Annotated in this window: 44 protein-coding genes, 8 pseudogenes and 3 CRISPR repeat arrays (2 of these 55 running past the window's edge); of the genes and pseudogenes, 27 read left to right on the forward strand and 25 right to left on the reverse strand. The window is 40.5% G+C overall.

Translation table 11 applies throughout. The annotated features are described in order from the left end of the window. Positions 1-1,185: the 5' portion of an IS66 family transposase gene (gene tnpC, locus L6494_RS27575; RefSeq protein WP_237996916.1), read on the reverse strand. It extends 219 nt beyond the left edge of the window; only the first 1,185 of its 1,404 coding nucleotides appear in the window; its start codon is at positions 1,183-1,185; its stop codon lies beyond the left edge, outside the window. A 315-nt stretch (positions 1,186-1,500) separates the two neighbouring features. Next, positions 1,501-1,749, reverse strand: a complete 249-nt coding sequence (locus tag L6494_RS27580; protein ID WP_237996918.1) for a hypothetical protein — start codon at positions 1,747-1,749, stop codon at positions 1,501-1,503. Between the two features lie 339 nt (positions 1,750-2,088). Here L6494_RS27580 and L6494_RS27585 point away from each other — a divergent pair. Beyond that, positions 2,089-3,397 (forward strand): annotated as a pseudogene (locus L6494_RS27585) (NF041680 family putative transposase). An 85-nt stretch (positions 3,398-3,482) separates the two neighbouring features. On the opposite strand, the pseudogene L6494_RS27590 reads toward L6494_RS27585, so the two are convergent. The 4 genes and pseudogenes from L6494_RS27590 to L6494_RS27605 form a co-directional block, all read right to left on the reverse strand. Next, a pseudogene (locus L6494_RS27590) lies at positions 3,483-3,692 on the reverse strand (HD domain-containing protein); the annotation flags it as partial. 27 nt (positions 3,693-3,719) lie between these two features. Then, on the reverse strand, positions 3,720-7,508 hold the full coding sequence (locus tag L6494_RS27595; protein WP_237996921.1) for a CHAT domain-containing protein: 3,789 nt from the start codon (positions 7,506-7,508) through the stop codon (positions 3,720-3,722). 203 nt (positions 7,509-7,711) lie between these two features. Further along, positions 7,712-8,478: a CRISPR direct-repeat array (repeat unit 35 nt; unit sequence GTTTCCATCCCCGTGAGGGGTAAAGGAATTAAAAC). Between the two features lie 444 nt (positions 8,479-8,922). Then, positions 8,923-9,669 carry a DUF4384 domain-containing protein gene (locus tag L6494_RS27600; RefSeq protein ID WP_237996395.1) on the reverse strand — a complete coding sequence of 249 codons (747 nt, stop codon included), beginning with the start codon at positions 9,667-9,669 and terminating at the stop codon, positions 8,923-8,925. Between the two features lie 403 nt (positions 9,670-10,072). Next, positions 10,073-11,440 (reverse strand): IS4 family transposase, encoded by a 1,368-nt coding sequence (locus L6494_RS27605; protein WP_237991210.1) that lies wholly within the window; start codon positions 11,438-11,440, stop codon positions 10,073-10,075. 441 nt (positions 11,441-11,881) lie between these two features. On the opposite strand from L6494_RS27605, the gene L6494_RS27610 reads away from it, so the two are divergent. From L6494_RS27610 to L6494_RS27660, 11 genes and pseudogenes are all read left to right on the forward strand, one after another. Then, on the forward strand, positions 11,882-13,180 hold the full coding sequence (locus L6494_RS27610; protein WP_237995764.1) for an IS4 family transposase: 1,299 nt from the start codon (positions 11,882-11,884) through the stop codon (positions 13,178-13,180). Between the two features lie 34 nt (positions 13,181-13,214). After that, positions 13,215-14,111: pseudogene (cas1, locus tag L6494_RS27615) on the forward strand (CRISPR-associated endonuclease Cas1); the annotation flags it as partial. A 329-nt stretch (positions 14,112-14,440) separates the two neighbouring features. Next, positions 14,441-16,019: direct repeats of the CRISPR family, unit length 35 nt; unit sequence GTTTTAAATCTCTTACCCCTCACGGGGATGGAAAC. 101 nt (positions 16,020-16,120) lie between these two features. Beyond that, entirely contained in the window at positions 16,121-16,750 is a 630-nt protein-coding gene (locus L6494_RS27620) for a Uma2 family endonuclease (protein WP_237996397.1), read from the forward strand. Between the two features lie 333 nt (positions 16,751-17,083). Beyond that, the gene (gene cas1, locus L6494_RS27625; protein WP_237996399.1) at positions 17,084-18,130 is read left to right on the forward strand and encodes a CRISPR-associated endonuclease Cas1; all 1,047 of its coding nucleotides are present in this window, start codon (positions 17,084-17,086) and stop codon (positions 18,128-18,130) included. After that, entirely contained in the window at positions 18,130-18,408 is a 279-nt protein-coding gene (gene cas2 / locus L6494_RS27630) for a CRISPR-associated endonuclease Cas2 (protein ID WP_237996931.1), read from the forward strand. The genes cas1 (L6494_RS27625) and cas2 overlap by 1 nt, the downstream gene beginning before the upstream one ends. Before the next feature lie 138 nt (positions 18,409-18,546). After that, on the forward strand, positions 18,547-18,816 hold the full coding sequence (locus L6494_RS27635; protein ID WP_237996401.1) for a hypothetical protein: 270 nt from the start codon (positions 18,547-18,549) through the stop codon (positions 18,814-18,816). A gap of 779 nt (positions 18,817-19,595) precedes the next feature. Beyond that, positions 19,596-19,910, forward strand: coding sequence for a hypothetical protein (locus L6494_RS27640; protein ID WP_237996402.1), 315 nt, complete (start codon positions 19,596-19,598; stop codon positions 19,908-19,910). A 130-nt stretch (positions 19,911-20,040) separates the two neighbouring features. Next, positions 20,041-20,307, forward strand: a complete 267-nt coding sequence (locus tag L6494_RS27645; RefSeq protein ID WP_237996404.1) for a hypothetical protein — start codon at positions 20,041-20,043, stop codon at positions 20,305-20,307. Positions 20,308-20,943: 636 nt separating this feature from the next. After that, a CRISPR array of direct repeats spans positions 20,944-21,271; the repeat unit is 35 nt; unit sequence GTTTTAATTCCTTTACCCCTCACGGGGATGGAAAC. A 122-nt stretch (positions 21,272-21,393) separates the two neighbouring features. Further along, on the forward strand, positions 21,394-21,810 hold the full coding sequence (locus tag L6494_RS27650; protein ID WP_237996933.1) for a XisH family protein: 417 nt from the start codon (positions 21,394-21,396) through the stop codon (positions 21,808-21,810). Continuing rightward, positions 21,798-22,136, forward strand: coding sequence for a XisI protein (locus tag L6494_RS27655; RefSeq protein WP_237996406.1), 339 nt, complete (start codon positions 21,798-21,800; stop codon positions 22,134-22,136). The genes L6494_RS27650 and L6494_RS27655 overlap by 13 nt, the downstream gene beginning before the upstream one ends. Positions 22,137-22,248: 112 nt before the next feature. Next, positions 22,249-23,055, forward strand: coding sequence for a hypothetical protein (locus L6494_RS27660; protein ID WP_237996409.1), 807 nt, complete (start codon positions 22,249-22,251; stop codon positions 23,053-23,055). Positions 23,056-23,088: 33 nt separating this feature from the next. Here L6494_RS27660 and L6494_RS27665 read toward each other — a convergent pair whose 3' ends face one another. From L6494_RS27665 to L6494_RS27700, 8 genes and pseudogenes are all read right to left on the reverse strand, one after another. Further along, a complete protein-coding gene (locus tag L6494_RS27665; RefSeq protein WP_237996411.1) occupies positions 23,089-23,805 on the reverse strand; it encodes a hypothetical protein in 717 nt (238 codons plus the stop codon). Positions 23,806-23,814: 9 nt separating this feature from the next. After that, a complete protein-coding gene (locus tag L6494_RS27670) occupies positions 23,815-24,870 on the reverse strand; it encodes an RAMP superfamily CRISPR-associated protein (protein ID WP_237996420.1) in 1,056 nt (351 codons plus the stop codon). 1 nt (position 24,871) lies between these two features. Beyond that, positions 24,872-25,396 carry a hypothetical protein gene (locus L6494_RS27675; RefSeq protein ID WP_237996422.1) on the reverse strand — a complete coding sequence of 175 codons (525 nt, stop codon included), beginning with the start codon at positions 25,394-25,396 and terminating at the stop codon, positions 24,872-24,874. After that, a complete protein-coding gene (locus L6494_RS27680; RefSeq protein WP_237996424.1) occupies positions 25,384-26,397 on the reverse strand; it encodes an RAMP superfamily CRISPR-associated protein in 1,014 nt (337 codons plus the stop codon). The genes L6494_RS27675 and L6494_RS27680 overlap by 13 nt, the downstream gene beginning before the upstream one ends. A gap of 4 nt (positions 26,398-26,401) precedes the next feature. Beyond that, a complete protein-coding gene (csx7, locus tag L6494_RS27685) occupies positions 26,402-27,328 on the reverse strand; it encodes a type III CRISPR-associated RAMP protein Csx7 (protein WP_237996426.1) in 927 nt (308 codons plus the stop codon). Positions 27,329-27,349: 21 nt separating this feature from the next. After that, a complete protein-coding gene (locus L6494_RS27690) occupies positions 27,350-27,811 on the reverse strand; it encodes a hypothetical protein (RefSeq protein WP_237996428.1) in 462 nt (153 codons plus the stop codon). Beyond that, positions 27,808-28,260 (reverse strand): annotated as a pseudogene (csx10, locus tag L6494_RS27695) (type III-D CRISPR-associated RAMP protein Csx10); the annotation flags it as partial. The pseudogene csx10 and the gene L6494_RS27690, both read right to left, overlap by 4 nt. Before the next feature lie 79 nt (positions 28,261-28,339). Beyond that, positions 28,340-31,294 (reverse strand): Tn3 family transposase, encoded by a 2,955-nt coding sequence (locus L6494_RS27700; RefSeq protein ID WP_237996429.1) that lies wholly within the window; start codon positions 31,292-31,294, stop codon positions 28,340-28,342. Positions 31,295-31,432: 138 nt separating this feature from the next. Here L6494_RS27700 and L6494_RS27705 point away from each other — a divergent pair. The 7 genes and pseudogenes from L6494_RS27705 to L6494_RS27735 form a co-directional block, all read left to right on the forward strand. Then, a pseudogene (locus L6494_RS27705) lies at positions 31,433-32,035 on the forward strand (recombinase family protein); the annotation flags it as partial. A gap of 147 nt (positions 32,036-32,182) precedes the next feature. Beyond that, positions 32,183-32,653 (forward strand): annotated as a pseudogene (locus L6494_RS27710) (plasmid pRiA4b ORF-3 family protein); the annotation flags it as partial. Between the two features lie 173 nt (positions 32,654-32,826). Next, positions 32,827-33,210: a thermonuclease family protein gene (locus L6494_RS27715; RefSeq protein ID WP_237996937.1), complete on the forward strand. Its 384-nt coding sequence runs from the start codon at positions 32,827-32,829 to the stop codon at positions 33,208-33,210. Between the two features lie 264 nt (positions 33,211-33,474). Beyond that, entirely contained in the window at positions 33,475-33,681 is a 207-nt protein-coding gene (locus tag L6494_RS27720; RefSeq protein WP_237996431.1) for a hypothetical protein, read from the forward strand. A 27-nt stretch (positions 33,682-33,708) separates the two neighbouring features. Then, positions 33,709-34,920, forward strand: a complete 1,212-nt coding sequence (locus tag L6494_RS27725; protein ID WP_237996433.1) for an RNA-guided endonuclease InsQ/TnpB family protein — start codon at positions 33,709-33,711, stop codon at positions 34,918-34,920. A 48-nt stretch (positions 34,921-34,968) separates the two neighbouring features. Then, positions 34,969-35,151, forward strand: a complete 183-nt coding sequence (locus L6494_RS27730) for a hypothetical protein (RefSeq protein ID WP_237996436.1) — start codon at positions 34,969-34,971, stop codon at positions 35,149-35,151. 101 nt (positions 35,152-35,252) lie between these two features. Next, complete coding sequence (locus L6494_RS27735; protein WP_237996438.1) at positions 35,253-36,041, forward strand: PEP-CTERM sorting domain-containing protein; 789 nt, start codon at positions 35,253-35,255, stop codon at positions 36,039-36,041. Positions 36,042-36,074: 33 nt separating this feature from the next. Here L6494_RS27735 and L6494_RS27740 read toward each other — a convergent pair whose 3' ends face one another. The 9 genes and pseudogenes from L6494_RS27740 to L6494_RS27780 form a co-directional block, all read right to left on the reverse strand. Next, positions 36,075-36,329, reverse strand: coding sequence for a hypothetical protein (locus tag L6494_RS27740; RefSeq protein ID WP_237996439.1), 255 nt, complete (start codon positions 36,327-36,329; stop codon positions 36,075-36,077). Between the two features lie 358 nt (positions 36,330-36,687). Next, positions 36,688-46,326, reverse strand: coding sequence for a colicin E3/pyocin S6 family cytotoxin (locus tag L6494_RS27745; protein WP_237996442.1), 9,639 nt, complete (start codon positions 46,324-46,326; stop codon positions 36,688-36,690). A 315-nt stretch (positions 46,327-46,641) separates the two neighbouring features. Further along, a complete protein-coding gene (locus L6494_RS27750) occupies positions 46,642-47,382 on the reverse strand; it encodes a hypothetical protein (protein ID WP_237996444.1) in 741 nt (246 codons plus the stop codon). A 399-nt stretch (positions 47,383-47,781) separates the two neighbouring features. Next, entirely contained in the window at positions 47,782-48,180 is a 399-nt protein-coding gene (locus tag L6494_RS27755) for a helix-turn-helix domain-containing protein (RefSeq protein WP_237996446.1), read from the reverse strand. Then, a pseudogene (locus L6494_RS27760) lies at positions 48,164-48,334 on the reverse strand (type II toxin-antitoxin system HigB family toxin); the annotation flags it as partial. The pseudogene L6494_RS27760 and the gene L6494_RS27755, both read right to left, overlap by 17 nt. Positions 48,335-48,385: 51 nt before the next feature. Further along, on the reverse strand, positions 48,386-49,885 hold the full coding sequence (locus L6494_RS27765) for an IS5 family transposase (RefSeq protein ID WP_237996448.1): 1,500 nt from the start codon (positions 49,883-49,885) through the stop codon (positions 48,386-48,388). Between the two features lie 127 nt (positions 49,886-50,012). Beyond that, a pseudogene (locus tag L6494_RS27770) lies at positions 50,013-50,138 on the reverse strand (type II toxin-antitoxin system HigB family toxin); the annotation flags it as partial. 134 nt (positions 50,139-50,272) lie between these two features. After that, the gene (locus L6494_RS27775; RefSeq protein WP_237996450.1) at positions 50,273-51,199 is read right to left on the reverse strand and encodes a hypothetical protein; all 927 of its coding nucleotides are present in this window, start codon (positions 51,197-51,199) and stop codon (positions 50,273-50,275) included. A 47-nt stretch (positions 51,200-51,246) separates the two neighbouring features. Beyond that, entirely contained in the window at positions 51,247-51,468 is a 222-nt protein-coding gene (locus L6494_RS27780; RefSeq protein ID WP_237996453.1) for a ribbon-helix-helix protein, CopG family, read from the reverse strand. 174 nt (positions 51,469-51,642) lie between these two features. Here L6494_RS27780 and L6494_RS27785 point away from each other — a divergent pair, with 174 nt between their 5' ends. The 7 genes from L6494_RS27785 to L6494_RS27815 all read left to right on the forward strand — a co-directional run bounded on the left by L6494_RS27785 (position 51,643) and on the right by L6494_RS27815 (position 55,164). Continuing rightward, positions 51,643-52,656, forward strand: a complete 1,014-nt coding sequence (locus tag L6494_RS27785) for a hypothetical protein (protein WP_237996455.1) — start codon at positions 51,643-51,645, stop codon at positions 52,654-52,656. A 121-nt stretch (positions 52,657-52,777) separates the two neighbouring features. Further along, positions 52,778-53,095, forward strand: coding sequence for a hypothetical protein (locus L6494_RS27790; RefSeq protein ID WP_237996457.1), 318 nt, complete (start codon positions 52,778-52,780; stop codon positions 53,093-53,095). Continuing rightward, a complete protein-coding gene (locus L6494_RS27795) occupies positions 53,088-53,285 on the forward strand; it encodes a hypothetical protein (RefSeq protein WP_237996459.1) in 198 nt (65 codons plus the stop codon). Before L6494_RS27790 ends, L6494_RS27795 begins: the two co-directional genes overlap by 8 nt. Before the next feature lie 104 nt (positions 53,286-53,389). After that, positions 53,390-54,229: a hypothetical protein gene (locus tag L6494_RS27800; RefSeq protein ID WP_237996939.1), complete on the forward strand. Its 840-nt coding sequence runs from the start codon at positions 53,390-53,392 to the stop codon at positions 54,227-54,229. Between the two features lie 22 nt (positions 54,230-54,251). Beyond that, the gene (locus L6494_RS27805; protein ID WP_237996461.1) at positions 54,252-54,641 is read left to right on the forward strand and encodes a helix-turn-helix domain-containing protein; all 390 of its coding nucleotides are present in this window, start codon (positions 54,252-54,254) and stop codon (positions 54,639-54,641) included. A 2-nt stretch (positions 54,642-54,643) separates the two neighbouring features. After that, the gene (locus L6494_RS27810; protein WP_237996463.1) at positions 54,644-54,775 is read left to right on the forward strand and encodes a DUF1392 family protein; all 132 of its coding nucleotides are present in this window, start codon (positions 54,644-54,646) and stop codon (positions 54,773-54,775) included. A 74-nt stretch (positions 54,776-54,849) separates the two neighbouring features. After that, positions 54,850-55,164 (forward strand): MT-A70 family methyltransferase, encoded by a 315-nt coding sequence (locus tag L6494_RS27815; RefSeq protein WP_237996465.1) that lies wholly within the window; start codon positions 54,850-54,852, stop codon positions 55,162-55,164. Positions 55,165-55,232: 68 nt separating this feature from the next. Here L6494_RS27815 and L6494_RS27820 read toward each other — a convergent pair whose 3' ends face one another. Continuing rightward, positions 55,233-56,942: an IS66 family transposase gene (locus tag L6494_RS27820; protein WP_237988702.1), complete on the reverse strand. Its 1,710-nt coding sequence runs from the start codon at positions 56,940-56,942 to the stop codon at positions 55,233-55,235. An 87-nt stretch (positions 56,943-57,029) separates the two neighbouring features. Further along, on the reverse strand, positions 57,030-57,269 hold the full coding sequence (locus L6494_RS27825; RefSeq protein WP_237996467.1) for a hypothetical protein: 240 nt from the start codon (positions 57,267-57,269) through the stop codon (positions 57,030-57,032). Positions 57,270-57,567: 298 nt separating this feature from the next. On the opposite strand from L6494_RS27825, the gene iscB reads away from it, so the two are divergent. Continuing rightward, positions 57,568-57,671: the start of an RNA-guided endonuclease IscB gene (gene iscB, locus L6494_RS27830; protein ID WP_237996469.1), read on the forward strand. 1,180 nt of this gene lie beyond the right edge of the window; 104 of the gene's 1,284 nt are visible here — the first part of the coding sequence; it begins with the start codon at positions 57,568-57,570; its stop codon lies off the right edge, out of view.

Consider the following 57,671-nt stretch of genomic DNA (forward strand, 5'->3'; position numbering starts at 1 on the left):
AACATCCAGTTCTGTCAAAAACAGTAAAACATCATCAACATAATTTTTAAGCCGCAACAATAAGTTATGTCCAATTCGTCGTTTCACCCGACCCCGATTACCTTTGCGGTTTAAAGGTATTTGACAGAAGTGAAAATCAAGACCCCGTTTGATAATTCGCTCATAGAGTTGATTGATGCGAGCAATAATATTTTCAGGAATACCTTGAGGATAGCGATGTTTATAATTGCAGGCTAAGAGCAAAAGCTTTTTCATTGACTTAGCCCAAGATTCTTGCTCAATTTCCTCCAAGGCTTTGAGTTCACGCAGATGATGGGCGTTGCACAAGGCGTGATTGACACCAAGGAGTTGATAATATGGCTTCCAGTGGTCGTGGACTACTACACCCTTGATATCATCCAATACTTCAATGTCTTTGCGTTTAGGCGCAACTCGATACCATGTTTCTGTTTGGGTTGAAACTACGTGCAACCAATTGGTTTTACCACCAATCCTCAATCCCGTCTCGTCTAGATGTTTAACAGGCGATGCTTTGACCTCCGACGCAATCTCAATTACAACTGGTTCTATGATCTTGGCAAGTGTCTTTGTTGTATTTGCAATTGTCCCTGGTGTCATTTGACAACCAAATAAATCCAGCAGCACTTCACTCAATCTGTCTTCAGGAATAAAATGTTGGTGATTTAGATAAGCCGCAACTGCTCTAATTCTCGCTCCATATTGTACTGGTGCTGTTACAGATTCTGGAAAACTCCCTTGTAGGAGAATTTTACATTTTGGACATTCTTTGACTGCTACTCTATGTTCTGTGACTACGATTCTTGGGGCTGGTATATCAAATACTTGTCGCTTAATAATTTTTTTGACTCCTACAACCCCAATATCACATCCGCATCCTGGACATGAGCATGGTGTGGGATGTTCTACTATTTTCTCTGGCTTCAATACTTGTTCTAATGTCTGCCCTGGATGACCTATCTGTCCTCCTGATGGCCGCTTTCCTTTTTCTCTTAAACTTTTTATCCGTATTTTGCTTGACTTTTTGAGTCCGTCGCTGGCTGGTGGTTTTGAGCTTGTTTTGCTATCTAGTCCCAAACTCCTTTCTAGCTCTGCTATCCGTTCCCGCAGTGCTTTATTTTCTTGCTCCAGTCTCTCTATTTTTTGATCTTTTTCTTCTGGACTCATGTTTGAACACTACCATCTTTCTTCCCTCATGGGAATATCCCTGACTTTCCTACCTGGGCAGTTACCGTAAAATAAGAAAAAGGATAGAGGGAAAGTTTCCAAAGCCTATTACCCCGCAAGGGGACTGAAACTCAATCAGCGCATCCATGTCTGGCACTGATTTTACGTTTCCAAAGCCTATTACCCCGCAAGGGGACTGAAACAGGAATGCGATCGCACCTTTGGCGATTTACAAAAAGTTTCCACAGACCATTATCTTGGATGGAGATTAAAGTTTTAAGGCTGATATCAAAAGGTTAGGATGGGAGCAAATTGTTAAACGTCTGGATGAAGCTCTTGAATTACTCGTGAAAATTCTTCTGTTAAGAAGTCTGAACCATACTCACTATATATTTTCTGTAATTCTCGATAAAACCATAAAGTCCCCTCTTGACCAGCTTTGAACTGATTCCAAATGTTGCTTCCATGTTGTCGGTAGTCAGCAAGTAGCGACCTAGCATTGTGCAGCTTATCGGCTAACGACACTCGCCGCACAGAGGGTGAAGCATGACGCAGATTGTACAAATATTTTTTCTTGCGTTCTTCCCACTGGAGTTTAGACTAAAAGCGATATGAGAGAACGCAAACCAAAAGGAATTAGAGGTTAAAAATATTATCTTGTCAGCCTCAAAGCATCCCTGACTTTTAACAATTATTGTGTAGTATACCTGTCCAGAAAATAATACAATAATGATAATCATGAAAATGGTGGGAGAGAAACGAGCGACGCTCGTTTCTCTCCCACCCTCCCCTTATTCGATTATCATTATCAGATAATGAGCAAGAAAAAAGGGGTGTCTAATTGAATACAGCCCCCCTTTTGGCAGAAAGTGAGAAAAGAACTACCATTACTCACCTGCCAACATGAAAAATGCCAGACTTGAAGAGTTTCGTCAAGTAGCTTACAAATATTTAGGTAGAGCTAAAGATGCGACGTTTGAATTAACAGATGCCATATTGCTGACTCGCAATGTTTATTCCTTAGCAGATTTATCCTTATCACCAGTATTTAGACGCTTTTTTGCCAAGCATCTATGAAGCCTTACAAGATAGCAGACCACAAAGACAAAAATTGATGCAGCTATACATCAAACAGATCCCAGCAGAGGGACGACCATTGTTAGCAGGAGATCATACAAACTGGTCACGCCCAGATGCAGTAACGTTACAAGAGAGAACTTATGAACATAGTGGCACATCCATAGCTGGAAATAAACCGATTACCCTTGGTCAAGGATATAGCACAATTGCCTGGATACCTGAAAAATCAGGCAGTTGGGCATTACCCCTCAGACATGAGCGGATCACAAGTGGGGAAAGTCCCATCTCAAAAGCGATTTGGCAACTAAAACAGGTGTGTAAATATTTACCTGTTAGACCGATTTCAGTTTGGGATAGTGAATATGGATGCGCCCCTTTTGTCTTAAAAACTGCCAGTATTCCCGCAGATATTCTCGTTCGGTTGCGCTCAAATCTGTGTTTATGGGGTGAACCAGGAGCTTATTCCGGGATTGGCCGTCCCAAGAAGCATGGTGATAAATTTAAGCTCAATGAACCAATAACATGGAGTGAAGCCACATCTGTGTTGGAAATGAATGACCCAAAATTAGGGCGTGTGCGTGTTAGCTTGTGGAAAGATTTACACTTCCGTCAGGCTGCTACACGCCCAATGTTACTCCTGCGGGTTGAACGTCTCGACGCACAAGGCAATGAACGAGTATCCAAACCTTTATGGTTAGCTTGGGTAGGAGAAGAAATCCCACCACTAGAGGAAGTTTGGTGTCTTTACTTGCGTCGCTTTACCATTGACCATTGGTATCGCTTTTTAAAGCAACGTCTACATTGGACAGTGCCACAGTTGAGTACTCCCAAGCAAAGTGAAAGATGGAGCGATCTCATGCCTCTGATGACTTGGGAATTGTGGTTAGCCCGTGATATTGTAACTGACAATCCTCTACCTTGGCAGAAGTCTCAGGGTAATTTGACCCCTGGAAGAGTTGCTCAATCTATGGGTGGAGTTTTCGCGGTGATTGGTACTCCAGCCCTTCCACCCAAACCTCGCGGAAAGTCACCGGGTTGGGAAGCAGGAAAAAAGCGTCACCGTAAAAACCGATGCCCGATTGTTAAAAAAACTGTAACACGAACACGCAAAGAACCATCAATTGCAGTTTAATACTCAAGATTATTGATCATTTCACTAAGTCTCTGATTAACTCAGCCCTGCTGGGTCATTTTGCATAGCTTAGTCTAAACTCCAGTTCCCAAGGTGGTTTAGGATAAGCATCAGATTCAGTGCAACCATCAACTATTGCTACAACATTCTCACCGAAACGCTGACGGATTTCATCACGAGTGGATTGTCCACCCTGGTCTTCGACGGCATCATGCAAAAGACCAGCGATCGCTTCTTCTTCAGTGCCGCCGGCTTCTAGTACGAGTGCGGCGACACTCAGTAAGTGTGCTACGTGGATGTATAGCTAGGGACGAAAATCCTTCTAGTTCACCAATGGATCTGTATTTCCCTGACAAATCCAAGCTCCCCAGTAAAAGGGATGCTCTAATGGTGTGTCATCTTCTTGACAATCAATTTTACCATTTGCAGATAACTCTTTGACCGCTAAAAGTTCTTTTAGCACTTCTAGACCCAAAGCTGATTCACGCAATTGTTTAACCGTAATTTTACGTATATAATGTTGAGCAGAATGTAAAGCCTCAGACCGACCCATCCCATACTGCAAGTTATCAAAGAAACGCTCCATCAGTAGAGATGTCACTTTGTCAGGAACAGACCAGAGGCTCATCACTAGAGTTTTTGCACCCGCCACCGCAAAGGCGCGACGTAATCCAAACACACCTTCGCCAATTTTAATATCGCCTCTAGCAGTATCACAGGCAGAAAGAACCGTTAATTCATTCGCCGACAAATCTAAATTGGCAATATCTTGGGCGAACACAAAGCCTTTACCTGCGGCTAGTGGTAGTGTCCCGCCAGCTAGCCAAGTATTAGCACCCGCTAGAGCCAGCCCAGAACGCAACATAGGATTTTCCACCTTGGTTGTTCGCAGACGTTCCATACTTAATAGATTGCGTCTTTTCGTGACTGGTTGCGGCTCAAAATCGCTTTGGAATAAGCCATGAGTAGCAATTAGCATGATTCTGGGACAATTGCTATTCGTTAAGCGGGTTTCTAGTGCCTCTGCACCTAAGTATAATTTGGCATCAGGCAGTTTTTTCGCTACACTTTCCCCTAAAAATCTTGTCCCAGGCGCAGGGAGCAAACCTGTTTCTGTGAAATGATCATGTAGCTGAAAACTTCGGACATCGAGCCGAGCATTGTTTTCCCAATCCCCAGTCCCCAGTCCCCAATCCCCAGTCCCCGATAAATCAAAATCAGGATCGGCGATAATTAATGGTGCAGAGATAGAATCTGTCGGTAGCTGCACTTTGCTACGGAGAATTTCTCGCCCAACACCCAGATAACTGATGGTATACTCATCCATCAATAGACGTGAACCTGTGGCATCAATCGGCAATACCTGAAATGGTACTAAGTTTAAATTCCCATCGGGTGCAATAATCAGATGTTTGCCATCTTTAACTAAATCCCGGATGGGTTCAAACAGTGCTTGACTCAGTTCTATTGCGGGTGTGGGATTATATGATTTAACACGCAGCTTTGGTGCTTGGCTAGCTTTACCCCAAGCGAGTGTAGGCAGGGTATAATCAGATGCTTGTAAACGAAATGCCTGAATCAATCTGTCAATGTCTGTGGCTATACCTAAGTCTATCATCTGTACAGCATCTGCTTTCCCGGCTGTGAAGATGAATGCTAAATATCGCGCTGGATGCCATTGTGTCTCCCCCTGTGCTGGAATAGCCTGAAAATCGAAGACCTCGAAGCGGACAAACTCGACTAAAATAGAATTGAGTGGTAATGCTGCGGCGTAGACGCAAAGCGTCTTGTCGTCAGACATCGCCTGAAGGTCAAAAAGTTGTTCTGATAACTGAATTTCTGGAACTTGTGCCGCTACTTGTTTTTGTAAGTTGTTATGTCTACTTTGCAGTTGTCTCAAGTTTTCTTGGTTAGTAGCTAAATCATCGGTGTCAGGAATTGCAAAGGTGAGATGAATAATTTGATTGCTTAAATCACGCAGTTGATGGAATTTTTCTGTGAGTTGGGGGTAGCGACCATTATAGAATGCTGCGTTTTGAGCTGCTAGAGCCGATGCAGTCAAGCCTTTACGTTTGAGAACAAATAAGAATACTGTGAGTTTCGCGTCCTCTGAATCGGCCAGATGATTGCAGACTAGGGAAACAAATAAGTCAAAGTCGTTTCTAATTTTATCTAAAAAGGAGAGGCGATCGCTTTCCGAACTAAACGCAAATATATTGCGAATCATCAGATCATTAATTTTACTTGCTCTTACACGACATAACAAAGATTCCTCTGGACGATTAGTTGCAGCTAATAAAGTAGCCAGATTATTTAAACTAAACGCTACATCAGGATGTGACTCTCCTAATAAACGTTGTCGCATTGCTAAGGTTTCTAAATACTTCTGTTCGGCTTCTTGATAGCGTCCCAAAGAAAAATATAATTCCCCCAAATTATTCAAGCTAGTAGCAATTCCTATGTGTTCTTCACCTAATAATAATTTTCTTAACTGTAATGTTTGTAAATGCAGTTTTTCTGCTTCTTGATAACGCCCTAAAAAGTCATAAACCACAGCTAAATTATTCATACTACTAGCTACGTGTGGGTGTTCATTCCCAAACACGCTTTTCACAACTTCCAAGGCTTCTAATAGTAATGATTCTGATTGCTTATATTGAGTTAAATCATCATATAATACTGCTAAATTGTTGAGACTAGCTGCAACAGATGGGTGACGCTCCCCTAATAAGCGTTTTCTCATTCCTAAACATTCAAGATGCAATTGTTCTGATTCTGAATATCGTCCTTGTCTGCGGTAAAGTGCTGCTATTTGGTTTAAGGTATCAGCAATATCAGGATGCTCTGTGCCTAAGAGATTTTTTTGAATATCTAAAACTTTAAGATATTTTTGTTCTGCTTGCGAATACTTTCCCTGTTCTTCATAAAGTCCAGCTAGATTATTTAAAATCTTGGCAATTGACCGATGTTCTTCTCCTACCAATTTCTCCAACATTGGTAATGCTTCTAAATACTGTTTTTCTGCTTCTTGATAGCGTCCTTGGTATGTAAACACTACTCCTAGATTACTTAAACTTTCTGCAATATCAGGGTGTTCTTCAGGGAAGAAACGCTTTCTTAGAGAATAAGCTTCCTGATACTTTTGTTCAGCAGCTAAATATTTACCTTGAATTAGATAAACTTCTGATAAATTATCTAAACTATTAGCAACTTCAGGATGTTCATCACTTAGCAAGCGTTTGTTCATAGACAAAACTTCTAAAAACTTCTGCTCTGCTGCTATATAATTGCCCTGGTCTTGATAAACACCAGCGATATTACTTAAGATAGATGCTATATAGGGATGTTCAGTTCCTAGAATTTTTTGAAGAATTTCTAATGCTTTTGAAAAGTTGATTTCAGCTTCTTGGTAACGTCCTTGAGCATCATATACTTTGCCTAAATTATTCAGACTGCTAGCAATATCAAAATGCTCTTCTCCCAGCAATCGCATTTTCATCGCTAATGCTTCTAAGTGCATTTTTTCAGCATCAGCATAGCGTCCTCTTGAGATATAAAGAGTTCCTAGATTGGTTAAGGATTGAGCAATATCAGGATGTTCATTATCAAACAAACATCTTCGCATTGCTAAAGCTTCTAGATGCACTTGTTCAGCTTTGAAGTATAGTCCTTGCTCTCGATAAATTTCTGCTAGATTATTTAAGGTTGTAGCAATTTCAAAATCTTCGTCTCCATAACATACTTTCCACAATTCCAAAGCTTCTAAAAAAAGTGCTTCTGCTGCTGGATAGTTGCCTTGGGCATGATAAAGTGCTGCTAGATTATTTAAAGATTGAGCTACGTCAGGATGCTCTAAACCGAAGAGTTGTTTTCTAATATTTAAAGCTTGTAAGTATAAAGGTTGAGCTTTTGAGTAATGTCCTTGTATTCGATATAATTCTGCTAGATTATTCAAGCTATCGCAATATACTGAATGTTTGGTTAACTTCTGGGTTTCCCCTAATTTGACTGCTTGTTGAGCAACACTTATTGCTTGTTTGATGTTTCCCTGTCCGGCGAGTTGTACAACTTGTGCATTAAGTTGATTTAATTTTTCTATGAGTTTTTCCATCTGCTCTTTCCAGATGTTTATATGAGTTTTAGTTTTTAAGTATTCACTTATTTTATCTAGAATTATAGCGTTTCCTAATCTAGTGAGGTATTGACTACTTCACTAACAAAATTGGGCAACCCTCGGCGTGACTCTGCGCTTGACTCTGCGCCCCTCTGCGTTTAAAAGCATTTTTTCTATACCTCACTTAACTCGGAATCTATATATTCATCCCCGTGAGGGGTAAAGGAATTAAAACTCTAAAAGCAGAAAAACAAATGCTGGATTTAAGAAAAGGTTTCCATCCCCATGAGGGGTAAAGGAATTAAAACTGATTCCATCGTTCACTACCTTTCTCAGAAGAACGTGAGAGTTTCCATCCCCGTGAGGGGTAAAGGAATTAAAACACAAATTTAGGCCGGCCAGTCCTGGAGTTGAAGAAACGTTTCCATCCCCGTGAGGGGTAAAGGAATTAAAACCCCCAGACGAAGCCCGGGTGGTGGTTTTCGCATTTTTGTTTCCATCCCCGTGAGGGGTAAAGGAATTAAAACGATTAAAGGTACATCTTCTATACTTTGATGTGCTACGTTTCCATCCCCGTGAGGGGTAAAGGAATTAAAACTATGTAGCTCATCTGTACCTTATGGAACAAGAACAGGGTTTCCATCCCCGTGAGGGGTAAAGGAATTAAAACAAATCACTGATTTCATCTTGCAGCCCGTTGGTACTACTGTTTCCATCCCCGTGAGGGGTAAAGGAATTAAAACAAAAATCAGTGTAAAGGACAATCCGGTGTCTCAACGTGGTTTCCATCCCCGTGAGGGGTAAAGGAATTAAAACGAAAGAGGATGTTCTTTCAAATGGTGTCGTTTGGAATGTTTCCATCCCCGTGAGGGGTAAAGGAATTAAAACCTTCTGGGAGTTTGAACCAGTAGGCGCTCCAAGAAATTAGGTTTGTTTCCATCCCCGTGAGGGGTAAAGGAATTAAAACCCTACCTGTTGAGAAGCCTGATCAAGATTGGGTTTGAGATGGGTCAATCTGAGGGGGGTATTGTTTAGGCTAAATAATCGAGAAAATATTTCAATAAGCGGAACTTCAGCACACCTCAAACGCTTACTCAGCAAGGCATCTGAGGGGGTCAACGTAAGAATAAGGGTTTCAGCCGTTGTCTGACCCCCTCAGATGCTGATCATGCAACAAAAATTTATAATTTTGCCAAATGAATCAGAGTAAATGGAAATACTTGATCTAGATATTATTGAATTTTCATGGTTCAGTAATGCTTAAGAAAGAATTGTATGAAAACAAACTATCAAAGTCAATCTATTTCATAATTGTTAACGATCTAAATTGATGATTTTCAACCTAAGTAGGTGTTTTTGTTTATGTAGCTGTGACTTCAATTTGCATCAAGTTGTGATAAATTACACTTAATTACTGAGGAGTCACCATGTAGTGTGTATATAAAAGTTGACATTCTCCGCTTTCACCTACATATTCCAGTAACGCCGCCAGATGACTGGCTTGTAATTCCAAAGGCTCGTTATCTCCTGGTGGTAGCCAGTCTAATGTAGGTAGTTCCTTGGTGAAAACTGCGATAATTTCCTCCTTACCTGGTTCACCTTCAATGGGGAAAGATGTAATTGGCGAACCTTCTTGCGGTAAGGTTGTTTTACCAGTGTTCAAGTGCGCCTGGGGAGCAAAACACGAAGGACAAAAACACCATAGTTGTCCTGATGTATCTTTTTGCAACAGTATTAAATATCCAGAAGTTTCTAAATTGACTTCAAAACGAATATAACTGCCCACCCGCACTGATTTTTCGTAACGACTCGGTGCTTTCTTCCCCCAACCTAGTGTTTCTTCTTTGACTAAAACTAGTCCCATTTGTTCAGTAGGAGAACTCAATAATTGCAGTTGTTGCCAAAGGTTATCGAGGGGGGTGAGTTCTTCGGGTTCGGTTTCACCCAATACAGCGATATCTTTCCAGTCTAAGTCCAGAAAAACGCATATCTCTTGGAAATTGGTGCGATATATCGGTTTACCGTTGAGGAAGTTACTAACAGTTGTGTAACCTAATTTTACCTCTATCGCAAAATCTGTTTGGGTTAACCCTGTGGCTTTGAACGCTTTTCTTGCCAGTTTAATCCCTTCAGGTGATGCAACCAGACTCCGACTCATAATAAGTAATAAGTAAAAAGTAAAAAGGTAAAAGAATTTATATATAACTCATATACGAACTCATATATGAGAGTCAATAACCCATACATGAACTCATATATGACACTGCAACAATTAAATTCAAGGTGGTTACAAGTCTTAGAGGGTGTTTGAAAAATGGTTAGCCGTGATTTTAAGCACTTATTGATCCCCCCTAACCCCCCTTTTTAAGCTATCCATTACCCACATCTTTCTTAACATGAAATTTGACAAAAGAAAGCGGTTATGCTGGGGTAAGGAGACAAAAAAATTATCAGTGAATCTAGAAAATGAACATGACAAGAAACAGAAGCTCATAAAAGCCTGATTTTATAGAATTGATTTCTGCTGAACATCGAAACAAGCTGACAGGATGAGGCGATGATTAATTAACCATAAGAGACTGACAAACAAGCCAACCTTGAACAAGATCATGTAATCGGCTCAATCCACGCCAGAGAACTTTTACACCTGGAGAACCATCACCTTTTCGACCCAAAAAACCACCTAATCGAGCAATCCAATCGACAACTTCAGCCAGCGTCGGTGGCGATTTAAGAGGATAAGTTTGATGATGTACGGTGGCATAGAGAATTTGCCACTCGTGAGTTTCTAAAATTTGTTCACAACTGGCATCTGGTGAACAACGAGCTAAATAAGTCAACCACAACAAACGCCAAGCAACTATACTGTAGGTCGCTAAAGCCATCTCTAATCTTCGCGCCGTTTCGAGTTGTAACTTTTCAATTCCACAACCACTTTTTAAGACATAATGATAACGTTCAATTAACCACCGATAACAATACCATTGCACATACTTCTTCACATCTTCAAGATGGGTAATTTCTAATGTGGTCAGAAGTAACCAAGTAATCGGTTCAACCTCTTTTGGTGGGTCAACTTCAGTGACTAAAATTGCCTGTAATGTCATCGGAGCTAGTTGTTCTTTTTTGGCTCGATTTTGAGGGGCTTCAATAGTAATCGTGGCATAACGAATCGTCAGTATAGCTGTTCTGGAAGGTCGCGTCGGATTGCGTTTGACCTCCACCGTCATTGTGCCTTGAGGCTCTACAGACTCTAAAGTTTCCCATAAACGCTGCTCACAACCATCCAAACAGCGATTTTGAGTAGCACGAATCAAAAAATCTGACCCTTGAGTGCGAGGACAAGCAAGTAAGTCATAAAAATCGGCTTCTCGGTCGGCAATTGTCACTACTTGTACTGAAGAAGGAATTATTGACTGTGTTGTGATTAAGCCATCAAGCCATCTTTGACTTTCTTTTTCTGCGGTTGGTTTTTGTTTCCTTTGTTCCGCTTTTCCTAATTCTTCTTCTTTTCTTGACCACACCTCTTGCTCGATGATGCCTAATGGTATTCCCTGTGTACTGACTGTTAATACTGAGTGGACTTTTAATCCTTTGGCATATTTGCTGTCCAGATATCCTGTTCCTGATAGGGCTTTGTGGCTGGTGTAATTCAGTTCTGTTGTATCTTGTATTGCCAAGACTACCTGATGCTTGGCGATTCGCTCTACTGTCGCATTTTGATGTCCTTGTCTAATCATAGATGGTTTGATGTAGGGTGAATCCCAGAAGTTATATGTAGCTTTGGTTTGTGACCATGTAACACTTGCTTGCGGTACACTAGCTTCTGGTTTTTCACTTAAGTTTGAGACTATTTTCATTAACCTTTTGGTTCTTCTTTGATCCCCTAATTCGGTTTTTTCTAGTTCTTGCTTGATCCACTCTTCCATTGACTGACTTTGGTTGAACTCAGGTATTGCTATAGAGACTATACAATTCCTCGATTTTGTCAACCTTTATGTTAAGAAAGATGTGGGTAATGGATAGCTTTTTAAGGGGGGAAATCAATCAAAGTCCCCCTTTTTAAGGGGGATTTAGGGGGATCTAAAAGTATTTGATACATTGCCAGAGATTTTTCAAATATCCTCTTAATTATAGGGGGCGTTACGGCTAATTGATGTTATCTCTAAGCATCAAAATTTGATGTAGCCGTAACACACCCTACCACCATTGGTGACAAGTTAAGGAAAAGGGAAAATTGTCAAGGGTGGTATTTGTAGTGGTCAAAAGCATGGGAAACTCAGTCTAGACAAGTAATTGAGCGATTGAGTCCAGTCATGACCACCAGCAAAAAAACCAATAGAGACCACGCCAAAAAGAAACACAGACCAATGGTGGAAGACGAAGTAATTGCAGAGCAACTGGAAAAATTATTGACCCCAGCGATTACAAATCAAGAAAATTACTACCGAAAACTAGGACTCAGAGAACGGATACTGAATTTACCATTGATGATGGCTGCGGTACTAACCTTGTTATGGCGAGACATAGCCGGAGTCAGAGAACTGACAAGAATGTTAGCTAGAGACGGTTTTCTGTGGTGTAATCCTACAAAAGTTAGTCAACAAGCTGTATCACAGAGATTTTTGACATTTCCATCAGAATTATTTGAAAAAGTATTTAAAGATTTACTGCCTAGTTTAAGAACAGCTTGGCATAGTAGAAATAAACGACCGTTGCCAGAAAGTATTCAGTTTACATTATCAAAATTCGAGAAAATTTGGATAGTAGACGGGTCAACACTGGAGGCATTGTTTAGAAAATTACAAAGCTTAGAGTCGGCTCAAAGAGGGCAATTAGCAGGAAAAATGAGTACAGTCATTGATTTAATGACCAGATTACCTGTAGAAATTTGGTTTGAAGAAAATCCCAAGGCATCTGACACTAAATCGGAAGAAAATATCCTAAATTTAGTTACAACAAGAACTTTACTCTTATTAGATAGAGGTTTTTATCACTTTAAGTTTTGGCATCAGTTAATCGAGAAAAAAGTTGACTTTATTACGAGAATAAAAAAAGGAGCAGCAATCAAGATAGAACAGGTATTTACAGATAGCTATGGACTCAGGGACAGAAAGATACGTCTGGGTTCTGGCACAAATAAGACCCCATTTATTACCTTACGGTTAATTGAAGTGCGTTCTGGAAAAACATGGCATTCTTATTTAACAAGCGTTCTAGATCCTAATGTTTTACCCCCTTATGTTGTAGCCGATTTATATCGACGACGTTGGCGCATTGAAGATGCTTTTAATACTGTCAAAAGACTCTTAGGGCTAAGTTATTTATGGACGGGTTCAATTAATGGGATTAAGTTGCAGATTTGGGCAACTTGGTTATTTTATGCGGTTTTAGTAGATTTAGGTGATGCTGTAGCTGACGAACTTTCTCTGCCTTTTGATGAGATTTCATTAGAAATGATTTATCGTGGTCTTTATCATTTTACGATGGCTCATCAAAAAGGTAAGGCAACAGACCCTGTTAAGTATTTTGCTGACCCTCAAAATCGAGATTTAGGGATTATCAAACAGAAGCGAAAACCAAACATTAAGTTAATTGTCGCTCCTTTCCCTGATCTTCAACGAGGGTCTGACCAGTTTTTCTTCAACAATTCTCTCAAAGCCTCTTGACAAAAGATTTACAGCCTTAACTTGTCACCAATGGGTGTTGTTTGGTTGTTGTAATGTATCGCATGGTGCTGTGAGCATGGCGTTACGGCGACGGATTCCCATTATGTATTTATCCCAGAAGGGCAGATATTTTGGCAGGTTGCAAGTAGAAGGTGATGCGAAAGTTGAATATTTGATGTTACAGGTTGAGCGTTGTCAAAATCCTGAATTTACACGCACTCAAGCAGAAGTGATTGTCACAGCTAAAATCCATAACTCTCGAATATTATTAATGCGCTTAAATCGGAGAAAATCGCCAGATTTTGATGACAATCTTGTCAAAGAAGCCATAAAAACTTTAGATATTTTGATGGATAAATTACCGTTTGCAGAAAGTATGGATGCTTTGCGAGGATATGAAGGAAAAGCAGCAACAGTTTATTTTCAAGCATTGGGAACTTTATTCTCTGGGGCGTTTAAATTCGAGAAACGTACCAAGCGTCCACCGACTGATCCAGTGAATAGCCTTTTAAGTTTAGGATATACATTACTTAGCCAAAATGTTTTCTCATTTATCCAAGCTGTAGGATTGCACAGTCACTTTGGTAATCTTCATGTCCCCCGCGATAATCATCCAGCTTTAGTTAGTGATTTAATGGAAGAATTTCGCGCTCAACTAGTTGATTCTTTAGTTGCTTATTTGATTAATTCCAATATTTTCACAGCAGACGATTTTACTCTTCCTGATGAAAGAAGCGGTGTATATCTTCAACCCCATGCGTTGAAAAAGTTTCTCAAGCACTGGGAAGAAAAGCTGCAATCTGAGTTAACACACCCAAATACAGGATATAAAGTTAGCTTTCGCAGGTGTTTAGAGTTACAAGTGCGGGAGTATGTAGCTTGTCTGACGGGAGAGGTGAAGATATATCGTCCAATGATTTGGAAACCTTAATAGAGAGATTGCATTTCGCAAGTTGCTATGGTATTGTTTATACCAACATCTGCACCTTGAAAATTTAATCAGTAAATATTCTCGGCTTTGAACTTAATAGTTAGTTTCCGAAAGCTATTTTGTTAAGAAGTGTAAACTGGGGGGGTTGTACAAACGCCGAAAGGCTGATTATTTCGTAGACCCCCTCAGATGCCTGACTGTATAAGGGTTTGAGTTACTTCCAGAATGTAGTTATTCTCAATAACTATGGTCTATTGACAGGTAAAATCGACCCCCCTCAGTTTTACAGTTCTGTAAGCCTTATTTGGTAAGCCTTCTGTAACAGTAGGGTTTTAAATCTCTTACCCCTCACGGGGATGGAAACTTTTCTGTTTTTCGGATCTCGTGCTTTAGTTTTTTTCGTTTTAAATCTCTTACCCCTCACGGGGATGGAAACGATACATAAGAAATAGTATCATGAAACGAACCTCATCGTTTTAAATCTCTTACCCCTCACGGGGATGGAAACTTTCGTGAAATTACCTAAGTTACTTTCCAAAAACTTAATGAGTTTTAAATCTCTTACCCCTCACGGGGATGGAAACTCTTTTAAAAAGAAGGGCAAAACTGCCCAATCAATACAAGTTTTAAATCTCTTACCCCTCACGGGGATGGAAACTTGCTTTAAACGATTCAGTCAGCTCGTTATTTTTTTTCGTTTTAAATCTCTTACCCCTCACGGGGATGGAAACTTTCGCTTGTGTTTTGCAATAGGCGATAGAGTTCTAAGGTTTTAAATCTCTTACCCCTCACGGGGATGGAAACCAAAAGCTGGCACAGTAACTTCTAATCCTAAGAGATAGAAGTGTTTTAAATCTCTTACCCCTCACGGGGATGGAAACTTCACGATCTAGCTGTGCTAGTCGCTTCATTTCTGGGTTTTAAATCTCTTACCCCTCACGGGGATGGAAACAAAACTCTATTCCTGGCCTTTAAAGACTGGAGGAACAGGGAGTTTTAAATCTCTTACCCCTCACGGGGATGGAAACATTTTTGGCATCATTTTCTTGAGTTCCGCAATCAAAGTTTTAAATCTCTTACCCCTCACGGGGATGGAAACTAAGAGGGCGAACTGAGGAGCTGTTGCATCCACAAGTGTTTTAAATCTCTTACCCCTCACGGGGATGGAAACTTGGATGCCGATACTCCAAATATAACATCATTGGGAAACAATCTTTCAGTTTTAAATCTCTTACCCCTCACGGGGATGGAAACTTGGATGCCCCCCTTGTCTGGGTAGCCCACAAAAATGTTTTAAATCTCTTACCCCTCACGGGGATGGAAACAATTATTGCAATTCTTTTATCTTGCGTACAACTTTGTGTTTTAAATCTCTTACCCCTCACGGGGATGGAAACGAACTGTCGGATGATTGTTGCCCTGAAGGACAAACAAATGTTTTAAATCTCTTACCCCTCACGGGGATGGAAACAATCCAATACTCCAAGGTTTCCTTGAGCATAAAGTACGAGTTTTAAATCTCTTACCCCTCACGGGGATGGAAACAAGTCGGAAACCTTTACAGTACCGTTGACAATTTGGGTTTTAAATCTCTTACCCCTCACGGGGATGGAAACACTCCAAAGTAAAGAGCTTGAATGAAGCCAAAAGAACGTTTTAAATCTCTTACCCCTCACGGGGATGGAAACAATATGTTTGACTAAGCGATTTTTCAGCTCTTCGTAAAGGTTTTAAATCTCTTACCCCTCACGGGGATGGAAACTTTACGGCTGAAGCAGAACCAAAACCAAAAACGAGTTTTAAATCTCTTACCCCTCACGGGGATGGAAACTACTCCAATGGGGTCAGGACTTTGTACCCATTCTCTGTCATCGTTTTAAATCTCTTACCCCTCACGGGGATGGAAACGGTATAAAATATTGAATAGTTTTCAACCATTCAATTTGGTGTTTTAATTCCTTATAATTAGTGTAAAAAACTCACTTTCATTGAAAAATGGAGGTAGATAAATGATTCAATCGCTACCAATTACTATTAATGTTGACCAGTTTCTAGACTGGTATCCAGCTAATTCAACGCAGTTTCGTTACGAACTGCATAATGGATTTATCAAGCAAATGCCACCACCAACAGGAGATCATGAATTACTTATTGCATTCTTGATCAAGCAAATTGTGCTGGAGTGCGCCCGTCTTTCAAAACCCTATGACATTCCTAAAATGGGGTTTGTTCAATCATCTGAAAGTGAATCTGCTTTCTTACCCGACTTACTGTTGTTAAATCGCCTCAATTTAGTCAATGAGCCTTTGTGGAGAAGTAAATCAACAGTTAGTCAAGCGTCATCAATTCCATTAGTTATAGAGGTTGTCAGCACAAACTGGCGTGATGATTACTTTACCAAGCTTGGTCAGTACGAAGCTATCGGTATTTCCGAATACTGGATTGTAGATTATGCGGCTTTGGGTGGTAGAAAATTTATTGGCAATCCTAAACAAGCAACTATCTCAATTTACTCGTTATTTGAAGGGGAATACCAAGTTAAGCAGTTCCAAAATGGCGATCTCATCGAATCGTTAGCTTTTCCAGACTTAGTTCTGACTGCTGAACAAATTTTTGAATCGGCCAATCCACAGACCTAGTAACGCAAGTCAAAAGTCAAAAGTTTGATATATCAAGGCTTTTGCTTGTTTGAAATGGTCTTCTTATTTACGATGTATACATTTTTACTTTTTCTTTACTAAGTAAACGAAAATGATTATGTAATTGCTTGAATCATTAAACTATAGCTAAGTCGGGAGTAGTACCTCCGGCTTTTTTTATGCCTTTTTAGCAACTCATATAACCCATATACGAACTCATATAAAAATAGGATTTATGCAAATACGAACTCATATATCAACCTGACAAAATTGAAATATAGGTAAGGAAAGAAAATTTTCTCACCTACAACTAAACCTAGTTGACTTCAATTTATGTCTACCATTTACATCACAGAACAAGACATATCTTTTCAAATTCAACACCAATATTTAAAGGTGTTTCATCAACAGAATCAACGCATTAGTATTCCAATTCGCAATCTCAGCCAGTTCATTATTTTTGGTAATATCAGTTTACCAAAAGAAGTAATTAAAATTGTTACTTCACATCAGATTCCCGTGTTATATTTAACTCAAACTGGTGAATATTTAGGACGATTAGAAAATCCATCCCAACTACAAGCAAAATATCTCACCTACCAACGTAGACGCGCACGCGATATTGAATTTAACCGTGCTACAGCAGAAAGTATTATCTGGGCAAAACTGCACAATCAGCATACTGTTCTGCAAAACTGGACTCGCCACTATGCTAATCACACAACTCAACGAGCATTAAATTACTTGATGCTGTTGATGGATAACTTACCAGTAGCTTCAGGAATAGATCAACTGCACGAATATAGCCAGGAAGCTGATAACATCTATTACTGTGCTGTTGCTTCCTTAATCAGTTTCTACAATCAATGTCCGCCTACAACTACGAAGCGCATTAGCGGACTAATCAATTTGGGAAATCAACTCCTACATCAATATATTTATACACTGTTGAACACGGTAGGACTTGACCCCAATTATCCAATTTTACACCGCGATATTCATCAAGAACTGCCCTTAGCATGGGACTTTACCGCCGAGTTTCGCGCCCCGATTGTTGATGATTTAGTGTTAAATTTTGTCCGCAATTCAACTAACACCAATGGTAACGGTAATGGGAATGGTAAAAGCCATTCACAGAAACTTCTACAAAAATTTCTCCAACATTGGGAAGGAAAACTGCGAACTTTCGTATTGCATCCTTATGCTGGAGAAGTAAGTTATCGTCAATGTCTTGACTTACAGGTGCGGGAATATCTTGCATCTTTACTGGGAGATGTAGAGTTTTACCGTCCCCTAGCGTTAAAGTTTCATCCTGCAAATTCTGATTTCATCAACACTATCAAACCGCCAACTGTTCCCCTAAAGCTGGTGAAACGATGATGTTTTATTTGGTTTGCTACGACATCGTGAGCGATACCCGGCGCAATAAAGTAGCGAAACTTCTGGAAGCTTACGGTTTGCGGGTGCAAAAGTCGGTTTTTGAGTGTGTGTTGGATGAAAAGCAGTATGAAAACCTATCCAAATACCTCTTCCGACTCGTTAACAAACGCGAAGACCAAGTGAGATTTTACCCTATGTCTGCACACAATCGTTGCAAGGTCGCAGTATTGGGAACGCAACCTGAGTTTGTAGTAGACGATGCTGCGTTTATAGTTTAGCTCACGCAACCCCTAACAAAGTATTACCCACATAAATTATCGCAAAATGAACGCTTGGAAAAAAGCACGCGCTCCACCTGTGCAAAAATCTCTGCGCTTTCGGTCGAGTTTGGACATTGGACATTCGGAAACTTTTGAATGCACATTCAAGCTGTCAAATTCCGTTTGATTTTCGCTGAAAAAGCCCAAGAACAACTTGATTCCTTATCCCCAAAAGACCGTAAGCAATACGATAAAGCTTTTGAATGTTTCGCTAATAATGGGGCTGCATATCGTAGTTTAAGAACTCATCGCTATCGTTGTAAAGATGGTGAACTCTGGAGTTCTTCTGCATCAATGGCGAAACGGTTTTACTGGCATTATACGGAGGAACAGAGCATCATTATCACACATTTGGATTCGCACTAATCACGTAATAAATAAACGTGAGTTCGATAAATTTGGAAGAACTCTTCTCCATAGCTTGCTTCTCTTACGTTCCCTGCGGGACGCTAACGCGAACGCGTAGCGTGTCGTAGACAGACGCTACCGCGAACCCCTAGAGTACCTCTCCCCGCGTTGGCTGCGGTGTACACACAAGTGCTACCCACATACATTTCAGAACCTTGAGAAAATTCTCAACTGTCATGTTGAATGTAGCGACAGCGAAATGTTCGCTGAAAGCGTTCCCGCAGGGTAACATCTAGAGACTACGGTGCAAGTCCGAGATTCTTCCTTCCAGTTCCTACCCTACGGGAACGCTGGCGCGAACGCTTCGCTCAGGACTCCACTCAGAATGACATTGAAGGGCTATAAAGCAAGTGGTGACTGGGATTTTAAGACTTGTGTGTACACCGTAGCCCCGCGTTGGGGAGAGGCTTAAAACCCTCATTCTTTGGTACTCAGTTATAGATTTTGAGCAGCCTTACCTACAAGAAGGGGTTGGGGTTAGGTTCTGTCCAACTCACGTTAAATAATCAGGACTTACGCAAGTGTCACAATTGGTGGTTGGTGCGTGACGCTATAAGTCTCATGACTACGTTTAAATCTTCTCGCTGCGTCACACACCCTACAGGAAAAATATGCCAGTTGCGTAAGTCCTAATAATGTTGGGTTTCACTTCCTTACACCCAACCTACTACTTTTTACAACTTCTGAGCTTGGCTCTGTCTTTTGGTTTTTTACTTTTTACTTTTTACTTATTTATCATGTCTAATCTTCGTCGAATCACCACACGCGAACGACATCTGATTTTACTCTATAGCAATTGGGAGTTTAGCATAACACCAGCACAATTTTATGCCAAATGGGGTGTAAGTTATGAGCTAATTGCCTTGATATGTTCCCGTTCTGATTCAACCGTTCGAGGCTGGTTTAGAAATGGCTCTAATCGACGCTATCCCACCCATAACGATTTACTCCATTTAGCTTTGATGGATTTCTTTCTGGAACATTTTGAAGAGATTCCCGAACAGGTTTTGCATTGGTTGAATTTTGACAATAAGCAACCTGATTTGAAGTAATTCACAAAATATTCATCTTGTCAATATCAGCTTGCTCTGTCTTGTCTCATATTTTTTACCTACTGTGATGAAGTCAACTTAAAAGCTGATTTTTAGATGGATTAATTACCAGCTTTTGTGAGGTAGTTTTATGAACTATTATGAGCAATTACATCCGTGGTGTATTATTCGTGTTTTATCTAATCAGCAGCAATTGGATAACACAGGTGTCTCATCGCCAGTTGATAACCTGGCTAAGAAGCACCAAAAAGTAATTGTTGTTGCACGATTTCGTCGCCGCGATGATGCAGTTGCTTACTCACAAGTGCTGAATAATTCCATCAAGGATGTCGATTTTGCGATTATTTTTGATGTGCAAGGAGTGCAAAATTCATCTAAAAAGGATGCTTTGAGTTGACTAATTTCCTATCACCTACGTTTTGATTAATGCCACTGACCCAAACAATTCGCAGTTCGCAATTGCGGACGTAATTGTCAATTGGTTCACTCAGGGTACAAGCCCCCACTGATTTAATTGCGAATTGGTTTGACATTTATGCTTGGTAATCACTAGATTTCTCTAATATTTAGAGATATATCAAGCGATATCTGATGAAGTGGTATTACATATATTTTTTATCTCCAGTAGAGCTTTAGGTTCTCTGGAGATTTTTTATGATGGGGGGTTTGATACGGCTATGTTGATATTGTGAAGATTTATACTTAAATTCGCCAAGTTGCTTGAAGAGTAAAGCATGATTTGATATTATCGCAGTCAGAAAAACAGCACCTTGAAAAGTTAATATTAAGTTTCCAAATGAAGTAAAAAGTATTATTTGTGACCAATAATACGCAAATTTTTAGCGGGGGTCAGGCGATCGCCAAAACGCTCATTCTTGCGTTGACCCCCGCGAAAAGCTTACCCAGTAAGCATTTGAACAGGGTCTAATAGTCTTTTATTCTCAATAACTTGAGATTATTGACAGGTGAATTGCACCCCCCGCTAAAATGGGTATCTGTAACCCTCTCTGCATAAGGCTTCTACAAGGGTAGGGTTTTAATTCCTTTACCCCTCACGGGGATGGAAACGTTGGGTAGAGGAGTATTTTTCCCACAGGAGCAATCCGGTTTTAATTCCTTTACCCCTCACGGGGATGGAAACAGCGACACCAGTGGCAGTGATGAAAACACCAATGAAAGAAACGTTTTAATTCCTTTACCCCTCACGGGGATGGAAACTAGTTACTCTAAAAATCGCTTAGGCGATCTACTGAGTAGTTTTAATTCCTTTACCCCTCACGGGGATGGAAACTTAGGGTACAAATACTCAATTATCAGAACTGCCAAGTTTTGATTCCTTTACCCCTCACGGGGATGGAAACATAATCAATAGCGGGATTTAGTAGCGGTGATGTAATGCGATCGCAGCATGACCACTATGGAGACTGTATTTGATAGAATAGATAGGCAATGGTGCGATAAATACAAACAAAGTTTTTTGCTGATGTCAGCTAGAGATTTATTTCATGAAGCGGTTAAAAAAGCACTCCAGAAAGAAAATTGGATAGTTACTGATGATCCCCTACAAATAGAATTTGAGGAGGTGACGCTGAAAATAGACTTAGGTGCAGAAAGGCTGATAGCAGCAGAAAGAAAAGACGAAAAAATAGCCGTTGAAATTAAAAGTTTTGCGAGTAACTCTGCGGTTAGCGACTTTCATACAGCATTAGGACAGTTCTTGAACTATCAAATTGCACTGGAAGAAAACGAACCAGAACGTGAGTTATATTTGGCTGTTCCAGTTGATGCTTATGAAACGTTTTTTCAGACTAAACTTGCCCAAATTGCCGTGCGGCGACATCAACTAAAACTAATCGTATATGATCCAATTATGGAGGTGATTGTGAAATGGACAAACTAGAGCAATATCGCCAATATATCCAAAATATTTTAACTAAACACGGTCAGTATAAACTGCACCGTGAAGAAATTGAAAACCAATTAATATTCGATACAATGCACGACCACTATCAATTGATGCGTATAGGGTGGAATGGCTTAAGTCGTGTGTATCACGCTGTTATTCATTTTGATATTAAAAATGATAAAATCTGGATTCAGCAGAATATGACAGATGTGGACTTAGCACAAGAACTGTTAGAGATGGGAGTACAAAAAGACGATATTGTATTGGGTTTGCAGCCACCATATAAACGTCCGTACACAGGATATGGAGTAGTAGTTTAATATAGTTACAGTATTAAGGGAAGTGCGATCGCTTAAGTTAAAGTTGGAATACAATAATGTGTGCGATCGCTCATGATTAAATAGAGAAGTAATCGCCATCAACAAAATACTTATGGATTGGCTACCTACAATTGATTTATCCCACATTTGGGATTTAGTTATTGCCCAAACTCCAACACCTACAACCACACCTTCACCAGTGGTAAATCCGGCAAAAAATATCAATGATATTGAACTACTCAAAAGCCAGTTAGAATTTCTCAAGGCTACCAATGGTCAACTAGGTGAAAGCTTTAACAGATTTGTTGCAGCAATGCAATTTACCTTAGTCGCATTTGGTTTTTTGGGCGGAGTTGTCGTTTTTGTATTTGGTAACAATTTAAAAAGTGCTAAAGAAGTTGCAACTCAGGCTATTCAACAAGAAATTGATAATCATATTGCCCGATTAGTAAAAAAAGAAGTTAGGAATGTTAAACGAACTTTGCAGCGCGAACGGGTTATTAGTTCAACTACTGTAGATTATTATTTACCATCATCAGATGGAGAAACAAATGAATATAAATTACTCGTAGCTAGGGAATTTAAAAATGTAAAATTTTGGAATAAAACAACGATTCCACAGAAGTTTTTAGCTGATGTATGTGTTTTAGATTTAGAAAACTCCGTTGATACTACGGGTAAAAAGTTTTCTGAGTTGTCACCAGATAAACGAGAAGAAACTGCCAAGGCAATTATTGATGAATTCCTACAGACCTTACCACAACAAGTCACTTTAATAATATACGTTGCTCCACCAGCAATAAAAGCAATTAATAATGCTACATTTAAGGGTAGATACTATGCACCAGCAAATACAGCAATAACGTTAGTAGGTATGGTTGCTGATGCTGCTTATGTAGCGCATGGGCAAAATAATTAGGTATAAAAATTTTTCAATCACCAAACTAGGAGATTATTTAGATGGTTTTTTAGGAACCCGTTCCCACGGTTTTGGCGGTTCTACAGGTTTAGGTGCTTCGGGTTGAGAATTTTTTATCGGCTTGGGAGAATCTGGTATTCTAGGACGTTGTAAATTTTTGGAATCTTCTGATTTCTTCGGTTCTATTAATTGGGGTGGTATAGGTTTAGTAGGTTTGAGTAACTGAGGACTTTCTAATGTTTTTATGTCTTCTGTTTTCTGAGGTTTTACTATTTTGGGAGTCTCTATAACTTTAGGAGTTTTTCGCACTACCACTTCTGTTGATATACCTGGTGAAATATCAGTATCATCATAATCATCTACTGTTTTGTAATACCGCATTAAGCGTTGCGACCAGCCTAAGATTTGGATAATTACTAAAGGCTTTTTTTCATAAGATTTGAGGTATTGATTACAAACTTCATTAATACTTTCATAGTAATTAGTTGTTTTTTTACTATGCCCAATTGTTTTTCCGTGTTCAACTAATTGTTCAATATATGTAAAAAACCTTGATGGTTTTCTTAATTTTTTATCAACATACGAATTTTGCTTAATTTTTGCGTCAAGATAAGTAATCAATTTACTTAACTCAGTGCTAATACCTTCTTTCCCAGGTTCAATACGTTTTTGCTCCTGATTCAAAAACTTAGCAATTTTATGAGCTATTTGTAAATGTTCCTCAGTTATAAAATAGTTAATATTAGTCATATTCTTTAATTAATAACTTTCATAAGGTATGCGATTTGTAGAAGAATTGAGAATTTCTGATAATTTTTGTAATTGAGTTTGGGCAATTAACGCTTCGTGTGCTTGTTGAATTTTACTTTGTATGAAAGCTTGCAGGGATTCATCGGTTAAGAGTTGACTAGATGGTAAACTTAAAGACGTATAGCGATTATATAAATCAGCTTGATTTTGAACTATTTCTGCTTCAGTGATGGCTACTGTCATACTTCCCATTCCTATGGGTTTACCAGCACCGACCTTTAAGACTAGGGGATAATTTTTATCTTGCCCTAAAGCAATCAGTAAAGCTCCTAATTCTTCTGGTTTGAGATTTTTAAAATTTAATTGAGTGCTAAATTCATCATTTCTAAATGCTACTTGTACAGGAATCCCGTTATCTAAACCTTTGTCGATGGAATTTTTCATATTATAATAAAATTTCCAACCAACAGTTTTACCATCATTATTATAATATGCCTGATTTTCATCAGGTCTAGGTCGCCAAAGATTAGGCATAAAACCAACTTCAGAACCTGTCATTTCACAATGAGCATCTTGAATTGTTATTAACCCTTGCCATCCCCATTTTTCACCAGATGCACCAAAAACTATACTAGCAGGACAAAGTTGATTTTTTTCCTTGGCTGGTAGACGTTCTTCTGGGTATTCATTGGGCTGTTTGGGATTAACTCCAACACGGCTATTAGTAATAGCCTCATACACTGAACGAATACAACCTTTTAAAGAACTACCTTGGATTAATAGTTCGTTGTCATTACCTTGAACCATTGTTTTGATTAAAGGAATGTCTGCTTGATTAATATCCTCACCCAACAGCACTACACCTGTTGATATATGCAGTGTTGTCTGGACTGTTAAAGTTAGAAATAAAGTGCCATGTAAATGGTTTGGTAAATATTTATGGTGTCCAGGCGGTTGATTTTGGGTTGGTGGTGTTGTAGGGAAATAAACAAAATCGTATGGTCTGGGGCCACGTTCTTGATTTGAACCACCAAAATTTTGAGAACGGGAAGAATTTCTAGCCATGTTATTTTTTGATAGTTAATGCAACAAAATGTACAGTAGCGGTGTGTTTATCTCGGAAGTAACGTTGAGCAATATTTTTGATATCTTCAGAGTTCAAATCTTTAGGAAATCGCGTTTCTGTAGGTGAATGCAATAATACATTCTGCTCTATAATTTCCCAATTACGCTTAATAGGACGAAAACTATATTGCTTATTTTGAAGCTGAAAAATCGGTGCTTTATCTTGAGAACTGAGAAGTAACACCTCATATTTACCTTGTTTTTGCTGCCAACGTACTTCTAATATGGAATTAAATAGCTGTCCTTGTGGACTGGGGAAAGTTTCGTCAAGATTTTTTTGCAGGCGAGCGCGCACATCTGCTTCTAAGCTAGTATATTCAGAATCTTCCGCACCTAGTCGCCAAAATCCTCCTACCCGATGCGCCCAGCGTAAAAAGTAATAACTCGGTGGAGTAGAGAATTTTTGCAGTAATTTAATTAATTCTTCCGCCGATAGCGGTTGCTGATTTACGCCTACGAAGCACATACCGCACCTCCGTTTTGCAGCAAGTGACTCCAAGCCACAACAGCTTTAGTAAATAAATCTCGAACACCATTCTCACCATCCCAACGCAGTTCTACACCAAATTTAAAGTCCATTGCTGTTAACGCAACATTTTTTACTTCTTGTTTTTCTGTGTCGTTAGTTGGGAAATTGTAGGGGTTGGCGTTATCACCTCGTAGAAACTTTCCAGCCCCTAAAAGATAAATTTTATCCCAAGGCGTTGAACTGCCAAATGAGTAAATTTGGTTGTTATCGTCCAATGTGCAGCCAGGATACTGGACAACAGCACTGTTGTACTCTAGACGAACTACACCCAAACCCCGCGATTTGGCAAACCCAATACCAAACCAGCCAGCATTTAAGTCACGCAATACCAATGCAATTAATCCCAGCTGGGCGAGGGAAAAGTTTTTTAGGTGAATTTTGGTCTTAAACGCGCCAGCAGTACAGACTTGATAATCAAAGGGCCCGTGTGCTACTGAACCAAATACTCTATCAATGGCGACACCGTTACGTTCTTCGATTTTGAGTGGGACTGAAGTATCAGGATAGGCATCTTCAATGCGGAAACGGCTGGCGATCGCAATATTACCAAATATCTGGTCAGTAAATGATGATTCTTTATATATGGCGGGTGCAGGTAATTTCTTTTTTACCCCTTGTTCAGCTTGAGGATTTTCGTATAAATAATCGTATTTATCTGTATCCAAAGGATTGTTCGCCCAAACCAGTTCCGTATTAGATGGTTTTTCATATTCGGGATGACCTACCGTTCTCACAATACGTTCAGCATGGGCGCGAATTGCACCTTTAAGCGAACTACCAGGTAAATAAATTATGGATTTACCATTGTGAAAAGTTTCGACAAATTCCATCTGGGGTTTAGTGGGGTCTGCACCTTCCCGACCAGATTTAATCAAAATAGGGCCATCTGGAATAATTGTCAGGTCAATTGTGCAGTGGTTAACAAATTGCTTGTGCATGATTCTAGTGAGAAGAAGTTGCTGTAGTGTTAGTGCGTTTTTGAAGTTCGCTAGAAAGATGATTAATAAAAACGTCAGCCCAAGCTTGTTTTAAAGATTGAGTATCAATATCAGAAGAAGCAGAATTAGAACTATTATTAATCAAAGATTTGAGATAGTCTTGTACTTTCTTTGGGTCTGTTTGTGGTTTGTAAGTTTTATCTCGTTTGTAATTTTCATCTCGGACATCAACCCAGTTCATCTTCTTAATTATCAGCTTGACAACTCCTAAGCCGCGAGAACGTCCGCCACCAAGGGGAATTTGTTCCGTTTGAAATTGATGTAAGCCAATCATCAACATTCCTAATTCCCATTCTTCGGCATTTTCAATCACTGCATGAAATATAAAAGGAGTCCCGGCTGGTACAACTTGAAAGTCATAAAGTTTGCTATCACCAGCAGTTTCTGTATCTCTATCAATCGCAACACCATCACGTTCTTGATACTGACCAAACCAATTGTCGTCAGGTTGGCTGACTGTTAAATCACGAATTTGAAATTTACTAGCCAGCCAAGGTGAACCAAATAGTGAAGAAACTAAATCAGTGTTGTTGAGAATATATTCGTGTAATTGAGCTTCCTTTTCTTGTGGGGTTAAATTTTTGATACGCTCTTTAACACTAGCCATTTCATCTGGAGGAATTGACCATTCTGTTTCCTGGGCTGGGTTAGCAGCAAAATCATGATGAATTCCCCGCAAAAAACTTTCCAGCCGTGAACGTAATGCACCTTTTAAACTCGAACCGGGGATTAATGGTCTATCAAAAGCATCTTTAATAACTGGTAAATCAGACCCAATTGGTTCTGTGGAACGTCCAGCACTGATTCTCAAAGCTGTAACAGTTTCAAGAGTACCGATAATTTCTAGACGATTTTTAAAAATTTCAAACATAGTTTTTACCTAAGATTAACTTTAAGATTTATTACTGTTATTGGCATTAATGTACTTAAGACGACGAGAACCATAACCAAGATAACGGCGGGTTAATTCTAACCGAACAGATTTAAATTTTTCTATATAGTTGACTTCTTCGACAATTTTCTTAGCTTTCTCATGAAGTAAATTATCAATATCATTAATAATTCTTTGAGCAATTGAATTTTCTCCTACGCCCCATTTTTTGTCACGACCTAACTGATAGCGCAAAAAATTCTTGATGACTTCAATACTTTCTGTTGTATCAGCAACGTGCATTAAATTGCGATATTGGGCTTCTTCTAAGTTTTTACATGAATCTTTATTTTTTAAAATTTTCTCAATAGCTATAACTAAATCATCTTCGATTTGACGAATCTCTTTTTGAATTTTGAATTCTTTTTGTTGTATCTCTCTTTGCTGCTCAAATTTTTGTTGCTGTTCAGTCAAATCTGTCATACTGCATCCTCCCGAAATATTTGATGAAACTCGTTGCAAACTTCTACTTGTCCAAATCCTTCACAGGTGCGATCGCCTACACCCCGCAACTCTAAACTAGAGAGTGCATCCTCCCACAACTGTCGATTTTCAGTGCTAAATAAATAAACTGACCCTTTATTCGTGACAAGTTCAACATCTTTCATCAAACCCCAAGCACTATTCCAACCAGAAGTGTAACTATAACTACTGTAAGCTGTGTGGAGTTGTAAGCTAGGGTCCTCGACAGATGCAAACTGCCGGAGCATTTCTGGTAAAATCACTGTAGTACGCTGCCAATCTTCAGTCAAAATTGCATCAGAGTGCAAATTAAGTGTAAAGAAAGTACAATTGCTAGTTGGGTTAGGTGTGCGAGTGCCAAATGCTTCAGACCAATTTTTCCAGCGTTTATGTAATGCTTGATTAAATTGGGGTAAAAGTAGCGAAGAGAGAATTTGCCGCCACGCGACGGCTGAAAATCTTACCCAGATTAGGTTTCAGAAAAAAAAATCAAGGAGACGCAGCATCAATTTGTAATCGCTCGTTCATATCCAGTCGAAAAGTGCCGTAAGGGTTAACATGTACCCAAATCAACGGTGATAACGCCCGGAAATCTTCTTGTCTCATCTGCTTCATCCAAGTGGCTTCTGCTAAAACCCTTTGAATCATCAGCGTATTGATGTAAACAAGGCTGATTTGCAGCAAATGGAGGCACAAAACCGATAATTCTTGTTCATCTAGGCGGTTAGTAGCAATTTCACTGTTTTTGCCGTAAAAAATAAAACCATTAGCACTATTCCAGTTTTCCACCACATTCAGCCCTTCATTAATCTCACGTCGTAAAGCCTCAGAGTTGAGGTAGTGACACAGAAATATAGTTTTCACTGCTCTACCTAGCTCAGAAAGTGCCTTTTGTGTTGGATGTTGAGGAGAAGAACGGCTAAAACGTTTCAAAATCGTGTCTGCTTCCGCCGTTCCTAAACGTAAAGCAGTAGTATATTTAATCATCTGGTCATACTGCTGGCGAATCAGTTCCCAATCAATCGCTTTAGTCAGTACAAGTTGTAAATTAGGAAAATCTTGTTTTTGTCCAGCACTTGGTAGATATAACTTTTGGGAGCCGATGCGCTTGATCCGAGGCATCAACTCAAAGCCCAGTAAACGGCAAAAGCCAAAGGCAATTTCATTTTGACCGTGGGTGTCTACATAGTTTTTCTTTACTTTCATATCAGTGCAATGCCGTAGAAGACCCTCAATCATTGCTGCCACTTCCGAAGAAGAACAAGTCTTAAGCTGAGAGTAGATGCAGGCAGATTTTTTCTCAACGTGCCAATAGATCATCACTCCCCGACCTCCGTAGCGGATATGCCATTCTGTCATCAAATTTTGATCCCACGAGCCAAACTTTTTGGAATCACTAGCACACGCTGTCGTACCTTCTCCCCAAATTGCTACCTTACGAACATTGAAAGTAGCATTTACAACTTCTGCGATAGCATTACGCAAGTGTTCTCGGTGAATGTAGTGCTTTTTGACATAACGCAGATCATACTCTAAGTCACTGTTAATTCCTCCGCACATACGCTTGAGTCCAGTATTACTACCCAATCCATACAAACACAACAACAATCGTCGTTGTAGGGTTTCTCGGTCTAGGTTAGAACGCACACCCGTATTCTTGAAATGATTAGTAAAACCAATCCGCAGGTCGGCTTCTTTCAACATATCCAGCAAACTGGTCAGGGGCCAGCGTCTTTCTATCTCACGTTTAAGTTGCAAGATATTGAGTGGTTCTGGCTGTGCTTCTAGAGGAGAGACGCTAATCCAGCCATTTTTCTTCTTTTGAATCTTGACTTTAGTATTGCTGGGCATTCCTTTATCCAGCATTGTTAAAGCCTGAGTCATTTCCTGCTGGAGTTGGCTGATAAAAGTGAGAGCATCTAATGGTTGCCCTAAAGCCAAGTAGTAGGTTTCTCGATGTACTTCAAAGTCTTGGGGCAAGTCTTCTTCTGGGTTACAGTAGCGTTTAGCCCCAACTACCCAAATTTCCTTGGAGCGCAGCTTATCTCGCAGTGCCTGTAGCACGCATATTTCATAATTGACCCGATTTACCCGTTCCTGCCCATCCTTGTCCTGTTCCAAAATCAGGTGGCGTTGCTCCTTGGAGAGAACACCATTGATGAACAATTCCTCACCGATTGCATAGTATCGCTGATTGCTGGATTGGTATCTTTTAAGCAATGACAAAGCAGAAATTACTGGGCGGTGCATATCATTATTAGAGCGAAACTCTAGTGTGGATAGCAGTTGAGGAACCATGCGCCGATAGTGATGCAGATATGATGAACGCATCACTGTGTAAACCTTTTCCTCATATGTAGGACTGTTAGATTTATATTCTTTGACTACCGCTTGCAGTGTTTTCGGGCTAACTACTGGGTAAACAACATCCTTAACAGGTTCTTCTGGACGTTCGAGTGAAGCTTGAGCAATTTCAAATAACAAGCGTGGCTTACCATCCACCTGTTTAAATTCCTCAATAAGTTGTTTATCCACCCGCCGTTCGGCATTAACATAAATGCGGTGGATAATTTGAATGAGCAACTCCACCAAACTGTCGGTAATCTCTTGGTTGCGTTGCCAGCAGAAGGCTGCCACTAATGTGTAGCGAATTTTCGCAGGATGACGACGCAGTTCGCGGGGTGTTTCTGCGCTAGCCCGCCGACGGTAGTGAGTAATAATTTTGGGGGGAACATTAGCAAACAGTTTGGTCGGTAGTCCCAAATCCCGGATACATTCAAGTTTGGAGACTTCTTTGAAGATACTCTTGAGACTGGTACGACCGGGGTCTGTTTTGAGGAAATTGAAGACCGACTGTTTAAATTGGCTCTGGTCATCATCTAGAGCATCTTGAGTATTGAGAAGGGCATCCATTTTGGTCAGCGTTTCTGATTCAATTTGGTTGAAGATGCCAGCACAGAATTCTTTTTCAGTAGTGACGACCGCAGACCGAATCAGCCGTTCTACCGCTTCGGGTATTGGTGGTTCTAACTTTAACTCCCGTAAACGTTGATACACTGCTGCTTCTAATGAGGAGGCTTGACGGTCGTATGCCAAGACAAATTCGCACAACCAAGCAATCAGTTCTGTTTTGTCTTGTGGGTTGAATTCTCGAAAACCAAAGAATTCACGGATTTCAGCGCGATGACGTTCAATAGTGCGTCCATGAAACGAGTATTCACCATATTGTTTTGGCGATACGGAGAGAAGTCTCGCAATGTAAGAAACAATCTGTTTGGGAACTTCCTGTTTGGTGCGGGGGAATTTTGCTTCCATCTGGAAGAATTTCAGTAGCACAGCAAAGCCCAAGCGATTTTCCTCACTTTTATTTGACAGCAGTGCCATTTCTGTTGGCAGGAGCGTAAAATTTTCTACCAGTTCTTCTGCATCCCATTGACGTTTCACTCCTTACCGTTCCTCACCCTAGTCATAGGATACAAAAGTTTATCTAATTATCGTATCAGCTAAAGTATAAGTTATTTGATACACTAAAATTGAACAGTGCAGTACGGGTTTGAGACCGACAAAATCCAGAGGGTTTAATTGGTACAAAGAGTTGCCATTTATTGCCGAGTTTCTACAACTGATCAGTCCTGTCAGCGACAAGAACGGGACTTAGTAGAGTATGCGGCCTTGAGTGGCTATCAAGTGGTTGGAGTTTGGAAGGAAACAATTTCTGGGACTAAAAATAGCCGTACCGAGCGATCTGTTGTGATGGCGTTAGCTCAAAGTCATAAAATTGATGCCATTCTGGTAACGGAGATGACCCGTTGGGGACGCAGCACCATTGACCTGATTGAGACGTTGCAGTCACTCCATAGTTGGGGTGTTTCCTTAATTGCTCAAACTGGATTGCAATTTGATTTGAATACACCACAAGGCAGGCTAATTGCTCATTTAATGGCATCCTTGGCTGAATTTGAACGGGATTTGGTGCGAGAAAGAGTGCGTTCGGGGGTGGCGGCGGCTAAAGCACGAGGTCAAAAATTTGGCAGGCAACCGGGACAACGGGTGAAAGCAGACAAGTTAGCCCCCAAAGTTTTGCAGATGGTGCAAACTGGTTACTCCTACCGCAAAATTGCTGCTTCGCTACATCTATCGAAAACAACGGTCTTAGATATTGTCAAACGACATCGACTTTCGTCAAATGCAGCTAAGGACAATCAGACAAATTTGATATCTAATCTTGAGCAAGCAACTATGGCTTCAAAAAAATCTGCAAGTAATCAAACCGTTTACCAACTCAAAATCACCCTCAAGAACATTCGACCCCCTATTTGGAGAAGGATACAGGTATTAAGTTCGACGACGCTTGAACAGCTACATCTGATTGTGCAAGAGGTAATGGGCTGGGATAACTATCATATGCACCAATTTTCCATTGCTGGCATTGATTATGGTCAAACTCAAAGAGAGTTTAATGTGCGTTCAGAAAAGACTGTAAAGCTAAGTCAGGTGGTTAAGAGTGAGAAGTTCAAATTTTCTTACACTTACGATTTTGGAGATAGCTGGGAACACGAAATTTTGGTAGAAAAAGAACTACCATCAACTCCTAATACAAACTACCCCATATGTATCACTGGGAAGCGTGCTTGTCCTCCTGAAGATTGTGGTGGTTCTTGGGGCTATGCAGAGTTACTGGAAATTATTACTTCACCGTCACATCCAGAATACGAAGAGAGGATGGAGTGGGTAGGTGAAAGCTTTAATCCAGATACCTTCGACATCAATGAAGTTAATCAAAGGTTACAAGAATTCAAATAATTTACTGGTATCTCCAATAACATAACAGTTTTGGTAGGTAAATTAGCTTTTTTTTCTGAAATGCTTTCTAGATATGCTTTTCAGCCATTGCGTGGCGGCAAATTCTCTCTTCGCTACTTTTACCCCAAGTTCGCCAAATTGAGCGCGATAGATACAAAAGACTGGTAGCTGAGATATTTGTTAACAATCGCTCTGTGAACCTGACGATGGTACAAGAGGGACAAGCTGTGGTGTATCGGCAGTATCTCAAAGGATGTGCCAATACTAAAGACCAATTCCTCCAGGCTGAGGCCAATGCTAAAAGTCAAAAGCTGGGCTTTTGGAATCAATCGCAGCCCGTGATGCCTTGGGATTTCCGGCGAGGGAAGAAAAATACTCAGCCTGCAACCACGCAAACACAAGTCCAACAGTGCGATCGCTCTTATCCCGATTTTTGTATTCCGCCGAACTCGCCAGATTTGGATTGCCGTGATATTTCTTATCGCAGATTTAGAGTGAATCAACCAGATCCGCATGGGTTTGATAGGGATAGGGATGGGGTTGGTTGTGAACGGTGATTACATCAAGAATATTCCAGCTAGAAACTGCTTCAAATAATGCTAATTGCCATATTAATCAAAAATTTACTTAAATTGGAAATAAAACAGTTAAACTAGCTTTATAATCCAAGTTTTCCCCAGCTACATACTAATGTTATAAATTCCTTACTATAACTTTAACTTTTTCTTGGCTAATTCCTGATTAATGCTGATGTATTTCTTTGTTTTTCAGGAGCAAACTGGATTAAATAATAAACCGTACAAATCATAATTTACAAAAATATGAATTTCATAAACAAAGCACTTAATTTAGCTGATACGCTCAGAGAAAAAGTTCAAGAAGCAGCAAATGGTGTAGAAAATGTAGTTGATGGGATCAAGAATACTACTGTAGAAATTACCACCTCAAGCATTAATGCAGTGAATGATTTACCAAAAAAAATGGGTCTAAAGCCTCGCCCTTTTAGGGCGACTTTGATGATGTTATAATGTTTGCGTAGAAGTTTTCCACGTAAAATGATTGTTTTAGAATTCAAAGCCAAAGGGAAAACAACTCAATACAATGCCATTGATGAGGCGATAAGAACGGCTCAATTTGTTCGCAATAAGAGTATCCGTTTTTGGATGGATAACCGAGGTGTAGGGCAAAAAGAACTGTATCGAATAGCCAAGTCTTTGAGGTCTGAATTCTCATTTGTGAAAGCTTTGAACTCTAGTGCTTGTCAAGCATCTATCGAACGGGCTTATAGCTCTATTGCTCGTTTCTACGACAGCTGCAAAAAGTCTGTTCCGGGCAAAAAAGGATATCCAAAGTTCAAGAAAAATTCTCGCTCAGTGGAATACAAAACGTCTGGGTGGTCACTTTCTCAGACTAGGAAACAAATAACATTCACCGACAAAAAGGGTATTGGCAAGCTAAAACTTAAAGGAACGTGGGATTTAAGCTTCTACCAATTAGAACAGATAAAACGAGTTAGGTTAGTCCGCCGTGCTGACGGGTACTATGTTCAATTTTTGATTAGTGCAGACAACAAAGTAGAAACACAACCCACTGGTAAAACCATTGGTTTAGATGTTGGACTAAAAGAGTTCTACACAGATAGCAATGGATATAGTGAACCTAACCCAAGATTTTATCACACGGGAGAGAAACGCCTCAAGTTTAGACAAAAGCGCGTTTCTCGCAAAAAGAAAGGCTCTACCAGCCGTAAGAGAGCTATTAATAGGTTAGGGCGAGTACACCTCAAAATAAGTAGGCAACGTGAAGAACACGCCAAGAGAGTGGCGCGTTGCGTAATCCAGTCTCACGATTTGGTAGCCTATGAAGATTTGAGGATCAAGAATTTAGTTAAAAATCATTGTCTCGCTAAATCTATTAATGATGCTGGTTGGTATCAATTCAGAAAATGGTTGGAGTTTTTCGGAGTGAAGTTTGGCAGAATAACTGTTGCGGTTAACCCTGCCTATACATCGCAAGAATGCTCTAACTGTGGCGCAATGGTCAAAAAATCTCTATCAACCAGAACTCATGCTTGTGAATGTGGTTTCGTCATGGATAGGGATTGGAATGCGGCTATCAATATTCTGAAATTAGCCTTGAGTACCGTAGGTCATACGGGAACTTGGGTCATAGACCCGAACGCTTCAGGAGATTCGACCTCTACTCATGCTGGAGAAATCCTGTCTGAGCAAGTTGGGTCAAAGATTGAAGAATCTCCGCCCTTATAGGGCGGAGAGTGTCAACGTAGATGTTAGTGCTTGGTTCGAGTGGGCAAGGTGGCAGAGGATCGCGCTGGCGATATCAGGTCAGGAGATGATGCTGCGGCTTGGGATGCAGCCATGAACTGCTTCAAAAAAAATAGCTATGGCTATTCCTTTGAAGAAATAATCAAGAAGAAAAATATCCATACAAGTTCTTCATTTAAACTTCAGATAAATGCTTCCGTAAATTTACTATGATATTGTTGTATTTATCAGTAGTTTTAAAGTGGCCTGCTGTTTAATACAAAAAAATAAATCCTCAGCCAGCAATTTATATTATTTAAACAGAGAATAAAACAATGAAAACTACAATAAAAGTTGTTGGTATACTAGCCGGGAGTAGCTTACTTATTTCTAGCCCAGTACAAGCAGTAGATTTAAATTTTAGTACTAACCCTTCTTCTTGGACTACTTTTGGAGATGTGAACTTTTCTAGCTCTACAGAAGCACTTTTGTCAACAGATGCAAACGCGGATGATGACTTTCAGTTAGGTGCAATCAATGGACAATTCAACTTTTCAGGTCAGCCTGCAAGAGAAGTTGGTTTTGTTAGTCCTAACTTAACTGAGTTCTTGGGAATTAATGCAGACGCACTAGATATAAATGGTGTTGCTTTTGAAGGTTCGGCTATTAAGCTGACTATTAATGTACAAGCAGGCGAATATTTAACGTTTCAGTGGAACTTTCTGACAAACGAAAATTCTTCTTTAGTTAGTGGAAGTAATCGCGGTTCGCTGAACGACTACAGTTTCTTTTTGGTAAATGACCAAATCCAGAGACTAGGAAATATTGATGATGCACAAGTATCTAATCCTAATTTCCCCCTTTCGTTTGCTCAAGAAACTGGAATTAAAACTTTTCAATACACTTTTAATAATTCTGGGATATATACAATAGCTTTTGGAGTAGTTGACGTAGATGATTTCACTGTCTCATCTGCTCTTTCTGTGAGCAATGTTGTTCTGGAACGTAAGCCAACTGGTGAACCTGTACCTGAACCCAGTTCTGTTTTAGGAATTATTATAGCTCTAGGTTTCGGTGCTTTATCTAGAAAAACTCAGAGTAGTAAAAATAATAATCAAGTTTGATAATTTTCTACTTTTAGCGATCGCCTGATATTTTTAAGTAGGTAAAAGATAGATTTCTGCACCAGCTAGATGGCTTTCTAAGCGTTGCTGAATTTGAGCTAATGCTGTTGTGCGTAGGCGCAAAGCGACTTGTCGATAGACATCGCTTGCTTCTACTTGTAATTCAGGTAATCCTGGTACAATAGCCACTGTTCTACCATCAGCTTCTTGCTTGACAATAACATTTACTAATACTTCGTTATTGTCTTGGTTTTTATTTGGTGATGTTGCAGATGAAAAGGAATTCATAGCATTTTTTTCAGTTTATGCTCTTTCATTGTAAATGAATCGGCAGAAGTACCGGGTTTAAAATGGCGATCGCTCCAATTCTGCACAAGCTGATCATGGCGATCGCCTATATTCCTCGTAAGTACAAAACGCGATCGGCTGCCATTTTTATTAAGGTGAGTTCGACAGCGATCGTATTCTAGACTCACCAAGTTTTAATCATGCGATCGCCACTCCAAACATCCGAAACAAATGGGATCGCACTACATTAATTTAAAATCAAGTAGTGATCGCATCTTACATATTTTCATACAAAAATGCGATCACCTTATGAAAGTAGAACTAACACCGATTCATCGCACGGATCGAACTTTTTAAATTATGGCTCTACTTTTCTGGATGGTACTTTTGGACCAACTCGCGTTCCAGTTCTAGGGTCGAAATCTCCTAGATGATTTTTTCCTCTAGGATCGTATATTTCAACCGTACCCTTCTTTGAATCCCATTCATATATTTTCCCTTTTCCATCTAACCATCGCTCACGCTTTCCACCGCCACCTTGTACGGGCGTTTTACTTTTTGCTCGCTTAGTACCAGGGAATGCTGGTAATGTGTCTTTTATATCATCAGGTGGAGAACCAAAACGTCTATTCTCAAAAATTGGAGGAGATGCTGGAAATGGAGAAGGTGGAGCAAAAGGAGGTAGTGGTGGCGGAGGTGCTGGTGGAGTAAAAGGAGGTAGTGGTGGCGGAGGTGCTGGTGGAGTAAAAGGAGGTAGTGGTGGCGGAGGTGCTGGTGGAGTAAAAGGAGGTAGTGGTGGCGGAGGTGCTGGTGGAGTAAAAGGAGGAATGGGTCTCTGAGGTCCAGGAGTTGTTGGTATATCAGCTAGTCCTTTTGCAATATTAATTAGAGCTTGTCTTAATGCAATACGTAAAGTTGCCAACGCGACAACAGGAGCAACTCGTTGTATCAGGAGTCTATATTCAGCAGCCGCAACATTTCCACTGGGGTCAATCAGATTGACCGGATTGTTATGCACATAAGTATACTTGTGCAACGATTGGGGGTCATCAAGAAACCCTTCAAACGAGTCCTTAGAAATAAATTGCCCATTTTCCGGGTTATAGTACCTAGCCCTCAGATAATAAAGGTCGCTATTTTCGTCAAACTGCTCCCCAGTAAAGCCAAAATCATTATCTGTATTGCCCTGTTGCCCTATCAACCGACCAAAGGCATCATAAATATATCGGTCAGTTACATTACCATTACTATCGGTCAACGCATTTACAGAACCCAACCCAGCAGCATGATGAATTGATGCCTGACCCTGTTGGTCTTGGGAAATTAAATCCAGTCCGCGAACATAGGACTTCTCGATTGTTCCATCGGGTTTATATTCCTCAACAACCTCAGCGTATGCTTCTTCCGTATCAACCAAATAGCGTGTTTCTTCCCCATTAACAATTACCGCAACCCGATTGCCATCAGCGTCATAACGGTATTCAATACGCTGTGTTCCTTGCGGGGTTACAATGTCTGCACTAATTAATCGTCCTTGGTCGTCCCATCTGTAGTTTACTTGATCTGTGCCGTTAACCTTAACAGTTAGCGTACTGCCGTTGTCATCGTAGGTATACTCAGTAGTTTGACCATTGAGGATTTCTCTGAGCAATCGGTCATTGTCATCGTAGCTGTATGTCGTTAAACCTTCACCTGAGTCATTGCGACTGAGGCGATTACCTACCGCATCATAGGTATAACCAATCGTGCGATTTCCGGCAGTTGGATCGGAAATTGCTTCTTGAACTAGACGATAAAGTCGATCGTAGGCGTAATTAACCTGTCGTCCGTTTGCTTCTGTTACAGCTAAACGGTTTCCTGCTAGCCCCAAAGTGTATTCATAACCAGCAATTATACCGGATGCTCCCCTTTGCTCCACGGAAACAAGCCTATCTAAGCTATCGTAGCGGCGAGTTTCTACTGTATTGTTGGGTAATTCGGTGCGAACTAAGTTACCAACTGCATCGTAAACATATCTAGTAACACCTCCACTGCGATCGCTGACTGTTTGCATTCGATTCAGGGCATCGTAAGTATAACCAACTGTTCCCGCAGGGGTGGTTAGAGATGTGCGGTTCCCTGCGATGTCATAGGTGTAACCAATAGTTCTACCATCTACTTCGGTGCGTGTAGTTAGTTGGTCTCGCTCGTTGTATGTATAGCTAGTTACACCTCTGCTATCCGTCACCGTTGCCCGTTGCAGTGTTGGCGTATAGGTGTAATTAACAGAGGTTCCATCTGCAAAACCTTCTGTAATTATTTGGTCGTTGCTGTTATATCTGTAAGTTATTGTTTTGCCGTTAAAATCCGTGACACTGGTAACATTTCCCACAGCATCGTAGGTTTGGGTAGAACGTTGACCCAAAGGTAGTATGGTGGCAAAACGTTGACTAACAGCATCATACTGGTAAGTAGTTGTGTTCCCTTTAGCATCCTTCTGGCTAATTAGGTTTCCTTCCGCATCATATCCGTATTCTGTACGCTGACCAAGGGCATCAACCACAGCCGTTAGTCTATCGAGGGCATCATATTCAAACTGAGTAGTAATACCAGCTTGGTCTGTTTCTGCAATTACCCGATCAAGAGCATCATAGGTGGTAATTGTTTTTGTGCCATCGGGGTAGCGAGTTTCTACAACGCGACCTAATGGATCATAAACAAACTGAGTAGCACGGTTGAGAGCATCAGTAATAGTTACTACTTGTACATCTGCGTCATAAGCATAGCGGGTAGGATTATTTAAAGCGTCACGGACGAGGATTTGACGATCAGCTGCATCATATCCGTACTCGGTGCGATTTCCTCGCTCGTCAATAAAACCAATTAGACGACCAGCCGCATCATATTCACGGCGGATTCTGGGGTTATCAGTCAGATTATCTGGTGTACCGTCAGGAGCGATGGTTTCAAATAAGCGACCCAGACCATCATAAACAAAGATAGTTGTCCGACCACCCCTATCTGTATAACTTGTGCGCCGTCCGTTAGCATCATAGGTAAATCGCTCGGTTGTACCATCAGGGTAGCGATTTTCCGTTAACTGTCCTTGGGTGTCATAGCTAAATTCTCTGCGACGACCTAAAGCGTCAATTGTCGCTGTGCGATCGCCTAGTGCATTGTACTCAATTCGGCTAACATTACCTAAAGCATCGGTAACACTAATGGGACGACCTTCCGCATCATAAGTAAAGCGAGTAGTGTTACCCAAAGGTGTAGTAATGTTCAACAAGTTCCCATTACCATCGTAGGTCATGCCAGTTTTCTGGTTGAGCGCATCGATGATACCTGTTATGCGACCTTGGCTATCATACTCATACTTGGTTGTCTGGCTTTGAGGACTGGTGACGGTTGTAACATTCCCCCTAGCATCGTAAACGTAAGTAGTAATGTTTCCGGCTGCATCCCTTTGGCTAACAAGATTACCTTGGCTGTCGTAAGTATTTTGAGTTGTGTTACCAAGGGGGTCAGTGACCGTTACAACTTTGTTGAGGTCGTTATAGGTGTAAGTTGTAGTTTGGTTTAACGGATTGGTTTGGGTGAGGAGATTACCTCTGCTGTCATAGGTATAAGTTGCTGTATTGCCCAGTGGGTCTTTTAGGCTCAGGAGATTATTATTGGTATCATAAGTTCTTTGTGTAACACCACCCAATGCGTTAATTTCACTGATGATATTCCCGCGACTGTCGTAAATCAGCGTTGTTTTATTACCTAACCCATCGGTAATAGTTTGTACGGAAGCATTGGTGTCAAAGCCAAGATTAGTTACATTCCCATTGCCATCAATAATCCTGGCTAACCGTCCTTGCTCATCATATTCAGTCCGTACACCCTTGCGTCCTAGTGGGTCAATAATCTCAGTTAAGTAACTTGGGAGTTGAGTATCGTAGACAAACTGAGTTGTACTGTTGTTGCGATCGCTTACACTAACCAAGTTACCCTGAGCATCATAATTGTAGATAATCCCTTTACCAGCCGGATCGATAATCTCGGTAATCCGCCCTTGGGCATCTCGGTTAAAATTGACGGATTGACCAGTGGAACTGAAAATTCCCGCATCAGTGTAAGTTAGCTTATTACCATTGCGGTCAGTGACATCTAAAAGCCCCTTGTACTGGTCGTAGCGGTAAGTAATCCCTTCCTTAGTAATGAGACGATATTGTGAGGGGTTGTAGGTAAAGCCAAACAGATATAGTCCCACAGAACCATCACTACGAACACTCAAAGGTGTGTAGTCTACTTCCAACCTGTCATAAACACCAGCATCTGGTGTAAATGTGGGTTTGTAACGCACACCCAAGAATCCAGCGAAGTCAGGGACAGGATTAAAGGTAAAACCTACCCGACGACCATCAGGTGTAGTTAAAGTAACGCGAGTACCAACTGTAAAGGAGTTACCGCCAAAGAAATTATCACGACTTAAATCTATCCCTGTGGGTGCAGCTTCCTGAATTTGAGCATCTTGTAAACCTAAACTCCAACCGTAACCAAAGTCACCAGAGAATTTTGCATCCAGACTGTCGTAACGGCGTTGAATTTCAATGGGGATACCCGTTAAGGGAATAGATAAATCGGTAAATTCTAAGGCGAAACGTCCTGGTTTATTTTGGGAGTTGATGCCTAAAACCACACCTTGAACGTTGGCATTACCGCTATAGTCTTGAGTATAAACCCTGATGTAATAGCTATCGTTACGATACAAATTGGGATCTATCTGAGCCAATACGCCATTATCAACATTAGCCCTTCCTTCGGCAATGGTGATGTAATCCGGGTCATTAGCTGCGGGATTACTCAGGTTAATCAAGCTAACAGGTGCAAGTTCAACCCGGTAAAATTCCAAATCTGGATCATTAATTGTTCCGACAATATCAGTAAGTTCACTAATCACGGGATTGAGGGGGTCAAATCCACTCAAGTCAAGTTCCGTGATTGGTGCTTGTGTATCATTGGGGTTAATTACTCGTACAGAGATAGTTTCTGTAACTGTATTACCTGCAAAGTCAGTAGCTGTTGCTACTACTTCAAATACCCCAGTTGTGTTGGGGGTGATAGAAGCAGTATTAATTAAGCCATTAGTAACAGTATCAGGGGTCAGAACCAGGGAATCACCGTTAAAAGAAACGTCTAAATCAGCCAAGCCAACGTTATCAAGTCCCTGGATTTGTAAGTCTAGTGTTTCTCCCAGTTTTAATACCGTACTGTTGAAGCCGAAATTGATTTGAGGAGCTTCAGTGTCTTCAGCTAAGTCTCTAACTACTTCTACTCTATAAATCTGAGTATCAGCTCCACCTCTGCCATCACTGACTGCAATTTCTAACGTAAATTCCCCAATTTCTGTTGGAATCCAAGTAATTTTTCCAAATTCGTCAATTTCCATCCCATCAGGGAAATTGATTAAGCTGTAGGTAAGAGAGTCTGCATTAGGATCTGTTGCTTCTATCTGATATTCGTAAGTTTCTCCTAGCGCAATACTGATTGTTGGGGTAGAAGTAATAACAGGCGGTTGGTTATCGGAACTTTCAACAATATTTAAGGTATAGTTCTGGACTGCTTCACCACCTTTACCATCATTGACAAGGATTTCAACTGTTTCCTTATTCTCAGTTTCCAATACAAGTCGCTGAATTCCCGCATTACCGCTAAAGGCGAAAAGATATTCGGCTGCTTGTGTTGTGTTATTAGGGTTAGCACTCAAAAGAGCAAGTCCGATGGAGAAGAAATCACCACTAGCTGCATTAATAGCAGCGATCGCTGCTTCATTGAGTTCAAATTCTAGGATTTCGCTGGTATTTCCCCCTGTTGCCACATCAAAAGTACCATAACTTCTGCCAGTACCTAAATCCTCATAAATTGCTGGTGATACGTAAGAACTTGTATAGAGTGTATTCGCATCGGTTGTAACTTCAAATAACCCCAAAGTTTCAATTGGATCTCCACTGGTACGATTTTTTTGCAATTGCAACTTAGCAGAAGTAACTTGGCTACTCAAAGAACTCAGATCGAAGCTAACAGCACTGCGGAATAAAGGACCTACTGGTAGGTTAGAAAAAGTCCTAAATCCCTCACCTACAGCATAGTCACCGATTGAACTTCCAAAATTAATGCCTTGATTGTCATCCGTGAAACTTGCTTGATTATCTATGCCAGGTCTGATTTGACTATCAGAGGTGTCAAAATTGGACGTAATAGCTGTTATTGGCGGTGTATAAGAAATGCGACCCGTTTGAGGATCAATAACCATTCCCTGTGGGGCTTGATTAAGGCTAAAAGTAAGCGGATCTCCATCAGGATCGTTTGCCCGTACAAGATATTCATAAGGTTGACCCACAACTGCTTCTATAATGGGCGTTGAAGTAATAATTGGGTCTTGATTTATGGCAATTTGAACATTACCAAAGTCAATATTTTCAACAATTTCTCCTGCTTCTAGTTGAACAGTATAGAAATCAGGGCTAGCAATACTTCCCGGTAATACTTCTACACTAATCAAATCGAATCCCGGAGAAGTTCCTCTATTATCTAAACCTTGTACCCTAACAGCTATTACTGGTTTGGTAAAATTAATATCTGCTAAATCAAGAGAAACCAGTCCTCGTTGGTTGATTGTACCAAGAAGTTCAAAATCTATCCCATTACTACTAACAAAAACATCAGCAAATTCATTCGCTGAATCTATAGGATCGAAACTGCGAATGAAAATATCATCCCCTGGCCCGTCAATTATAACTTCATCCGTAAAACCAACAGTGACGTAAGAACCTAGCGGTAAAGCTAACCAGTCTACTTCGGGATTACGACCAATAATAGGGCTTGGTGGTGGCGCACCTAAAATCACCTCTGGGTTGACTGGTTCAACTGTGTATCTTCCATTACCATTAAAAGGAGAACCAGATGGTAAGCCGCCTGTAGAACCATAAGGTTCTATTAAAGGAGAAGGCGCATTACCGCCAGATACAAATTCTAAAATAATATCGGCATAACCATCACCAGTCCGAGTTACATTCCTCAGAGGAAATGTTTGTTCAAATCCATCTGGTATTATTTCACGAACAATGTAAGTTCCAGGTGCAAGGTTGTTAAATTCATACTGCCCTGTTTCATCAATATCAAGGGTGCTGGGGTCATCTTGTGCCGTGATTTGGACGGGTTCTCCAGGGTCAAGTATGCCATTATTATTAATATCTAAATAAATACTAACCCCGGCTAAACCAGGTTCTAAAACACTTCTACTGCCTTCCCCAATACCACCAAACGCATCTAATATGTCATCAATAGAAGTAAATTTTGTGCCATCAGGGTCAATCGTTTGAATCACACTCAAAGACGCATCATTACCTACCCCAAAGGCAGACAAATTAAATCCTTGTGCCTTTAGACGTTCTACCTCATCAACAATTGATCCACCCCGGTTCTGTTCTCCATCGGTTAAGAAGATTACGTTACCATTACCTGCTTGTGTTCCAATAGAAGCAAAGGTTTCTTCCACTTTTTGTAGAGCAATTTCTGGGTTAGTTCCAGTAAAGTTACCTACACCAAATGCTCCAGAGCGAATAGAGCGTAATATTTCCTCTACATCGGTTGTCCCATCACTATTACTATCTGCTCCAAGTGTGGTGGTTATCTGTAAACCATTTGTACCTAAGTCCATGTCTGCATTAGCAGCAAACCCACTATACACAACAATGGCCACCTGCGCCCTATCTCCCAGTTCTTGACTATTCAATTGTTGGTTAAGAGCAATAAAGGCAGCAATTTCTGCATCTAACCTCGTATTTTCTAAACCATCGCCATTAAAGTCACCAATGGGAGAACCGACAAAACCAAAATCTGCACTCCCTGATACATCTAAAACGTAGACAACATCAGGATTAGATCCTTGTACCAGTTCATTATCTCTAACCCCATTCCCGTTTAAATCATTCCATTTAATACCTCTAATTGTTCCGAAATTAGCAAAAGCCGGAACTTCTACCGTAAAAGTTTGGATATCTGTTCCACCACGACCATCGCTGACTTCTACTGTAAATTCATAAAACGGCTTTAAATCTGCTGATGGGGTAAAGCTTAAAACTTGATTCTCATCAATCTCTGTCCCCAAAGGCGCATTCAGCAGCGTATAGGTCAGATCATCTCCATCAGGATCAGTGGCTTCAATTTGATAAGTGTAGGCTGTTTGTTGGGTAGTATCAAAGATGCTTTCAGGGATGCTAGTAATTTCTGGTGCGCCGTTAATTCCTTCCCTGGTGAAAAACTGCTGTACTCGCCCTTGATTTCCGGCTGCATCTACTGCCACTATCGTAAAGGGTGCTTGGCCTGCCACTGGCATGGGAACATTAGTAAAGCTAAAATTCCCCTGACTATCCGCCGTGAGCATTTGTTGGTTTTCTAGCAACGCAACTGTTAACCCTGGCTCGGTTTGTCCCACCAGAGCAACGAAGCGATCGCTTGTCATCCTGTCTCCTAATATTCCTGTATCACTTTCGGGAGCTAACCCAAATGTTACGGGTGGAGGTGTCAGATCAAGGGTAAAGCTTACCGTTACTATCTCAGATGCTTGCCCAGTGCTACTGCTGGCTTTTAATTCTAGGGTGTATTCTCCATCTGGCAATACACCATTACTTAAGACATCGTACTGTTCTAAAGAGATGGTAAAACTACCGTCTTCATTCAGGGCATCGCTAATATCAACAAAGCCATTACCGTTCAGATTACCTTGTAAAGTGGTGGCATCTGTGATCTGTCCACTAACAGTGGGATCTTGAGTGAGGCGATCGCTGTCACTGACTCCTGTATCATTGGCTAAATTAGCTTGGATTTGTGGTAGTTTTCCCGGATTAGGAATGAAGTGACTGGGATAGCTACTTAAGTCATTGGGCGTGACGTTTTCTACATATATATAAGGTCTAGCTGACAGTGACCCTGTACCATCACTGTCTATGAGAATAATTGTGCCACCTGTATAAGTGCTGAACTTGATGTAACCATCCGCAATGGGATTGAGTCCTTGATATCCAAAACCATTCAATACTTGACTCAAATCAATGACATCTAAGCGCAGTTCAAAATCTTTGATGGTATCGCCTGCATCTCTGATGCTTTGATAAACGAAGATATCCGCACCCAGCCCACCTGTAATGATATCAGCACCAAACCCGCCAATGATGCGATCGCTCAACGGTGTACCTGTTAAAACATCACGTCCGGCTGTACCAATAATTTCGTTAACCGATTGTTCTATTAACAGGGTTTGACCATTAATTGTGACTATGTTATGGTCATCTTCTGCTTTGATTGCTTGTAGTCGTTCTGGTGTTAACTCAACGCCATTAACAATAGCAGCAAATAACTCTCCTTCATCTCCAGGAGTATCAACCGGATTTAATTGTGAATCTATATAGTGTCCGAGTTCTTCAGTGAGAACTGTGGCGATCTCATTTGTAGGGTTCTGTTCTACAAATTCTTGTGCCAGATAAATTGTATTTGTCTGCTGACTAAAAGCACCTTGAGCTTGGAGTTCCTCACCTGTAACAACTTCTATTGCTGGTAAGTTCTGTCCCTGAGCTAAATCTTTAATCAGGGTTGTGGCTGTTTCTGCTTGCCATCCTGAGCCAAAGGCTACTTGTAAGCTGTCAATATAATTTGGTTTTTGCAGAAAATCATCAAAAGATTGACCCACCTGTAAAAGTGCGAGGTTGATAGCTTCCGTATTAACTGCTGGTGATGTTCCCCGCAGAGGATCTACGAGCGGATGTAACCCAGAGAAATTAGAGTGAATAGCGAAACTTGGTGCTAGGCTTGTGGGCGTAAGTGACGGAATCTCTAGCTTTTCAACTCCCAATAGACCAGAAGGCAGTCCTCCCAATTGTTCAGGCGACGGAAATAAAGATTGATCCAAAAGTGGATACTGAAAATCGAGGTAGGAGTTACCTTGGCCAAAAACGTTAAATTCGTTATACATTGGGGATTCTCACTCTAGTATCTGGTTACATCGCTATGAGACAGCGTTTACACTTTTTTTGATACTGTTTGATTGATGGGTAAATCCGAAAAATTGACCTAATCAGCTTTTCATACTTATATGTGTACAAATAAATATGAGTGCGAGTTGGCGCGGAACAATAAAAATTATACTGAGTTAGTCGCACAGCTTTTACTAATTTTCCGTAAAGAATATGTAAACAATCTAGTAACTGCTATCAAGGAAAAACTGGACTTGTCTAAGCTGGAATCAGACTTTTCCACATTGTGATTATGCTCATCAGCGCAAACTTATTTACTCAGCTACCACACTAGGAAACAGCAGCGTCTCAGTTGTTGTTGCATTAATCAGATAACTTTGATTATTCAAAAACTTGCTATTAACAAGCTCTTTGAGTGTTTCTACATCACCTTGCCACTTGTCAATCACTGCACCTATAGCCGCCAAACGTGCTGCTGGTTCTTCTTGATTTATCGCCCGATTGAAGTTAGCCGAAAACAAAACTGCTGGCTTAGTAGTTTGATCTGGATACTGTAATTGCGCTTCATTAATATCCAGATATAGCCGTGTTTCATCCAGTGTGTAAACTAGCCTCATGGAAGCTTCTACTGGTGCAGAACCAAAATCTTGCCACGCTCCTGGTTGAAGAAGGTTACTAAAAGTAAAATTGCGTGCGCTCAAGTTTTTCGGCTCGTAAGGTGCAAGCCCTCGTAAGTTAATTCCCACTCCCTGATAGTCCACTTGTTTGACTGTCTGAATATACTTATGGGCGATCGCCCCGATTTGTACATCGCTCGCTTCTTTATTGGCGATCGCCTCCGCAAAAACGACTCTATTGACCTCTGCAACTATGCTCACACCATTCTGGTAAACAACCTGCGCCGCCGTATTAGTCAGAACTGGTGGTCTAGCTAATTCCCAGTCGCTAGGGACAATCCCTGTGTATTTGAGAAAGTCTGCGGTCAAAATGCTAGGGTTTTGCTGCCGAACGGCGATCGCAATCAGCAGTTCTTGAACTTGAAAATTTTCAATCATATTGCACTGATTTATCTACGTAAAAATAAAATTTAATGTGATTTTGTCTCTCGCTATACGAGAATACACTTATGTACCTATCTTTAGGAATAAATTTTTTATAAAGATTTTGTAAAAAATGATGGATATACTAAAATCTATGATTACTATCGAGGGAATCTGAGGTTTACGAAATGTTGTGTCGGTTCAGCTTCCCCAACGATTCCAAATCCTTCTGCACTGATTCCTCCAACGCAGGGGAATAAATTCGGTTAATGCGATTGCCTCCGGCACTACGTTTCGCGCAATCGCTTTCGGCAGGGCGGTTACGCCATCGCTAAATATGCAAGGTATTATCATGGGATCAGAGTAACGATCGCATTCGTAGACTCCAATTAAGTTTTTGTGATCAAAAATCAACTAGGTGAATAAACTGACATCCACATGAAAATAGTCCGCAAGTGCTTCTGCTTGAGTTTTACTAATGGTGCGATCACCATTGACAATTTGCAAGGCAACTTCTAATGAACCAATGACCTCAGCTAATGCTTCAGTTGTAACATCGCCTGCGTCCATCAGATGGATTAACATCGAATGGGGTGTACCTTTAGGGATTGGGTAATGGATTTGTTCAAACTTCTCAATTAATGTTAGCAACACTTCCAATAGCATCTCTTCTTCTGGTGTACGATTGGGACGATGTTCTAAAGTTAAAGCGCGTTTGATGGCTTGTTCGTTTTCTTGTTCGGTGGTAATTATTTTGGGCTGATACTCTGCTAGCAATTTACCATAAGAATCAGGATTAAAAGTACGGGTCATTTTTCCATTTATCCTTGTCATATTCTGCGTGGGTTAGGACATACTTAATATAGATTCTTTGAGTTTCGTAAATAATATCAACAATCAAACGGTAGTTGTTTCCTTTGATATTAAATACAGTAAAATTACCAACAGCTTCTGCTTTTGGATAAATAGGGCTTGCTGAAAAAGTCATTCCAAGGCAAGAGAAAAATTGACTCAGTAGTCAGGGGAGAGCAAAGATAAGTTTTTGTTGTTGGTAATCCAACAAAATAGCATTTTTGTTTATCAAATAAGGGAAAAAAGATGTTGTTTTGAAAAATTGCCATAAAAAGACACAAAAAAGCCGTGAAAGAAGAGTAGAAAGATTCATGACTAAAAAAGTAATAGCAATAGCAGTGAGAGAGGTATGAGGAAGTTTAGCCATGACTCTACCCAAGCTAAATCTTCGTTTACCTTGTCCGAATTTACCCTCAATAGAGTTACGAATTAGCTCATCGTCTCGTGCTTGTTTCTTTTTTTCAGGACTGACATTTTTGGGTGGTCTACCTAGTGGTGGTCCACTAATTCTAATGCCTCTTTCTTGACACCAAGAGCGGTTGTCTCTAGTGCGGTAAATTTTATCAACGTGAACTGATTGAGGATAATATCCGGTGTAGTTTTTGTAGGCTTCTACAAGTGATTTTAAGTCGCCTGATTCGTTAAAATTATCCCAACTAATATGGTCTAAAAATACATAGCCATCATGGCAACTAGCTGAAAGCTTTGCCCCAAACTCTACTCTTTTACCAGCTTTACCTCTGATAATCGGACGAATGTGTGGTTGATTTAAACTGACAATACGGTCTTCTATACTAATTTTTTTATTTTCATATAGCCATAGCTGTTGACGATAAATTTCTGCTACTACCAATAACTTCTTATATTGCCTATTACTCAGGGTGTCTAATGACGCGCCTAAATCCATTAATTGCTGAATATGAGATAAATTCCTCTTGATATATTGCAGTTGTCTTTTTATGGCTTTTCTTCTTTCTTTAACGGTGGGTTTCCTTTTTTTAGCTACTAATAAATAAGTTTTTCTAGCTATATTTCTATAGGTTCTCGGTTTTTGGATAGTTTTTACCAACAGGGAGTTATATAAAATATCTATAATTGTTTCTGTGTGCTTTCTGGCTTGATTTAATAATCCTAAATCTGTCGGATAACTTATATCTGCTGGCGCACAACTGGCATCTAATATTAATTTCCCCCTATTGGTCGGCTCACTTTTTGAATCCTCGGCTTTTGACTTTTTTTCTTTTTCTGCCTCCGCTTTTTTTTCTAATTCCTGTTTGACCATTTCTCGGTTCACTTTGTTGACTAAGTTTATATCTATTCTTTCTCTAAAGTGAACTAACATTGACGCATCAAATGGGGCATTATTACTATAGCAAGACAAGCCTATAAAGTATTGTAGATAGGGATTCTCCCTAATTTGCTCTACTGTTTCTCTATCACTTATTCCTAGTTTTTCTTTAATTATTAATGCCCCTAATGCCATCCTAAATGTTTTGGCTGGCGCGCCCATTTCTGCTGAAAATATTGCTGCGTACTCTGCTTCAAATTCTGACCAAGGTATCATGTTCGCCATGATTAACCAACGGTTATCTGAGGCTAGTTTTCCCCCAAAGGGTAGTTCAAAGTCTTCTGCTGCTGTTTCTTGCTTTTGCGCTTTTCTATACATACCAACGCAACTTACTACAAGGGTTTTTACCTATTTTATCCTTTTCCCTTGCACTTTATTTTCTTTTATCCCCCCACATCTCTTGATTTATCTAGGTTTTTCGTTTACTCAGCAAGCCCTAAATAGTTTGAACTTCGACCAGATTTTTCCATTCAGCTTTAGTTGCTACCCTATACCAATCATAAAGTGCATCACAGGAATCTGCGTGCGCTTCACAAAATTCCCGCAAAATTCTGCGGCTAATAACGTGCATTTAAATTTATTCGTGATTACAACTATTAAGACTCTAATTATATCCGCTCTCTCCCGCACATCAGATGTTCCGCTTCAGCACAACCGACTTCAGAAATCGAGCGTGATACAGTACGCCTGCTGATAATCCTTGCCTCAGCCACTAGTTTCTGACTCCAAAACAACCAGCACTTTCTCCTCCAACCCCGTCAAATAAACCCGCTTCAGCTTCCCCAACGACTCCAAAAACTTCTGCACCGACTCCTCCAGTTCAGTAGAATACACCCGATTGATGCGATCGCAGATCACCTGCATCTGCTCACACTCAGCAGGCAGATAGTTGTAAGACTTTAGATGCTGTATACCAACAGTACATTCGCCATTCCAAAGCCTCACGGTACAACTGAAGTCATGGACAGCAACTACTATGCACCAACAGCCACCTTTACCTCTGAGTTCGGGATTGTCCTTGGCTAAGATTTGGCATACCTCCCCAATCTGGTAGCTGTTGGGTATTTGGGTGCGCTCGATTATCCTTTGCACAACATCTTTCACAATCCTACCAGTCGGCACTTTACCGCCAGCAAGTTCTACTGCCTGCTGCCAAACTTCTAGCTGTTTCTCCGGCTCTAGCTTAGTTATAGGTCTAACTTGCCCTTCGCTAGTTGGCAAGATTTGTGATTCTTCTGTTGTCAAATTATCATCCGAGGATTTTTGACAACAAATTGTTGTCAAATTTTCGTAGACCTGCGCGGCTGCTATTAAATAATTTGATTTTTGACGACTATGGGCAAAGCGATCGCGGCAATACTCCTCGAAAGTTTTATGCGTAGAACGGTACAGTCTTCGATCACGTAATTCTGCCAAAGCTTTACCTGCCTCAAAGAAAGCCCTCTCCACACGACGTTCCAAGTGCAGGCGATCGCTTTGTTCCTGTTCAGTTAACTCAGGAATTTCAACAGCCGTCACATCAATCGTTGCTGAACCTGAATCTTCTGAAAGCGAAATGTCTGAAGTTGGCGATTCTGGATTGCTGGATGTGGCAGAGTTAGCTTTTTTTCGATTTAGGGGTGGTTTGGTCATTTGTCCACCTTTAGTCGAATAATCTTTGACCAGTCTTAAAAGAATCTTTAATCGTCATCTCTTGCAATCTCTTTTAAAGTTTCGACATTAAGACATTGAGAACGAATCAACCTCTCTATTACTTCTGCTCTAGTTAGTTCCATTTTTTCAGCTATAGCATCAACAAGCTCAATCGCTGTCGGGGTCAACATGATTTGAACCCGTTGCTTGCTTTCACCCCATGTTCCAGGCTTAACTCGATAATCTTTTGCCACTAGCGTTTTAACCATATCAACACCTACACATATATTCAACCAGATTTAATTATATACACACTTGACGATGTGTGTATATGTGTACTAGATTAAATATAGCAAAAAACAAAAGACGACCGCCCCAGTCTCGCAAACTTAGCGATCGCCCTTTGTTAAAACCTAACCCCTGTAGAGGCAGGAAATACCATTATGACCCACCCGATATATACCCATCAACACCTACAACTAAAATCCATAGCCCGACTCAAGCAAATCTACAGCGAAATCGGCTGCAAGGTTGAGGTAAGCGACAGACGTTGCAAGGATGCGTGGATTAGTGCGATCGCTGGCTACCAATCTGCACAGCTACAAAAAATTGCTCCTGACCAACAAGCGATTGCTCAAGACGAACTAGAGAATTTCATTGCTGACCAAGCCGAAGCTGTAGCACCTGAAAGCTTCACCACTGTAGAAATTAACCACTACCACCACGAAGTCTACGCAGGCAAAAGACTCATTGCCTACATCACCTATGACAACAGCGAATTTGTAATGCAGCCTTGGGTAGTTATGGTGTGCGGTGAGGAAAAGTTCTGTCACGCTGCCATTTCTCAATGCCACCGCTTCATCGAATGGCATCATAAGGAAGGTACGCTCAACCCGCCAATCCCAGGTGAAATACCGGAAGTTCCTACCATTGCTGAAATCTGTTTTTACGAGCAGGAAGCATTTGCTGATGGGGAATTGATAGCCAGCATCAGCTTTGACTCGGACAACGGTGAAGATTTGTATTGGCGAGTCATTATTAACGGACAAGAGATTTTCCGCGACACCACCGCCCCCAGATGCCAAAGCTATATCAAACAGCAGTATCAGCAAGGCACATTACCAGCGCAAGAAGCATTTGTAGAACCCTGCACTACTGGCAATGAAATCATGGTGCAGATTGCGGCAGAGTGCGAGAAGCAGGGGTTGGAACTGCTAGACGATGGGATTTACTACAGCGACAAAAGACTAGTGGAATTTGTCTACAAGAACGGCGTTTGTTGTTATGTACGAGCTTCTTTAGAACCCCAGCAAATATTTTCATGTGAATTGCTGTCTGAGAATTGTTCTGGTAAGGAACTACTAGACAAACCCTTTCACTTGTTGACATCTGAGGAATGGGAACTGCTGCGGGAGTATCAGCCAGTATCTAACAGTCGGGAATTAGTTGCTGTGTAAAGGAATAGGTGGGTTTTTATCGCCCACCTCAATTTAACTGTTTAGTTGTCCAAGTATAAACATTTACTTTCTTGTTTTCCATAAAGCATCAATTAGTTCCACTTTTTCCTTTACCAAAATCATGCAAGCAACCATCAGCATACCCAAAGGCTCGGAATATCCACGATTCACCATCGGACAGCGTACACAACAAGGGCTAATCATCGGTATCCAATACTACCCCGCCGATACTTTGTTAGCTCATGAATACGGAGTAGGCTGGCGTTATTTTATTTTGACTGACAAAAACTCTGAAGAAGTTCGGTCTTACTTTGACGACCAAATTCAACTGCTTTCTGTTGCAGAACTTCAGGGACAACTACAGGCAGAAATTGACCAGCATCAGCAGCAAATAAAGGTACTACAAGAACAGTTGGCGGGAGGGTTAACCAATGTCTAATCTCAGTCTCATGGAATTAGTTAAAGCTAGTCAATACTTGATATCTCAAATTGCTCAACATCCAGACTTTTTAGCACTTGATTATCAGCCTGATTTAACTATTGGTGATGCTCAAACTGCTTTGTCTTATCTTCAGTCTGAGCTAGAGAAAAATCAACAATCTGCTGATACAACAAATACTTCTGATTAAAGAAAATTCACCCGAATTGGGTGTAAATAATTCGGGTGATTGCTAGTATTTGTGAACTTAACATCTTACTACAAAAAACTGTTTTTCGCACATTAGGGTGAAATATAATGACAGAAATAAAGCTAGGTTTTTGCAATCCTCCTGAACCTGTTTATCTTTATGTCAAAAATGGTGAACTAAGTGGTGAATCTTATCTCTGGTATCAATATGATATCGAGAATGAAAAAACCATTCCTGTCAAACAAAAAGGTTTAGCTGGTTATTTATCAGAAATCAGAATAACAGCAAAAGAATTTAAGGGTAAGGACAACATCAAGTTAGATATTGTTGTTGCAGCAGATGAGGTTTATGTAATCCGAACTGGCATCGAAACCAATTTCGCCAAGACATTTCTACTCGCAGCTTCTCAAGTTTACGACTTCTCCAAACCTCTAGTTATTGCTGCTACTAGCGGTGATGAGAACACAGTTTTTTGTCGATTATACGATGCTACGACTAAAGTTAAAATCCGCAGAGAATGGGATGCTAATGCAGACTGGGCATCAATCATTGCTGATATTCAATCTCGTTTGGGTGGATCATTTTCGTCTATTCCACTAATTCCAGAACAACAAACACAGCCCAAATCTGTAGCACATCCTCAAGATTTGCGTGTGAAATATATTCGTACTTTGTTGAATTATTCACTTGATTTAGTCAAGGAGTATTTGCAGTTTCAAGAAGCTAGTAGCCCTAGTCAATTACCCATCAGCAAGATTGATTCTCTTGTAAAAACTATGTGTTTAGCTTGGGCTGCCGATAAGTTTGAACATCCTGATCAGGCTGAACATTCGTATCAACAGCAAGTGGTTGATGTAGTTACTACTAGTGCTGATGAATTAACTGCAATTAAGTCATGGATGCAAGAATTACAAGCAAAAAAGACAGCAGTAGTTTCCCAATAATTCAGAATATTTGAGGTGAATTATGAGCTACAAATGGACTCCCCAAGAGATAGAAATTCTCGAAGAAATGGCTGAATCTTACACTGCAAAACAAATTGCATACAGACTAAAAAGACGAGGGTACAACCGTAGTCTCGAAGGCATCAGGAAAAAACTTCATTATTTGGGTTACTCTGTGCGTCCCATTCTTGATAACTACAGTTGTAATGAAGTCGCTAAAGTTTTGCAGGTAGATTCTGGTACTGTTGCGGCTTGGGTAAAACGAGGTTGGCTCAAAGCTATCAAACCATCTGTTCATCAGTACCAAATTAAAAGCCAAGATTTAAAGCGGTTTCTCCAAAATCCTCCTCGCAGGATTAGAAATCTCGTTGCTTCTTTTGATCAACAAGCCGTTAAATATTTAGTGGGTTAAGTATGACCTGTATAATCTCTACCTTAGAAAAAAACTGGTATCTCTCTCCACTTTGGGGTAAAAAGATTCTGCCTCTTGAAGCTAATTTGTTAGAGCGGGTGTACCTGAAAACTACCAGAACTTTTGGCTTTTGATAACAAGGATAAACGTAAGATTCCTTGTAACTATGCTGGAGGTGGATTAATTAACATTAACCCCGTGAAATTAGATGGTCAGAAAGTTTTTGAATTTGGGGCTTAAATATGGAATTGGGAATTTTTCAAAAAGATGCACTCATCGAAAAATTAGCGAAGAAATTCTACGCACTTCTGGGCTATGTGGTGAGAGATGGACACTCACTAACGAGTCCACAATCCTGCACTCTCCTCGCCGAGAACATTCGCGTAAGCTCCCTCAGTTTTTTGAACTCGTAGACAAACTCTGTCCAGACATGACCAAGCTGGAGATGTTCGCACGGGAGTCTAGGGACGGCTGGGACTGTTGGGGGGATGAAGCGGATTTGTTTGATGAATTGAGTGCTTAATTAACACTAATTTCGGCACTCAAAGTTTGCTGAACCTTGAAAACCAAATATCAAATAAACGTATCCCCTCAATATTCCGGGGTAAGGAGTTCTTCAGTCATCAATGAAAAACCAAAAGGATTGAGAGCAGATTTTTCCTGAATAATAGTTGCTAAAGAAGGAATATTCCCAACCTGAGAAATCCGGTCACGGATATACTCAAAAAAGCTAATTCCCAACTTACGAGTAGTAGCAACAAGAGACATAAAAGTATCCCAAGCCTGAGTACCTTCTAGAGTTTGAGTGGCATAACTAATATTACGCCGTTGCACCATTGTCCTAGCAGCTAACTCCGCCGGATTATTATGCAAAGGTAATTCAGGATGCTCTAAGACTAAAAGCAACTCCGAAATTTTCAGCAGCGTTAATTGTTTTCGCTCATCCAACTGTTGATAACCGGTTTGAGTATCGAAAAGTTTCCAAAACTCAGACCGGAGTTTTTCTGCCATCTGTTGACTGGGTGCATCTTTGTAAGCCAGCAAGTCTCGGTAGTAATCCCAGAAATCATCCAGGAATTTATCAAGAGCTTTTTGGTGACAAGCAACATAAGGGGTCAACTTTTTGTAATGTCGTCCTTCATGCACCCAACACAAAGCGATATTATCAGTCAGTAATTTGAACTGAGGAGCATCATCACAAACGAGAGTTTGCACCACTGGCCAATCAGTTTGTTGATGATAAAAAGCAATCGCTGCTGCTTCTATAATCCGAGTCCGGTGTTGAGAACCTAGTTTGGGTAGATATGTATCAAGTAGAGTATTAAACTCTGCTTCACTCAACACAGTTTCTTGAGGTAATAGTTTAAGAGCATTTTTCCATTTAGTCGGGATTTGGAAAGTCTCCACTAAATTGTCTGTAAGTTGATTGAGAATCAACTCCAGTTCTGTGGCATTTTGCAATACTTTTACTACACTCAATCTGTCTTTTTTGGCAGTGGTCAGGTAGATTGTATAGAAAGGGTTGCAGACTACATTAGTGGTATAGTTCACCCCACCCACCCGCGCACCAGTTTGGTCGAAGTTTTGCCAAGGACTGCTCTCTAGTCCCGACGCATATACTTCATCTTTCTCGCTTTCAAAATCAGTGTGGTTTTTAATCAGTAGGTTCGATAAATATCCGGCTGATATGGATATCCCAATATCTTCTAAAAACTCTAATAATTTGCCTTGGGTCATGTTGCCCCCATAGTATAGGCTCATCACCAAAGCTTTTATTCCCGGACCGAATTCTCCTTCGTAACCGCAAGGCAGTTCTGCTAAATAGGTTTTTCCCACTGAAGGTGAGTAGTATTTCTCTTTACGGAATAATACGTTGTCCGTTCCCAAGGTGATGTCTTGGATGATTACTTCTTGATAGCCTTTAAACTCTGCGTCTGCTGGCAGTTTGTCCTGGGGATATTCCAATATTTGTTCTCTATTTATTTTAACTGTCGCTTTCTTACTGCCTTTGTTGTGCTTTTTTAGAGTCTGTCGTTCTTTTTCTGATGAGTGATTGTTGGCAAATCCTTTCTTGCTGCTTTTGATGTCTGGTTGACCTTTTTCTCCTTTCAGGCGGTTGTTTTCATCTTTTAACTGTTGATTTTCATCTCGTAATTCTTTGACTTCTGCTTGCAATTGCTCTATTAGGTTCAGTAATATTTCTACTGTCCGACGCATTGATTCATCTGCAATTCCTTTTGGCTCGATGGTTTGCAGTATCTCTTCTCCCAATTTTTTACTCGAATCTAGCTTTTGCGTCATGTGTCATATTTTATGATATTGCTTGTCCCTCGCTGACTTTATTTTTTCTACTACCCCTACTTATTGAGCCGATACAAATAAACAATGCTAATTTTCTGGAGGATTTTCAGTTGTAGAGGACTGGTAGATTTGACGCAATTCATCAATTGAAGTCGCTGTTTTTATACCTTCTTTAATTGCCCGTAATTGTTCAATGTCGTAAATTTGGGAAATTTCATCCATCACCTCAAGTGAAGAAGCACCAAATTTAAGTTCTAAACCTAATTCAATTGCTTCCAACAATCCCTCTATTCGGGTAATTCTCTCAAATGATGTCATGTACTGCATAGACTGTTGTGCCTCCAATTGTTCAATTTCCCTTTTGAACTCTCGTTCTAACTCTAGTCAATGACCCGCCGCTTAATCTTTGTAGATTATAGCGGGGGCTTGTAAAAGCCTACATTGACCAGCCCACCTACGGGTAAACGATATCTAGGTCATGACACCCCAGGATACGTGCCAGTTCTGGGCAACTGTCGCTCAAAATTAAACAGTAAGGACGGGAACCAAACAGTGTTTTGAGCCGAACAAGCCATGATATCCGGGCGAGGCAAACTTTACTACCGTAAGGTAAGAGGTAACAGTAATGTACGTTTTCGTATTAGATAAAAATAAGCAACCACTTGACCCATGCCATCCAGCAAGGGCGAGGGAGTTATTGAAGCGGGGTCGCGCTGCGGTCTATAAACG

Origin of the sequence: Nostoc sp. UHCC 0870, assembly GCF_022063185.1 — a bacterium.
Classification (GTDB): Bacteria; Cyanobacteriota; Cyanobacteriia; order Cyanobacteriales; family Nostocaceae; genus Trichormus.

Bases quoted from the DNA above. Each gene is read 5' to 3' on its own strand.
- L6494_RS27680 (WP_237996424.1), bottom strand. From the start codon at position 26,397: ATGCACAAGCAATTTGTTAACCACTGCACAATTGACCTGACAATTATT.
- L6494_RS27725 (WP_237996433.1), top strand. From the start codon at position 33,709: ATGATTGTTTTAGAATTCAAAGCCAAAGGGAAAACAACTCAATACAAT.
- L6494_RS27815 (WP_237996465.1), top strand. From the start codon at position 54,850: ATGGTCAGAAAGTTTTTGAATTTGGGGCTTAAATATGGAATTGGGAAT.
- L6494_RS27735 (WP_237996438.1), top strand. From the start codon at position 35,253: ATGAAAACTACAATAAAAGTTGTTGGTATACTAGCCGGGAGTAGCTTA.
- L6494_RS27740 (WP_237996439.1), bottom strand. From the start codon at position 36,329: ATGAATTCCTTTTCATCTGCAACATCACCAAATAAAAACCAAGACAAT.
- L6494_RS27670 (WP_237996420.1), bottom strand. From the start codon at position 24,870: ATGGCTAGAAATTCTTCCCGTTCTCAAAATTTTGGTGGTTCAAATCAA.
- L6494_RS27665 (WP_237996411.1), bottom strand. From the start codon at position 23,805: ATGACTAATATTAACTATTTTATAACTGAGGAACATTTACAAATAGCT.
- L6494_RS27640 (WP_237996402.1), top strand. From the start codon at position 19,596: ATGTCTAATCTTCGTCGAATCACCACACGCGAACGACATCTGATTTTA.
- L6494_RS27650 (WP_237996933.1), top strand. From the start codon at position 21,394: ATGTCAGCTAGAGATTTATTTCATGAAGCGGTTAAAAAAGCACTCCAG.
- L6494_RS27645 (WP_237996404.1), top strand. From the start codon at position 20,041: ATGAACTATTATGAGCAATTACATCCGTGGTGTATTATTCGTGTTTTA.
- L6494_RS27605 (WP_237991210.1), bottom strand. From the start codon at position 11,440: ATGGAAGAGTGGATCAAGCAAGAACTAGAAAAAACCGAATTAGGGGAT.
- L6494_RS27655 (WP_237996406.1), top strand. From the start codon at position 21,798: ATGGACAAACTAGAGCAATATCGCCAATATATCCAAAATATTTTAACT.
- L6494_RS27745 (WP_237996442.1), bottom strand. From the start codon at position 46,326: ATGTATAACGAATTTAACGTTTTTGGCCAAGGTAACTCCTACCTCGAT.
- L6494_RS27755 (WP_237996446.1), bottom strand. From the start codon at position 48,180: ATGACCCGTACTTTTAATCCTGATTCTTATGGTAAATTGCTAGCAGAG.
- L6494_RS27765 (WP_237996448.1), bottom strand. From the start codon at position 49,885: ATGTATAGAAAAGCGCAAAAGCAAGAAACAGCAGCAGAAGACTTTGAA.
- L6494_RS27635 (WP_237996401.1), top strand. From the start codon at position 18,547: ATGCACATTCAAGCTGTCAAATTCCGTTTGATTTTCGCTGAAAAAGCC.
- L6494_RS27675 (WP_237996422.1), bottom strand. From the start codon at position 25,396: ATGTGCTTCGTAGGCGTAAATCAGCAACCGCTATCGGCGGAAGAATTA.
- L6494_RS27790 (WP_237996457.1), top strand. From the start codon at position 52,778: ATGCAAGCAACCATCAGCATACCCAAAGGCTCGGAATATCCACGATTC.
- L6494_RS27825 (WP_237996467.1), bottom strand. From the start codon at position 57,269: ATGCAGTACATGACATCATTTGAGAGAATTACCCGAATAGAGGGATTG.
- cas2 (WP_237996931.1), top strand. From the start codon at position 18,130: ATGTTTTATTTGGTTTGCTACGACATCGTGAGCGATACCCGGCGCAAT.
- L6494_RS27780 (WP_237996453.1), bottom strand. From the start codon at position 51,468: ATGGTTAAAACGCTAGTGGCAAAAGATTATCGAGTTAAGCCTGGAACA.
- L6494_RS27785 (WP_237996455.1), top strand. From the start codon at position 51,643: ATGACCCACCCGATATATACCCATCAACACCTACAACTAAAATCCATA.
- L6494_RS27775 (WP_237996450.1), bottom strand. From the start codon at position 51,199: ATGACCAAACCACCCCTAAATCGAAAAAAAGCTAACTCTGCCACATCC.
- L6494_RS27795 (WP_237996459.1), top strand. From the start codon at position 53,088: ATGTCTAATCTCAGTCTCATGGAATTAGTTAAAGCTAGTCAATACTTG.
- L6494_RS27660 (WP_237996409.1), top strand. From the start codon at position 22,249: ATGGATTGGCTACCTACAATTGATTTATCCCACATTTGGGATTTAGTT.
- L6494_RS27595 (WP_237996921.1), bottom strand. From the start codon at position 7,508: ATGGAAAAACTCATAGAAAAATTAAATCAACTTAATGCACAAGTTGTA.
- cas1 (WP_237996399.1), top strand. From the start codon at position 17,084: ATGTCTACCATTTACATCACAGAACAAGACATATCTTTTCAAATTCAA.
- L6494_RS27810 (WP_237996463.1), top strand. From the start codon at position 54,644: ATGACCTGTATAATCTCTACCTTAGAAAAAAACTGGTATCTCTCTCCA.
- L6494_RS27620 (WP_237996397.1), top strand. From the start codon at position 16,121: ATGATTCAATCGCTACCAATTACTATTAATGTTGACCAGTTTCTAGAC.
- csx7 (WP_237996426.1), bottom strand. From the start codon at position 27,328: ATGTTTGAAATTTTTAAAAATCGTCTAGAAATTATCGGTACTCTTGAA.
- L6494_RS27690 (WP_237996428.1), bottom strand. From the start codon at position 27,811: ATGACAGATTTGACTGAACAGCAACAAAAATTTGAGCAGCAAAGAGAG.
- L6494_RS27820 (WP_237988702.1), bottom strand. From the start codon at position 56,942: ATGACGCAAAAGCTAGATTCGAGTAAAAAATTGGGAGAAGAGATACTG.
- L6494_RS27750 (WP_237996444.1), bottom strand. From the start codon at position 47,382: ATGATTGAAAATTTTCAAGTTCAAGAACTGCTGATTGCGATCGCCGTT.
- L6494_RS27600 (WP_237996395.1), bottom strand. From the start codon at position 9,669: ATGAGTCGGAGTCTGGTTGCATCACCTGAAGGGATTAAACTGGCAAGA.
- L6494_RS27720 (WP_237996431.1), top strand. From the start codon at position 33,475: ATGAATTTCATAAACAAAGCACTTAATTTAGCTGATACGCTCAGAGAA.
- L6494_RS27805 (WP_237996461.1), top strand. From the start codon at position 54,252: ATGAGCTACAAATGGACTCCCCAAGAGATAGAAATTCTCGAAGAAATG.
- L6494_RS27610 (WP_237995764.1), top strand. From the start codon at position 11,882: ATGGTGGAAGACGAAGTAATTGCAGAGCAACTGGAAAAATTATTGACC.